Origin of the sequence: Methylotuvimicrobium sp. KM2 (genome assembly GCF_038051925.1) — a bacterium.
GTDB lineage: Bacteria > Pseudomonadota > Gammaproteobacteria > Methylococcales > Methylomonadaceae > Methylotuvimicrobium.
On record NZ_CP150634.1, the window covers coordinates 1,095,760 to 1,152,769 of the forward strand.

The 57,010-nt window shown below is 50.1% G+C and carries 57 protein-coding genes, 1 tRNA gene and 1 pseudogene (2 of these 59 running past the window's edge); 34 read left to right on the plus strand and 25 right to left on the minus strand.

Annotation, left to right across the window (positions count from 1 at the left end; translation table 11 throughout):
• The 6 genes from rplT to WJM45_RS04895 all read left to right on the plus strand — a co-directional run.
• A protein-coding gene (rplT, locus tag WJM45_RS04870; RefSeq protein WP_341327858.1) for a 50S ribosomal protein L20 crosses the window boundary here: on the plus strand, positions 1–297 show its 3' portion. It extends 66 nt beyond the left edge of the window; the window shows 297 of its 363 coding nt (coding positions 67–363); its start codon lies off the left edge, out of view; the stop codon is at positions 295–297.
• A gap of 213 nt (positions 298–510) precedes the next feature.
• Positions 511–1,530, plus strand: coding sequence for a phenylalanine--tRNA ligase subunit alpha (gene pheS / locus WJM45_RS04875; RefSeq protein WP_341327859.1), 1,020 nt, complete (start codon positions 511–513; stop codon positions 1,528–1,530).
• 14 nt (positions 1,531–1,544) lie between these two features.
• Positions 1,545–3,920, plus strand: a complete 2,376-nt coding sequence (pheT, locus tag WJM45_RS04880; protein WP_341327860.1) for a phenylalanine--tRNA ligase subunit beta — start codon at positions 1,545–1,547, stop codon at positions 3,918–3,920.
• Between the two features lie 4 nt (positions 3,921–3,924).
• A complete protein-coding gene (gene ihfA, locus WJM45_RS04885; RefSeq protein WP_014147396.1) occupies positions 3,925–4,221 on the plus strand; it encodes an integration host factor subunit alpha in 297 nt (98 codons plus the stop codon).
• Positions 4,205–4,558 (plus strand): MerR family transcriptional regulator, encoded by a 354-nt coding sequence (locus WJM45_RS04890; RefSeq protein ID WP_017840101.1) that lies wholly within the window; start codon positions 4,205–4,207, stop codon positions 4,556–4,558. The genes ihfA and WJM45_RS04890 overlap by 17 nt, the downstream gene beginning before the upstream one ends.
• Before the next feature lie 99 nt (positions 4,559–4,657).
• A tRNA-Pro gene (locus WJM45_RS04895) sits at positions 4,658–4,734 on the plus strand.
• 137 nt (positions 4,735–4,871) lie between these two features.
• On the opposite strand, the gene WJM45_RS04900 is transcribed toward WJM45_RS04895, so the two are convergent.
• Both WJM45_RS04900 and WJM45_RS04905 read right to left on the minus strand, forming a co-directional pair.
• Complete coding sequence (locus WJM45_RS04900; protein ID WP_341327861.1) at positions 4,872–5,477, minus strand: hypothetical protein; 606 nt, start codon at positions 5,475–5,477, stop codon at positions 4,872–4,874.
• 22 nt (positions 5,478–5,499) lie between these two features.
• A complete protein-coding gene (locus WJM45_RS04905; protein WP_341327862.1) occupies positions 5,500–6,468 on the minus strand; it encodes an IS30 family transposase in 969 nt (322 codons plus the stop codon).
• A gap of 82 nt (positions 6,469–6,550) precedes the next feature.
• On the opposite strand from WJM45_RS04905, the gene WJM45_RS04910 reads away from it, so the two are divergent.
• Complete coding sequence (locus tag WJM45_RS04910) at positions 6,551–6,799, plus strand: hypothetical protein (protein ID WP_341327863.1); 249 nt, start codon at positions 6,551–6,553, stop codon at positions 6,797–6,799.
• A 14-nt stretch (positions 6,800–6,813) separates the two neighbouring features.
• On the opposite strand, the gene WJM45_RS04915 is transcribed toward WJM45_RS04910, so the two are convergent.
• The 4 genes from WJM45_RS04915 to WJM45_RS04930 form a co-directional block, all read right to left on the minus strand.
• The gene (locus WJM45_RS04915) at positions 6,814–7,299 is read right to left on the minus strand and encodes a GNAT family N-acetyltransferase (protein WP_341327864.1); all 486 of its coding nucleotides are present in this window, start codon (positions 7,297–7,299) and stop codon (positions 6,814–6,816) included.
• Positions 7,296–7,586 carry a DUF1778 domain-containing protein gene (locus WJM45_RS04920; protein ID WP_341327865.1) on the minus strand — a complete coding sequence of 97 codons (291 nt, stop codon included), beginning with the start codon at positions 7,584–7,586 and terminating at the stop codon, positions 7,296–7,298. The genes WJM45_RS04915 and WJM45_RS04920 overlap by 4 nt, the downstream gene beginning before the upstream one ends.
• 62 nt (positions 7,587–7,648) lie before the next feature.
• A complete protein-coding gene (locus tag WJM45_RS04925) occupies positions 7,649–8,383 on the minus strand; it encodes a site-specific integrase (RefSeq protein ID WP_341327866.1) in 735 nt (244 codons plus the stop codon).
• Positions 8,352–8,954 (minus strand): Arm DNA-binding domain-containing protein, encoded by a 603-nt coding sequence (locus tag WJM45_RS04930; RefSeq protein ID WP_341327867.1) that lies wholly within the window; start codon positions 8,952–8,954, stop codon positions 8,352–8,354. Before WJM45_RS04930 ends, WJM45_RS04925 begins: the two co-directional genes overlap by 32 nt.
• Positions 8,955–10,452: 1,498 nt before the next feature.
• Here WJM45_RS04930 and WJM45_RS04935 point away from each other — a divergent pair.
• From WJM45_RS04935 to WJM45_RS04980, 10 genes are all read left to right on the plus strand, one after another.
• Complete coding sequence (locus WJM45_RS04935) at positions 10,453–11,904, plus strand: sigma-54 dependent transcriptional regulator (RefSeq protein ID WP_341327868.1); 1,452 nt, start codon at positions 10,453–10,455, stop codon at positions 11,902–11,904.
• A 121-nt stretch (positions 11,905–12,025) separates the two neighbouring features.
• Positions 12,026–13,270, plus strand: a complete 1,245-nt coding sequence (locus tag WJM45_RS04940; RefSeq protein ID WP_341327869.1) for an ATP-binding protein — start codon at positions 12,026–12,028, stop codon at positions 13,268–13,270.
• Complete coding sequence (locus WJM45_RS04945; protein WP_341327870.1) at positions 13,254–14,621, plus strand: sigma-54 dependent transcriptional regulator; 1,368 nt, start codon at positions 13,254–13,256, stop codon at positions 14,619–14,621. Before WJM45_RS04940 ends, WJM45_RS04945 begins: the two co-directional genes overlap by 17 nt.
• 56 nt (positions 14,622–14,677) lie before the next feature.
• Complete coding sequence (fliE, locus tag WJM45_RS04950; protein ID WP_341327871.1) at positions 14,678–15,001, plus strand: flagellar hook-basal body complex protein FliE; 324 nt, start codon at positions 14,678–14,680, stop codon at positions 14,999–15,001.
• Positions 15,002–15,018: 17 nt separating this feature from the next.
• Positions 15,019–16,767 carry a flagellar basal-body MS-ring/collar protein FliF gene (gene fliF, locus WJM45_RS04955; RefSeq protein ID WP_341327872.1) on the plus strand — a complete coding sequence of 583 codons (1,749 nt, stop codon included), beginning with the start codon at positions 15,019–15,021 and terminating at the stop codon, positions 16,765–16,767.
• Positions 16,760–17,770 carry a flagellar motor switch protein FliG gene (gene fliG / locus WJM45_RS04960; RefSeq protein ID WP_341327873.1) on the plus strand — a complete coding sequence of 337 codons (1,011 nt, stop codon included), beginning with the start codon at positions 16,760–16,762 and terminating at the stop codon, positions 17,768–17,770. Before fliF ends, fliG begins: the two co-directional genes overlap by 8 nt.
• Positions 17,757–18,476: a flagellar assembly protein FliH gene (locus WJM45_RS04965; protein ID WP_341327874.1), complete on the plus strand. Its 720-nt coding sequence runs from the start codon at positions 17,757–17,759 to the stop codon at positions 18,474–18,476. The genes fliG and WJM45_RS04965 overlap by 14 nt, the downstream gene beginning before the upstream one ends.
• Positions 18,473–19,900 (plus strand): flagellar protein export ATPase FliI, encoded by a 1,428-nt coding sequence (fliI, locus tag WJM45_RS04970; RefSeq protein ID WP_341327875.1) that lies wholly within the window; start codon positions 18,473–18,475, stop codon positions 19,898–19,900. Before WJM45_RS04965 ends, fliI begins: the two co-directional genes overlap by 4 nt.
• A gap of 112 nt (positions 19,901–20,012) precedes the next feature.
• Positions 20,013–20,462 carry a flagellar export protein FliJ gene (fliJ, locus tag WJM45_RS04975; protein ID WP_341327876.1) on the plus strand — a complete coding sequence of 150 codons (450 nt, stop codon included), beginning with the start codon at positions 20,013–20,015 and terminating at the stop codon, positions 20,460–20,462.
• A 30-nt stretch (positions 20,463–20,492) separates the two neighbouring features.
• Entirely contained in the window at positions 20,493–22,646 is a 2,154-nt protein-coding gene (locus WJM45_RS04980; protein ID WP_341327877.1) for a flagellar hook-length control protein FliK, read from the plus strand.
• A 319-nt stretch (positions 22,647–22,965) separates the two neighbouring features.
• Here the strand turns inward: WJM45_RS04980 and WJM45_RS04985 are convergent, their stop codons facing one another.
• On the minus strand, positions 22,966–23,511 hold the full coding sequence (locus WJM45_RS04985; protein WP_341327878.1) for a Slp family lipoprotein: 546 nt from the start codon (positions 23,509–23,511) through the stop codon (positions 22,966–22,968).
• A gap of 421 nt (positions 23,512–23,932) precedes the next feature.
• Here WJM45_RS04985 and bamE point away from each other — a divergent pair, with 421 nt between their 5' ends.
• Positions 23,933–24,274, plus strand: coding sequence for an outer membrane protein assembly factor BamE (bamE, locus tag WJM45_RS04990; RefSeq protein WP_341327879.1), 342 nt, complete (start codon positions 23,933–23,935; stop codon positions 24,272–24,274).
• A gap of 11 nt (positions 24,275–24,285) precedes the next feature.
• Positions 24,286–25,212, plus strand: coding sequence for a 5'-nucleotidase (locus WJM45_RS04995; protein ID WP_341327880.1), 927 nt, complete (start codon positions 24,286–24,288; stop codon positions 25,210–25,212).
• Here the strand turns inward: WJM45_RS04995 and WJM45_RS05000 are convergent.
• From WJM45_RS05000 to epmB, 3 genes are all read right to left on the minus strand, one after another.
• Positions 25,184–25,420, minus strand: a complete 237-nt coding sequence (locus WJM45_RS05000) for a hypothetical protein (RefSeq protein ID WP_341327881.1) — start codon at positions 25,418–25,420, stop codon at positions 25,184–25,186. The genes WJM45_RS04995 and WJM45_RS05000 overlap by 29 nt on opposite strands.
• Positions 25,413–26,702, minus strand: coding sequence for a hypothetical protein (locus tag WJM45_RS05005; protein ID WP_341327882.1), 1,290 nt, complete (start codon positions 26,700–26,702; stop codon positions 25,413–25,415). The genes WJM45_RS05000 and WJM45_RS05005 overlap by 8 nt, the downstream gene beginning before the upstream one ends.
• 266 nt (positions 26,703–26,968) lie before the next feature.
• The gene (epmB, locus tag WJM45_RS05010) at positions 26,969–27,991 is read right to left on the minus strand and encodes an EF-P beta-lysylation protein EpmB (RefSeq protein ID WP_341327883.1); all 1,023 of its coding nucleotides are present in this window, start codon (positions 27,989–27,991) and stop codon (positions 26,969–26,971) included.
• Between the two features lie 102 nt (positions 27,992–28,093).
• On the opposite strand from epmB, the gene efp reads away from it, so the two are divergent.
• The 3 genes and pseudogenes from efp to WJM45_RS05025 all read left to right on the plus strand — a co-directional run.
• Positions 28,094–28,663 carry an elongation factor P gene (gene efp / locus WJM45_RS05015; RefSeq protein WP_341327884.1) on the plus strand — a complete coding sequence of 190 codons (570 nt, stop codon included), beginning with the start codon at positions 28,094–28,096 and terminating at the stop codon, positions 28,661–28,663.
• Entirely contained in the window at positions 28,663–29,646 is a 984-nt protein-coding gene (epmA, locus tag WJM45_RS05020; RefSeq protein ID WP_341327885.1) for an EF-P lysine aminoacylase EpmA, read from the plus strand. Before efp ends, epmA begins: the two co-directional genes overlap by 1 nt.
• A 386-nt stretch (positions 29,647–30,032) precedes the next feature.
• Positions 30,033–30,617: pseudogene (locus WJM45_RS05025) on the plus strand (IS3 family transposase); the annotation flags it as partial.
• A 465-nt stretch (positions 30,618–31,082) separates the two neighbouring features.
• Here the strand turns inward: WJM45_RS05025 and WJM45_RS05030 are convergent.
• The 8 genes from WJM45_RS05030 to WJM45_RS05065 all read right to left on the minus strand — a co-directional run bounded on the left by WJM45_RS05030 (position 31,083) and on the right by WJM45_RS05065 (position 34,592).
• On the minus strand, positions 31,083–31,637 hold the full coding sequence (locus WJM45_RS05030; RefSeq protein ID WP_341327886.1) for a hypothetical protein: 555 nt from the start codon (positions 31,635–31,637) through the stop codon (positions 31,083–31,085).
• A 220-nt stretch (positions 31,638–31,857) separates the two neighbouring features.
• Positions 31,858–32,301 (minus strand): hypothetical protein, encoded by a 444-nt coding sequence (locus tag WJM45_RS05035; RefSeq protein ID WP_341327887.1) that lies wholly within the window; start codon positions 32,299–32,301, stop codon positions 31,858–31,860.
• Between the two features lie 12 nt (positions 32,302–32,313).
• Entirely contained in the window at positions 32,314–32,610 is a 297-nt protein-coding gene (locus tag WJM45_RS05040) for a hypothetical protein (RefSeq protein WP_341327888.1), read from the minus strand.
• A gap of 213 nt (positions 32,611–32,823) precedes the next feature.
• The gene (locus WJM45_RS05045; RefSeq protein ID WP_341327889.1) at positions 32,824–33,021 is read right to left on the minus strand and encodes a type II toxin-antitoxin system HicA family toxin; all 198 of its coding nucleotides are present in this window, start codon (positions 33,019–33,021) and stop codon (positions 32,824–32,826) included.
• Positions 33,022–33,258 (minus strand): DUF1902 domain-containing protein, encoded by a 237-nt coding sequence (locus WJM45_RS05050; RefSeq protein WP_341327890.1) that lies wholly within the window; start codon positions 33,256–33,258, stop codon positions 33,022–33,024.
• 307 nt (positions 33,259–33,565) lie between these two features.
• Positions 33,566–33,865, minus strand: coding sequence for an addiction module antidote protein (locus WJM45_RS05055; RefSeq protein ID WP_341327891.1), 300 nt, complete (start codon positions 33,863–33,865; stop codon positions 33,566–33,568).
• Between the two features lie 159 nt (positions 33,866–34,024).
• The gene (locus tag WJM45_RS05060) at positions 34,025–34,315 is read right to left on the minus strand and encodes a type II toxin-antitoxin system RelE/ParE family toxin (protein WP_341327892.1); all 291 of its coding nucleotides are present in this window, start codon (positions 34,313–34,315) and stop codon (positions 34,025–34,027) included.
• 31 nt (positions 34,316–34,346) lie between these two features.
• Positions 34,347–34,592 carry a type II toxin-antitoxin system Phd/YefM family antitoxin gene (locus tag WJM45_RS05065; protein ID WP_341327893.1) on the minus strand — a complete coding sequence of 82 codons (246 nt, stop codon included), beginning with the start codon at positions 34,590–34,592 and terminating at the stop codon, positions 34,347–34,349.
• Positions 34,593–34,969: 377 nt separating this feature from the next.
• Between WJM45_RS05065 and WJM45_RS05070 the strand changes: the two genes are divergently transcribed.
• The 7 genes from WJM45_RS05070 to WJM45_RS05100 all read left to right on the plus strand — a co-directional run bounded on the left by WJM45_RS05070 (position 34,970) and on the right by WJM45_RS05100 (position 42,546).
• Complete coding sequence (locus WJM45_RS05070) at positions 34,970–35,116, plus strand: hypothetical protein (protein WP_341327894.1); 147 nt, start codon at positions 34,970–34,972, stop codon at positions 35,114–35,116.
• Between the two features lie 161 nt (positions 35,117–35,277).
• Complete coding sequence (locus tag WJM45_RS05075) at positions 35,278–35,412, plus strand: hypothetical protein (protein WP_341327895.1); 135 nt, start codon at positions 35,278–35,280, stop codon at positions 35,410–35,412.
• Between the two features lie 52 nt (positions 35,413–35,464).
• Positions 35,465–37,003 (plus strand): efflux transporter outer membrane subunit, encoded by a 1,539-nt coding sequence (locus WJM45_RS05080; protein WP_341327896.1) that lies wholly within the window; start codon positions 35,465–35,467, stop codon positions 37,001–37,003.
• Positions 37,000–38,235 (plus strand): efflux RND transporter periplasmic adaptor subunit, encoded by a 1,236-nt coding sequence (locus WJM45_RS05085; RefSeq protein WP_341327897.1) that lies wholly within the window; start codon positions 37,000–37,002, stop codon positions 38,233–38,235. The genes WJM45_RS05080 and WJM45_RS05085 overlap by 4 nt, the downstream gene beginning before the upstream one ends.
• Positions 38,232–41,435 carry an efflux RND transporter permease subunit gene (locus WJM45_RS05090; protein WP_341327898.1) on the plus strand — a complete coding sequence of 1,068 codons (3,204 nt, stop codon included), beginning with the start codon at positions 38,232–38,234 and terminating at the stop codon, positions 41,433–41,435. The genes WJM45_RS05085 and WJM45_RS05090 overlap by 4 nt, the downstream gene beginning before the upstream one ends.
• A gap of 631 nt (positions 41,436–42,066) precedes the next feature.
• Complete coding sequence (locus WJM45_RS05095; RefSeq protein WP_341327899.1) at positions 42,067–42,285, plus strand: hypothetical protein; 219 nt, start codon at positions 42,067–42,069, stop codon at positions 42,283–42,285.
• Positions 42,286–42,435: 150 nt separating this feature from the next.
• A complete protein-coding gene (locus WJM45_RS05100) occupies positions 42,436–42,546 on the plus strand; it encodes a type II toxin-antitoxin system YoeB family toxin (RefSeq protein ID WP_341327900.1) in 111 nt (36 codons plus the stop codon).
• Positions 42,547–42,928: 382 nt separating this feature from the next.
• On the opposite strand, the gene WJM45_RS05105 is transcribed toward WJM45_RS05100, so the two are convergent.
• From WJM45_RS05105 to WJM45_RS05135, 7 genes are all read right to left on the minus strand, one after another.
• Positions 42,929–43,108 carry a type II toxin-antitoxin system HicA family toxin gene (locus WJM45_RS05105; protein WP_341327901.1) on the minus strand — a complete coding sequence of 60 codons (180 nt, stop codon included), beginning with the start codon at positions 43,106–43,108 and terminating at the stop codon, positions 42,929–42,931.
• Entirely contained in the window at positions 43,109–43,300 is a 192-nt protein-coding gene (locus tag WJM45_RS05110; protein WP_341327902.1) for a type II toxin-antitoxin system HicB family antitoxin, read from the minus strand.
• Between the two features lie 267 nt (positions 43,301–43,567).
• Positions 43,568–44,812: a PepSY-associated TM helix domain-containing protein gene (locus tag WJM45_RS05115; RefSeq protein ID WP_341328909.1), complete on the minus strand. Its 1,245-nt coding sequence runs from the start codon at positions 44,810–44,812 to the stop codon at positions 43,568–43,570.
• A gap of 135 nt (positions 44,813–44,947) precedes the next feature.
• A complete protein-coding gene (locus tag WJM45_RS05120) occupies positions 44,948–47,440 on the minus strand; it encodes a TonB-dependent receptor (RefSeq protein WP_341327903.1) in 2,493 nt (830 codons plus the stop codon).
• Between the two features lie 397 nt (positions 47,441–47,837).
• Positions 47,838–48,848, minus strand: coding sequence for a DUF4351 domain-containing protein (locus WJM45_RS05125; RefSeq protein WP_341327904.1), 1,011 nt, complete (start codon positions 48,846–48,848; stop codon positions 47,838–47,840).
• Positions 48,849–49,160: 312 nt separating this feature from the next.
• Positions 49,161–50,105 carry a FecR family protein gene (locus tag WJM45_RS05130; RefSeq protein WP_341327905.1) on the minus strand — a complete coding sequence of 315 codons (945 nt, stop codon included), beginning with the start codon at positions 50,103–50,105 and terminating at the stop codon, positions 49,161–49,163.
• Positions 50,106–50,257: 152 nt separating this feature from the next.
• The gene (locus WJM45_RS05135; RefSeq protein WP_341327906.1) at positions 50,258–50,761 is read right to left on the minus strand and encodes a sigma-70 family RNA polymerase sigma factor; all 504 of its coding nucleotides are present in this window, start codon (positions 50,759–50,761) and stop codon (positions 50,258–50,260) included.
• A 393-nt stretch (positions 50,762–51,154) separates the two neighbouring features.
• Between WJM45_RS05135 and WJM45_RS05140 the strand changes: the two genes are divergently transcribed.
• The 5 genes from WJM45_RS05140 to WJM45_RS05160 form a co-directional block, all read left to right on the plus strand.
• Positions 51,155–51,658, plus strand: coding sequence for a sigma-70 family RNA polymerase sigma factor (locus WJM45_RS05140; RefSeq protein ID WP_341327907.1), 504 nt, complete (start codon positions 51,155–51,157; stop codon positions 51,656–51,658).
• A gap of 443 nt (positions 51,659–52,101) precedes the next feature.
• A complete protein-coding gene (locus WJM45_RS05145; protein WP_341327908.1) occupies positions 52,102–53,121 on the plus strand; it encodes a FecR family protein in 1,020 nt (339 codons plus the stop codon).
• Positions 53,122–53,242: 121 nt separating this feature from the next.
• Positions 53,243–53,770: a transposase gene (locus tag WJM45_RS05150; protein ID WP_341327909.1), complete on the plus strand. Its 528-nt coding sequence runs from the start codon at positions 53,243–53,245 to the stop codon at positions 53,768–53,770.
• Positions 53,771–54,247: 477 nt separating this feature from the next.
• Positions 54,248–56,572 (plus strand): TonB-dependent receptor, encoded by a 2,325-nt coding sequence (locus tag WJM45_RS05155; RefSeq protein ID WP_341327910.1) that lies wholly within the window; start codon positions 54,248–54,250, stop codon positions 56,570–56,572.
• 347 nt (positions 56,573–56,919) lie between these two features.
• Positions 56,920–57,010 carry the 5' end (the start) of a PepSY-associated TM helix domain-containing protein gene (locus tag WJM45_RS05160; protein ID WP_341327911.1) on the plus strand. 1,103 nt of this gene lie beyond the right edge of the window, so the window shows 91 of its 1,194 coding nt (coding positions 1–91); the start codon lies at positions 56,920–56,922; the stop codon falls past the right edge of the window.

Here is a 57,010-nt window from a genome sequence, read left to right on the forward strand (position 1 = left end):
GGATACTACGGCGCACGTAGCCGGGTTTATCGCGTTGCTAAGCAAGCAGTGATCAAGGCAGGCCAATATGCTTACCGCGACCGCAAACAGAAAAAACGTCAATTCCGCGCCTTGTGGATTGTTCGTATCAACGCCGCTGCGCGTCTGTGCGGAATGTCCTACAGTCGTTTCATCAATGGTTTGAATAAAGCCAATGTTGTGGTCGATCGTAAAGTGTTAGCCGATTTGGCCGTGCGTGATATGGAAGCTTTCGCGGAACTGGCTAAAATTGCGCAAGCCAACTGCAGTAAGCCCTAAAAAAGAAAAACCGGTCGGGTCGGTTCATTCCAGCTTTTCGCGATTTTTCGAAATAGCTATGACGCAGGGTGCGCATCGCGCGCCTTCCTCGAGTGCGACCGACTCCCCAAGCGTTTTTCTTTAAAATACACGTTTCATAGTGCGGCCGCTTCAGCAATGCAGCGACCGCACTTTTTCGATATTTCCCATTCATTTCTAATAGCGAGTTGAGCAGTGTCGGCTACTCTCGAAGATCTCCTGGCGCAAGCTTTACAAGAACTTGCGAATTCTCAAGACCTAAATCAGTTGGATCAGGTGCGCGTTCATTATCTAGGCAAAAAAGGCCTATTTACGCTGCAGATGAAAGAATTGGGCAACCTCGAGCCGCAGCAGCGACGAGAAGCCGGGCAGGTCATCAATCAAGCAAAAAACCAGTTTCAAGAAGCGCTTGACGCGAAGAAGCAAGCGTTAGAAGAAGCGGCGCTACAACAGCGCTTAGCGAGCGAGTCTGTCGATGTGACACTGCCGGGACGAGGGCAACAGGTTGCAGGTTTGCATCCGGTTAGCCGTACCCTGCGCCGCATCGCAAAAATATTCGCCGGCGTTGGATTCGATGTCGTCGAAGGTCCCGAAATCGAGGACGATTATCATAACTTCGGCGCCTTGAATATTCCCGATCATCATCCGGCGCGTGCAATGCACGATACCTTTTATTTCGATGCCCATACGGTGCTTCGCACGCATACGTCGCCTGTGCAGATCCGCGTGATGGAATCCGAACAGCCGCCGTTGAAAGTCATCGCGCCGGGCCGCGTGTATCGTTGCGATTCGGATTTGACGCACACGCCGATGTTTCATCAAGTCGAAGGCTTTTTGGTCGATAGCGGCGTGAGCTTTGCCGATTTAAAAGGCGTCGTTTATGAATTTTTGCGCGCCTTCTTCGAAAAAGACATTCAAGTCCGCTTTCGTCCTTCTTATTTTCCGTTTACCGAACCATCTGCGGAAGTCGATATCGAGTGCGTGATGTGCGGAGGAAAAGGCTGCCGCGTGTGCGGACATACCGGCTGGCTCGAAGTGATGGGTTGCGGCATGATACATCCCGAAGTATTCAAATCGGTGGGTATTAACGGCGAGCTGTATTCGGGCTTCGCATTCGGCATGGGAGTCGAGCGCCTGGCGATGCTGCGCTATGGAATCAACGATTTAAGACTGTTTTTCGAAAACGATCTGAAATTTTTGCAGCAATTTAGGTAGGTTAAGGTCGGATCATGCAATTAAGTGAAGCTTGGTTAAGAGAACTGGTCAATCCGCCGATTACGACGGCGGAACTGGTCGAGCAATTGACAATGGCCGGTCTCGAAGTCGATTCGGTGACGCCGGCGGCGGCCGATTTTAGCGGAGTTGTGGTTGGCGAAGTTTTGGCGATGGAGCCGCATCCCGACGCCGATCGATTGCGAGTCTGCAGGGTCGAGGTTGGTGAGGCCGAACCGTTGCAAATTGTTTGCGGAGCTGCAAATGTTCGGGTCGGTTTGAAAATTCCGGCAGCACTGATCGGTGCGGTATTGCCCGGCGATTTCAAAATCAAAAAGTCGAAACTGCGCGGCGTCGAATCGTTCGGTATGCTGTGTTCCGAAAAAGAGCTGGGTTTGGCAAAAGATGCCGAAGGCTTGATGGAATTGCCCGTCGACTCGCCGGTGGGAACCGATATTCGAGATTATTTGTCGCTGAACGATAATATGATCGAGGTTGATTTGACGCCTAACCGGGCCGATTGCCTGAGCGTCGAAGGTATTGCTCGTGAAGTGGCGGTGTTGAATCGCTTGGATTTTAAACCGGAACATGTGATGCCGGTTTCGGCGGCTCATCAAGAGACGCTAGCGGTCGCGGTAGAGGCTGTTGAATATTGCCCTCGTTATACCGGTCGATTGATTAAAAATGTCAATCCTGACGCCGAAACCCCGTTATGGCTGCAGGAGCGTCTGCGAAGATCCGGATTGCGTAGTCTCGGGCCTTTGGTCGATGTCACCAACTATGTATTGTTGGAGATGGGGCAGCCTTTACATGCCTTCGATGCCGATAAATTGACCGGCGGAATTCGGGTGCGTTTAGCCGAGGCCGGTGAAAAACTGAGCCTGTTGAACGATCAAGAAATCGTGCTCGATAACGAAACGCTGGTCATCGCCGATGATAGTTGTGCGTTGGCCTTGGCTGGCGTTATGGGCGGTAGCGAAAGCGCTGTCGGCGATAAAACAAGCAATATCTTTTTGGAATGCGCGTATTTCTCGCCGGATACCATTATGGGCAAAGCCCGGCGATATGGTTTGCATACCGATTCCTCGCATCGTTTCGAACGTGGTGTCGATCCTTATTTACAATCTCGAGCTCTGGAAAGAGCGACGCAACTGATTCTTTCGATTGCGGGCGGTAGCGCAGGTCCGGTTACGGAAGTCAAAACCGAAACGGCCTTGCCGAAGCGCTTGCCGGTTTTATTGCGCAAACAACAAGTTTTGGACATTCTTTGCGTCGAGCTTGAAGATGAGGTGATTTCCGATATTTTCGAGCGTCTGGGCATGTCGGTCGAAACAGCGGAAGAGGGGTGGCAGGTTACCCCGCCCGGATTCCGCTTTGATATCGCCATCGAGGCTGATTTGATCGAGGAAGTGGCCCGTATTGTCGGCTACAACAATCTGCCGCAAAGCGAATTATTCATGCGCTCGGAGTTGAGCAAGGCGCCGGAAGCGATACTCGAACTCGATAGAGCGAAGGATTTTTTAGTCGATAGAGGTTATCAAGAAGCGATCACCTATAGTTTCGTCGATGAGGCGATACAAAAAATCATCGCGCCGGATGATGAGTTTATTCCATTGCAGAATCCGATTTCATCGGAATTGGCTGTGATGAGAACCACTTTATGGTGCGGCTTGCTGCGTGCCGCCTTGCATAATATCAATCGGCAGCATACTCGGGTCCGGTTATTCGAAACCGGTTTACGTTTCGTGCGTCGGGGCGGCGCGACTCATCAGCAAAAAATGCTGGCAGGTCTCGCGATCGGCGATGTTTATGCCGAGCAATGGGGAGATAATGGCCGTGCAATCGATTTTTTCGATGTTAAGGCCGATCTTGAGGCCCTGTTTGCCTTAACCGGTATGAAGTTTCGTTTTGAGGCGGCAATGAATCCCGCTTTACATCCTGGTCAGTCGGCGCAAATTCTTTCTGCGTCAGGAGAAAATGTAGGCTGGTTAGGCATGTTGCATCCGTTGCTCGAAAAGCAGCTCGATTTCGATTCGAGAGTTTTTCTGTTTGAGTTGGACCAAGATTTGTTGCTGAATAAAGCGATTCCTGCGTTCAAACCATTATCGAAGTTTCCTTCGGTACGCCGTGATATGGCCTTGATCGTCGATGAAAAAGTGACGGCCGGTCAAATCGTCGATACGATAAAAAGCTGTAACGAGCCGATGATACAAGACATTATGATTTTCGACGTGTATCGTGGAGCTGGTGTCGAAGCCGGTTGCAAAAGCATTGCCTTAGGGCTGGTTTTTCAAGATTTTTCACAAACTCTTACCGATTCGCAAATAGATGCTATATTTAGCAAACTGTTAGCGGCTTTAGCCGATAAGACCAATGCAAAACTGAGGGATTAAATTTATGGCATTAACGAAAGCTGATTTTGCCGAGAGGCTATTTGACGAGCTTGGATTAAACAAGCGCGAAGCGAAAGACATGGTGGATTTGTTTTTCGAAGAAATAAAAGGATCTTTGGAAAACGGAGAACAGGTCAAATTATCGGGATTCGGCAAATTCGAACTTCGGGACAAAAACAGTCGGCCGGGTAGAAATCCGAAAACAGGTGAAGAAATACCTATTACCGCCCGTCGTGTGGTAACATTCAGGTCCGGTCAAAAACTAAAAGCCCGAGTAGAAGCTTATGCTGGAACCGAGTAATAATAATGAACTGCCACAGATACCGGCGAAACGCTATTTTACGATAGGTGAAGTCAGCGAGTTATGTGCGGTCAAGCCGCATGTACTAAGGTATTGGGAGCAGGAGTTTTCAGAGCTAGCCCCAGTAAAACGGCGGGGTAACCGTCGTTACTATCAAAGGCACGATGTATTGATGATTCGTCAGATTCGATCGCTCCTTTATGAGCAAGGCTATACGATAGGAGGCGCGAGGGCGCACTTATCAAGCGACGATGCCAAGGAAGACTCAACTAGGACCAAGCAGTTGATTCATCAAATGATCGGCGAATTAGAAGATATACTGGAAATTCTTAAATAATTAGCAAGCTTTAATTATTCAATAGATAGGCCTGAATAGTTAAGTTTGTATTCACTTTTTAACGAATATCCAGTATCATTCGATTCTTTTTCAAATCGTCGGGGCGTAGCGCAGCTTGGTAGCGCACTTGCATGGGGTGCAAGGGGTCGGAGGTTCAAATCCTCTCGCCCCGACCAATTGAATCAAAGACTTAAAAAATATCAAAATTCTCAAAATCATAAAAATAAGGTTTCGGGATACCTTTCGGGATACCTTTTTTTATCGATTGATGTAACTTCGCGCGATATTTGTCACCAGTTTTGCGCGATATTTGTCACTCCAAAAACTCTTGGATAGCACCTTTAAATGACTCCTCCGCAGCGTTAATTGATTCGATGTCTTCGGCAAGTTTTAATACGCGTTTGGCTGCTTGACGAGCGCCTTCGATCGCTGCCCCCACTTCTTCCCATTGCGCTGCCGTGGTTACGATCAGATCGGCCACTTCAGCGGCGGTCGCGCCGGTGGCGTCGACTTCGGCTTTGACCCATTTATAAGGGGAAGCATCTTCCGGGTATCCTGCCGCGATGTAGGCTTTGGCGTCGTCCAGTTTGCTCAGGTAGGTCGCTTGTTGGCCAGGCGCTTCGGTGAAGTAGTTTAGGCGGGCTTGACCGGCTATTCGGTCGATGTTGCGTTCGGCTTCAGACCTGCACAGGGCGATGATTTCGCTCGTATCTTCTGCGTAGGCTTTTGTTTGCCAATCCCATCGGCTTAGCCTGTGCGGTTTGGGCGGAAACTCGACTAATGCAGGAGGGTCTTGCTCGATATCGACATAGACATTATTTAAATTGATATCCTCCCCAAGTGAGATATATGCATCACCATCCGCTAGATTGATATCGATATCAGTCTTAGGAATGTTTAATACTTTTCCTGGATTCAAGTTATAAGTGCAATCCCACTAATCATGCGGCTTTGCACTCTGGTTGTTCAAAAAACACCGAATGAGGTGTTCGATAGTCCAGTCCTTTTCGGGGGCGGTGATTGAGCCGGTGCATAACCTTTTCGACCTGCTCGTCGGTGATGTCCTCAAAGCTGCTGCCCTTGGGGAAATATTGCCGAATGAGGCCATTGGTATTCTCGTTAAGTCCACGTTCCCAGGAGCAATAAGGGTTGGCGAAATAAACTGGCGCATTGAGCGCTTGGCTGATCGCTTTGTGTCCGGCAAACTCTTTCCCGTTATCCGAGGTAATCGTCAGTACCTTGTCCTGATAATTGGTCAGTAACTCAATTGTTGCTGTCGTCACGCCTTCAGCATGCTTGCTATCGACCTTTTTAATCAAGGTGAACTTGGACTTACGATCGACCAGCGTCACCAAGGCGCCCTGATGGTTTTTTCCGATGACGGTATCAATTTCCCAATCACCGATACGGCCCTTTTCGTCAACAATCGCCGGTCTTTCTGCGATGCCGACACGCCCGACAATCTGCCCCCGTTTGTCTTTCGAGCCATATTTCTTGCGGCGCTTCTTGTGGGCTTGGCGCAAGTGCTTATACAGGTCGCCTCCCGCGCGTTTGTCTGCCCAAATGTGCTGATAGATCCGTTCATGACTGATACGTGTGCCGTGCTCCTTGTCCAGCCAGCCCGAAATTTGCTCAGGGCTCCAATCCAGACGCACTTGGCCTTCGATTAAGCTAATTACTTCCGCGGTCATTTTAACGGACTTAAAGGCTTGCCGTTTGCGTCTGTCCGACTTGATCTGGGCCTGTTTAGGACGATAGCCACGCAGTCCGCGATTACGTGTCAACTCACGGCTAATCGTGCCCTCTGAGACGCCAACAATCTCGGCGATCTTTTTATTTGTTTGTCCTGCTTTCAATAAGGCGGCAATCTGGTATCGTTGTGCTTCGGTCAACTGTTTGTAGTCCGTCATCGCTTATCCATCTTTGGTCGGATTGAGAAGGGGTGGTACTATAACAGTTGACCCCTTCTTTATCACTCAAAATGAATTGCACTTGTTAGTTGAATCCGCGCAAGATGAAGTGATCCCTCTGATGCGAGCAGTATGGCTTTATCGAGAAACAAAACAGGAGGAACAAAAGAAAAAGCGTCTTGCGGTTGTTGGCTGGCTTTTACGACACGGTTGTGATTTAGGTTTTTTCCATGAAAATGCTGAGCTGCCAACCGTTTTATCTGTAGTAATGGATGCCAACGATTCGGAACTAAACAAGCTCTTTGGCTTAATTTCATATGTTGAATTATGAAATGATTTTGTCGTTTAATTGTTTAACGGCAAGAACAATTTTAAAGGCTGACCAGGAAACGCGATAAAACCGAACTGTTGATAAAACGCCGCTGCCGAAGAGTTCAAAGCATCCACCACGACCGCATAAACCGCCATCACTTCGCTAGCCTGCTCCACACGCTGGACTGCATCCGCTAATAATATCGTCCCCAGGCGTTGGCCCTGGTGGCGCTTATCAACCGCTAGTCTTCCCAATAATGCGGTAGGGACCGGGTATTTGGGCAAGCGTAGTTTATGATCTGGCGGCAAGTCATCGACACAAATACTGCCAGCGCTGAGAGTGTAATAACCTAGAATGATTTGCGGACAATCGGCATCTGTCGCTACAAATACCTTATTGATACGATGCTTTACATTCTGGCGAGCATATTGTTGCAAGTAGCTATTCAGGCCGGCATCGCCGCAGTCGAATAGTTTGCGCTGGTGGTTGGCGTTGAGTGCTACGATCTTTAACTTCATGAATCCCGGACAACCGACTCTTTATGCAATGCCAAAGCCTCTTTCAATTTGGCATTTTTAGCCGGTGGGTTTTCCAGAGCGTCTAAAAACAGTTCCCAGTCGGTTTGGGATAAAGTCATTTGTTCATGCTCGCTGATGATGCTTTCAGCCGCTGCCAGTGATTGAGACAATACAAATTCGGATAGCTTTTTATGGCTGTAACTGGCCGCTTTTTCCAGCTTTTGTTTGGAAAGTGCGTCGAGGCGAATGTGCATGCGCTCTTGTTTGGTTGTTTCTGTAGTAGGCATAATTCCTCCAATCGGATATAAGTGATTGTACGCCATTTGTGCGTCTTTAAATTGTTTTTTCTTCAGCTTGCTCGTTTTATCGGAACGACATTTTTGTTATCTCCGGTCAATAACTCCAGTCGTTCGCCCAATATACGCCATGCCTCGGCTTGTTCGGCTTTCAGTTCCTGGCGTTGATATATACGTTTCATTTTGTTCTGCTCTGTGTGGTTTAGGCATTTTTCTATAACATCCGGCAATACGCCCAGATTACCCATTAGCGTTGCGCCAGTGCGTCTCAAGTCATGCGGTGTCCATTTGCCGCCTGATAGTCGCAATGCGTCCTTATGCTGGCTTTTATTGCTTCTAACCCGGTCAGTTTGTCGGTCGTTTATCTGTTTGGATATGCTTTTATCGCAGACGTGATGAGTCTTGCTTCGATCCATGAACATCCAGCTATCTGACTCCCGATGTTCCGACAATCGTTTAAATTGACGCAAGGCAAAATCGGATAAGTAAATGATATGAGGTTTACCGTTTTTGCTATGCTCATCCGGGATAAGCCAGGTTTTTGCTGTCAAGTCAACGTGCTCCCATCGGGCCTTTGAAAGTTCACCAACACGGCAGCAAGTTGAAAGCATGATCCAGATAGCACACTCAGTTGACGATATAAAATTAGCATTGGGCAGCTTCCGGTAAAGCTCCCGGATTTCATCCTCACTTAATATCCGATCACGCTCCACGGATTTACCGCCGATTTTGGCTTTACGTATGCTAGCGGTAGGATCAAACATCAATAATGTCGCGGTCCACGGCATACCTGAACATCTGTCGCACCAATGACAATATGAGTTTAGCCATGCGATTCACGCCACGTAATAACAAAGCGTCTGTTATCTCGGTGATATGCCCTTTACGGACATCGGATACGGCAAGATGACCGATAACCGGCAACACGTCCTTCTCAAACATGCGCCGGATTTCCTTGCCGCTGTCCTTGCGGTTTTGCAAATCTGTAGCGGCCCAGCGTTCGAATAAATCTCTAACGGTGATAAGCGCCTGTTGACGGGCTAGTTCAGCTTGTTCCTCAAGTTGCTTTTTGCGTTGGCGCTCTTGCTCTAACTTCTTTTCAAGCGTTGGGTCGATCCCGGATTTAACCTGCAGCTTGAGTTCATCGCGTTCCCTTCGTGCTGCTTGCAAGGATTTCGAAGTCAAATTAGCCCATTTTATTTTTCCGTCGACACGGTATTTAAGCCTGAAGGAGATAGCGCCGCCATCAGCTACTGAACGAATGCGAATGTACAAGCCGCCGCCGTCTGAAACAAGCCTTTCCTTGTCGCCGGGTTTGAGTTTTCGGAAAGCAAGGTCTGTGATTTTGTTGTTTGCCATGATTCACTTGTACGGTTTTTCGGGAGACCTTTTTTCTTGGATTTAGACAAATTGTATCGGGCAATGCAAATTCATAACATTATGAAAAATAATGAAATAATATCGGAGTAGGGATTATGCTGGACGGTAAAAAACAATGATTTACCTTTATGGGGTGCAAGGGATAGGAGGTTCAAATCCTCTCGCCCCGACCAATTGAATCAAAGGCTTGTGATTTTCGATTAAATCATAATGCTATCATTTCGAGGTGCCAATTATAGGCGCTTCAATTTTATCTTTTGCTCGGATTATCGATCGTCAATCAATGACGACAGGTCCCGTCCAATTGAGTTCGTCAATCGCTCTTTGAGCCGACTCGATTGTTGGATAGGAAGTGTTTAATACATGTCCCGCTTCGCTTCCGATAACGATGAATACCCGAATGCGGTTGGAGTCGTTGTTGATCCTAATAGAGCACACTATTCCCCGTCGAACGAGTCTACGCGCTTCGTTAGCTGTAATTTCAATCATAAAACAATCATTCATAATGAGACCTGAGTTGAATAGCATACTTTAAAGCGCATTTTGGCATACTTTGGTTTCGTCTGTCTGTTTCCAGCTCATCATTTCTTTCGAACCTCAAATTTCGATAGTGCCCGAGGAGGCGCCGAGTGTCCGACAAAAGTTTTGCTAGCATGGGTGTGCAACAGTAATTCTCATTTTGAAACCTTATCTTATATAATGTCTAATCTTTGTGATCAGCTCCGAAAGCCTATGGTTAGTCCCTTACAGCCTTCAGCAAAACTGATGTTTTTGGTAATCCGTACATTAGTTGACTAAACTCACACCGCATTTAGCAAGCGCTACCGGGTAGTCGAAAAACGCCATAATATTAAATCGGCATGCTGTCTTGAACCCAGTGATTATCCCAGTTTAGGCTAACGCAAGTCGCGCCATTGCTGCCCGAGTTTGCTCGTCCACAAGTTAGGAAGGGAATGCAAGACTGCGTATTGGAGGTAGGCAAGCGATGATTGAGCGCCTGGTGCGTGCTGTATGTATACCTTTCGCACTTCAAAATTCGGCAGTGCCTTAGGAGGCACCGGGGTGCCCGGCCCCTCACCTAACACTAGGTGAGGGGCTGGCATAGAGCCTACATGGACGTATTCACCCAGCACCTAAATTCCATAGCCTTTTGGCTATGGTAACAATCTTGCCTAATTTAGGTGCTGGGTTCACGGCGTCCTTTGGCGGGCACCCCGGTGCCGAATTTTGATCTCCGAGGGCGCCGCGTTGCTCCGCGAAGTCCTGTATTGCCGTCATGTTTTGTGCCAAAGGACCATTCATATAGCTCGTCATAAATAATAGCTAAGGATTTTTTATCAAAATAGGCTAACCTCTTATCGCATGCCGATTTTTCGATATTATGCAAAACAATTCATTAGACGTATTTTCTAGTCCAGACTTTAGAGCGCGGGTTATTCGCGCAAAGATAGACGGATATTTCAGGTAAAAAAGAATTATGGCTTGGCCGTGTATTTTATTGATCGATGATAATCAAACCAGAGCGCTTCAATTCAAAGCAGTATTAGAATTTATGGAGCATCGGGTGGAAATGGCTCTTCCATCCACTATTACCGATGGTATCGAACGTTGCGGCGAGGATTTAATTGCCGTATTTATTGGCGATTCGATCGATAAGCAAGCTTCGGTTATCAAATCCGCCTTGGAGAAGACTGAACGGGCTCCGGTTATTTTGTTGAAAGATAAGGATGTTGTCGAGGTGTTGCCTACGGCAGTCGAAGATATGTTGTTTCAACAATTGGTATGGCCGACCACTCATGCCGCATTAAAGAAATTATTAGATGAAATATTAGCTTCGATCTATAACGGACAAATGCCCCGCCATGCCCTTGATAGACGAGTTTACGAGCGGCGTTTATCGTCGAAGCAACGTCTCAAGGGTAATAGCAAGGCGATTGTCAATGTGTGTAAACTCATTGATCAAGTCGCCGAGTCCGATGCAACCGTGTTAATTCTTGGCGAATCGGGTACCGGTAAAGAAGTTGTTGCTAGGACTGTACATGATTGGTCGTTACGCAGCAATCAGCCGTTCGTGCCGATTAATTGCGGAGCGATTCCGGGCGAATTGTTGGAGAGCGAGCTATTCGGGCATGAAAAAGGCGCTTTTACAGGTGCCTTGTCGACCCGGCAAGGCCGTTTTGAATTGGCCGAAGGCGGTACGTTGTTTCTCGACGAAATCGGGGATATGCCGATGGCGATGCAGGTCAAGCTATTGCGAGTACTGCAAGAGCGTACATTCGAACGGGTCGGTAGCAATAAAACAATACATTGTAACGTTCGCATCATCGCCGCTACGCATCGCAAATTGGACGACGAAATCAAAGAAAATCGGTTTCGGGAGGACTTGTTTTACCGGTTGAATGTTTTTCCGATCGAAATGCCGGCATTGAGAGATAGGGCCGAAGATATACCTTTGTTGGCAAAGGATTTGATAGCGAGAATGGCCTCCGAAAATCGCGGTTCGGTGCGGTTGACCGATACGGCGATAGCTCTATTAATGCAACATCAATGGCCGGGTAATGTGAGGGAACTGGCCAATTTGATTGAAAGACTCGCGATTATTAAGCCTAATGGTTTAGTTGACGCAGAGGATTTACCTGAAAAATTTCAACATTATGTCGTGCCGGAGAATATAAAAATTGTTACGGAAGAGTCATTCGAGCCGGAAGCCGTTCGCAAGAGTAACGACGCGGCGGAAGGTGTCTCGGGAGTCTTTCAATTACCGAAGCAAGGTATCGATTTGAAGGAATATTTAAGCGACATGGAGAGCGACTTAATCCGTCAGGCTCTGGAAGAATGCAATGGCGTGGTTGCCCATGCAGCCAAGCGCTTAAAGATGCAGAGAACGACGCTAGTTGAAAAGCTTCGTAAATACGACTTGCAGCGATAACGTCGACATATTTTTGACGAAAGGAACAGGAGTTTGACGGTAAGTCGTTGAATGTTTAGGTGAAATAAAGTGGTCCGTATTTTGCTTTAATCTGATTGAGCCATTCCGGAGCGATCAGTCTATGTCTTCATCAACGATTTCACAATCCCACAATAAAACCGAACAACTCGCCGATGCCTTTCGATTATTTAACGAGTTATCTCAAGATTTGACGGTTTCCTATCAAAATTTGGAACGGCAAGTCGCGAAGCTGAACGAAGAGTTGGCCGCAGCACGTAGCGAGAGACTTAAAACGCTATTGGAAAATGAAAAAATTGCGGCCCGTTTACGGCAAATACTCACCGCTTTGCCGGCCGGTATTTTGATTATCGAGCCTTCCGGCAAAGTCGCCGATTATAATCCCACAGCGCTCGAATATTTAGATGAGCCATTATTGCAAAGGCCGTGGTCTGAAGTAGCCGAGCGCAGTCTTAAAGCGGTTTCCGAGAATCCCCACGAGCGACAATTGCCGAACGGTAAGCGTGTCGGCTTGAGTTATAACGCATTGACTGAAGGAGCGGGACAACTGGTCTTGTTATCCGACGTAAGCGAAATGCGGGCCCTGCAAGATTTGGTCGATCGGCAAAATAATTTATCGGCCATGGGGGAAATGATCGCGAGCTTGGCCCATCAAGTCAGAACGCCGTTATCAACCGCTATTTTGTATGCTTCGCAAATGTCAAGGCCTGGTTTAGGCGAGAACAAACGGCAACAATTTTCAAGCAAGATTCTCGAGCGCCTGCATTATTTAGAAAGACAGGTAAACGATATGCTGATTTTTGCGAAGGAAGGTCGTTTGTCGATGGCGACTTTCGCGCTGCATGACTTGCTCGGCAATGTCGAAGACGCAATGGCGGACCGCTTGGCAGCCTGCAACTCTGTTGAATTTAGCATCAACAATGAGGCGGGTTTCGAGATATTGACAGGTAACGAGCCGGCGTTACGCGGTGCGATTATGAATTTATTGAACAATGCTCTTGATGCCTGTGCCGGAAAAGGCGTTGTCACGTTGACAGTGGTTCGGTCTTCACGACAAAAACTTATCTTTACCGTTCGCGATACCGGGCCGGGCATTGAAAAAGCTCTTTATAAAAGGGTTTTTGAACCCTTTTATACCACAAAAAGCAGCGGCACAGGTTTAGGGCTTGCCGTTGTCGACAGTGTCGTTAGAGCGCATCACGGCAAGGTGAGTTGCGACTCGGTGCCGGGTATGGGGGCTGTGTTTGAATTGGAGATGCCGATTGCCTGGGAGACGAAACCGGCGTTACCCGGCGGGTTTTCAGGAAGGCAAGCTAAGTTCGAGGAGTTATATGATGAAGCAATATGATGTATTGATTGTCGAAGATGATCCCGATCTATGCGAGGCGCTGTCGGATACGCTAGAACTTGAAGGATACCGGGTATTAGCGGCGCATAATGGAACGGAAGCATTGGCAAAGCTCGGGCGTAATCGAGTAAAGTTGGTTGTAAGCGACGTGCAAATGCCGGTGATGGACGGTTTCGAGCTGTTGCGCAATATAAACGCTCTGTATTCGGGGCTTCCGGTATTGTTGATGACGGCTTATGGAACTGTGCCTAAAGCGGTTAGGGCGATGCGGCAAGGAGCAGTCGATTATTTGGTTAAGCCTTTCGAGGCTTCGGCTTTAATCGATAAAGTTGCCGCATTCACCGTTACCGATGCGCCGGCTGCGGATTTTACGATAGGGCCGGATCCGGCGATGCAAAAACTTTATCGCTTGATAGAGCGCGTAGCGCAAACCCAAGTCACGGTGTTGTTGCAGGGAGAAAGCGGTACCGGTAAGGAGGTTGTGGCACGCGCCATACACGAGCAATCGCCGTATCGCGACGGACCCTTTGTCGCGGTCAATTGTGCCGCAATTCCGGACAATATGTTGGAAGCGATGTTGTTTGGCTACGAAAAAGGTGCTTTTACCGGTGCGGTGCAATCGATGCCGGGGAAGTTCGAGTTGGCTCAAGATGGAACATTGCTGCTGGATGAAATCGCCGAAATGGATTTGGGTTTACAGGCTAAATTACTGCGCGTCTTACAGGAAAAAGAAGTGGAACGCATCGGCAATCATAGAAAGATTGAATTGAACGTCAGAATTTTGGCGGCAACCAATCGAAAATTGAAGCAATCTGTCGAGCAGGGCCTGTTTAGGGAAGATTTATATTATCGTTTAAGTGTATTTCCACTGAGGATACCGGCATTACGAGAGCGCCCCGGCGATATTTTGCCTTTGGCTATCGAGTTGTTGCGGCGTCATGGTTTCGACGCGGCGTGTGAAGCCGTTTTCGATCGTGAAGCAATAGATAAAATGCAAGCTTATTCATGGCCGGGAAATGTAAGAGAATTGGAAAATGTGATGCAGCGAGCTTTGATTTTAAAAAGCGGTAAGCGAATCGCAGTAGAAGATTTAATCTTCGAGGAGAATGTAGACCTGCATGCCATGTCTGAATACTTCAATGAAAACGCTTGGGTCGATAGCTCCGAAGACACATCTTCTTTAGGCGATCAAGTACGTTCGGCGGAGGAAAAAATGATCCTGCAAACATTACTGACCGAAAACGGTAGCCGTAAAACCACGGCCGAAAAATTGGGTATTAGTCCTAGAACACTACGCTATAAAATTGCCAGAATGAAAGAATCCGGCATTGCTATTCCTTGTTCGGCCTGATGGCTCGGATAATGCTAGTTTTTTTGGAAGTCGTGTCGAAATAATTGAGAAATGTCATGAGTGAGATGAATGTCAATCAGGTGCTGGCGCAAATGCGTCAGATGTCTATCGAAGCCGGAGCAGGTGTCAAGCCGCGAGCGTTGGAAAGTAGCGATCAGGCTAACTTCGCTTCGTTGTTGAAACAATCGATCGACTCGGTGAATACGCAGCAAGCAACAGCGAGTGCGATGTCGACAGCATTTGAAACCGGAGAATCGGATGCTAGCTTGGCCGAAGTGATGGTAGCCATGCAAAAAGCCAGCGTGTCTTTTCAAGCCATGGTTCAGGTTAGAAATAAACTGGTCGATGCCTATAAAGATGTCATGAATATGCCGATGTAGATAGGCAGTGAATTAAGATGAGCGAGCAAGGTGCAAATGAATTAGTCGGAACATCCACACCCCAGACACGGGAAGTGGATACTGGTAATCCGTTGTTGAAAGGTTTGGCTGGGCTGACAATGGCTCGTCAGATAGGTTTGATGCTCGGATTTGCTTTCAGTGTTGCGGTGGCCGTGGCGATCGTGCTGTGGTCGCAAGAACCCTCCTATAATTTATTGTTTGCCGGCATCGCCGAAAAAGATGCGGCGGAAATTATCGAGGCTTTAGATAAAGAAGGCGTTAAGTACAAAGTCGAGTCCGGTTCGGGAGCAATCATGGTCCCGGGGGCCGATGTTCGCGAATTAAAATTAAGATTGGCTGCTCAAGGCTTACCGCGCAGCACCAGCTTAGGTTATGAATTACTCGATCAAGAACAAGGCTTCGGCACCAGCAAGAATATCGAACAAATGCGTTTTCAGCGAGCATTGGAAGGTGAAATTGCGCGAACGATCATGACTATTCAAAGTGTTAAGGCGGCAAGGGTGATATTGGCGATGCCAAAACAGTCGGTATTCGTTAGGCAGCAGAAAAAACCCAGCGCCTCGGTCATGGTCAACCTATATCCCGGCAGAACCTTGGATAAAGGACAAATCGAATCGATTATTCATCTAGTCGCTTCCAGCGTTCCCTTAATGGAAGCAGGGCAAGTGACGGTCGTCGATCAAACCGGGCGTTTACTCAATGCTAAAGGAACCGATTCCGATATCTCACTGACTTCAAAGCAGTTCGAATACAAGAAAAATATCGAAGAACATTTAATGGCGCGCATCGAAAATATTTTGACGCCATTGGTCGGCGCCAACGGTTTACGTACGCAAATATCGGCCGATGTCGACTTTTCCGTGACCGAAAGAACCCAAGAAATGTTTAACCCCGACCTGCCGGCGCTACGAAGTGAGCAGACTCAGGAGGATCTCAGTTCCATGGGCGCCATTCAGGGTGTGCCGGGGGCGTTGACTAACCAGCCGCCACCCGCCGGTATAGCGCCTGAAGTGGCAGCCGGTGAAGGTGCCGAAACGCCGGCGGGATCGTCAGGATCTTCCAGCAAGAGCGCCACGAGGAATTACGAGCTCGATAAAACTATCACGCACACTCGTCTTGCTAGCGGTGTGCTCAAACGATTGTCCGTGGCCGTAGTTGTCGATAACCGTTCTGTCGTTCGCGAAGATGGGAGTATCGCCAGCGAACCTTATCCTCAAGAAGATATCATTCGTCTGAGTAACTTGGTTAGGCAAGCGGTCGGTTTTGATAGTAGCCGCGGCGATCAAGTGACCGTATCCAATGTTGCGTTTAGAGTCGCGGATGAACTTGAAGCATTGCCCGATGCGCCGCTTTGGGAGCAAGCTTGGTTTATCGACGCCTTAAAGCAGTTGGCGGCTGCTGCGGTTATTTTATTTTTGATTTTCGGTGTTTTAAAGCCGACCATGCAGGGGTTGATAGGCCGTACTGAAGAAGAACGGAAAGCCGCGGCATTAGCGCTGGCAAAAGCGGAAGCCGAAGCCATGGGCGGTGCCGTAGCATTCGACGAGAAAGGCGTGCCTTACGCGGTGCCTGCCGATGAGGCCGCGAAGAAGCAGCTTGGGCTGTCTTCCGAGACCGAAGATCTGTTGCTGCTGGAAGCGCCGCAGAGTTACGAGAAACGGTTGGAGTATGTACAAAAATTAGTTGACGAAGATCCTCAATTAGTCGCGCAGATCGTTAAGAATTGGGCTAAGCAAGATGTCTGAGAAAGAACTCGATTTGACTTATCCTCAGCGTGCAGCGCTGCTGCTTTTAGCGGTTGGGCAGGATCGAGCAGCGGCGGTGCTGAAGCACATGGGACCTAAAGAAGTGCAACTGATCGGGTCTACGATGGCAGGGCTTGGCGCTATTTCACCGGAAATGGTGGATGCCGTGCTTGAAGAGTTCATTACTCGAATCAAGGATGAAACCGGCTTGGGTATTAATTCGGATGAGTTTATTCGCAACATGCTGACGGGAGCCTTAGGCGCTGATAAGGCGGGAAGTATCATCGATAGAATTCTACTCGGCGCTAACAGCAAAGGGATTGAGCAATTGAAATGGATGGATACGCGGTCGATTGCCGACCTAATACGTCTGGAGCATCCACAGATTGTCGCGATCATTTTATCGCTATTGGATAGTGACCAGGCTGCCGATGTTTTAGCCTTATTACCGGAAAACATGCGTTCGGATATTCTAATGCGAATTGCGACGATGGAAGGTATACAGCCGGCGGCATTAAAGGAATTGGATGAAATCATGGAAAAACAATTGACGGGCAGCGATGGCATGAAGTCGTCATCGGTCGGCGGCGTCGATACCGTGGCAAATATTTTGAATTTCATGGAAGGTTCGGTTAGCGAGCAGATCATGGAAGATATCAATGATAATAATGCCGTATTGGGGCAGGAAATCATGGATAAAATGTTTGTCTTCGAGGATCTCGCGACGGTTGACGATAGAGGCATTCAAACGCTATTGCGAGAAATATCGACCGATCGCTTACTGCTGGCATTGCGTGGAGTCGATGACAGCTTGAAAGCTAAAATATTCGGCAATATGTCGCGTCGAGCCGCCGAAATGCTGAAAGACGATCTAGAGGCGGCGCCGCCGGCGAGACTCAGCGAGGTCGAAGCGGCGCAGAAAGAAATACTCGGTATCGCGAAGAAGTTGGCCGATGCCGGAGAAATCATGCTAGGCAGCGGCAGTGGCGATGAGCTCGTCTAAACAGTCGGGTTTCACCGATGACGAACTGGAGGCATTGCGCCTTTGGGACATGCCCGATGTATCGGGACGCGAACCCGCGAAATCAAGCGAAGGAGATAAAGCGCGCAGTCCGCTGTTGACCGTTCAAGATATTGAAGCGATGCAACAGCAAGCCTATGAGGAAGCTTTTGCCAAAGGCAAAGAAGAAGGTTTTACGCAAGGTTACGAAGAAGGGCAGTCGCAAGGTTACGAGGAAGGTTTGAAAAAAGGGTATGACGAAAACGTGGATCGACTGCGAGAACAAGGTTTGCAATTAGCTGAAATATTGGAGACGCTCAGCGAGCCTTTGAATGCACTGGATGAAGAAGTCGAAAAAGAGTTGGTGGATTTATCGATAGCGATAGCTAAACAGCTGGTTCGCCGAGAAATTAAGTCGGATCCGGGGCAAATTGTGGCTACGGTTAGAGAAGCCGTCAATGTATTACCTATCGCAACGCGGGAAATAACACTAACTTTACATCCTGAGGATGCGGAATTGGTACGATCGGTGTTTTTGTTGAATGAACGTCCGGCGCCTTGGGATATCAAAGAGGATCCTCTGCTCAGTCGCGGCGGTTGCCATGTGGATGCGGAGCAGTCTCATGTGGATGCTTCGGTCGAAAGACGTCTGGCGACCGTTATTGCTCAAGTGCTCGGCGATGAACGGGTTAGGGACGAAGCATCATGAAGTCTTCACTAAATCGAAACGAGATTTGGCTCGGTAAATTAAAACCTTACGCCAAGCGGTTGGTTCAGCCTCCGGAGCTGATCGTGGAAGGCAAGTTATCCAGAATGGTCGGATTGACACTCGAGGCTGTCGGTTGTAGAGCTCCCATAGGTTCTCGTTGCCAAGTGCAAACCAAAACGGGTAGGGTTATTGAGGCCGAAGTCGTCGGTTTTTCCGGCGATCGCTTATTTCTAATGCCGACCGGTGATCCATATGGTTTGGAGCCCGACTGCCGCGTCATTCCGATGAACAAGGAATATTTGGCCAGAGTCGGTTTTAGCTTGCTGGGTCGAGTATTGGATGGGGCGGGTAATGCTTTGGATGGTAAGGGACCCCTGAAGACCGATGCGCAAGTCTCGTTAACCGGTGTTCCGGTCAATCCGCTTAGCCGAAAGCCGATTCGCGAAGTGCTCGATGTCGGTGTCAGAGCGATCAATGCCTTATTGTGTGTCGGACGAGGGCAAAGGATGGGCTTATTTGCCGGAACCGGCGTCGGCAAGAGTGTTTTGCTGGGGATGATGACTAAGTTTACCAATGCCGACGTCGTGGTGGTGGGGCTTATTGGTGAACGGGGGCGTGAGGTTAACGAATTTGTACAAAAAATTCTGGGCGCCGAGGGGCTTAGTCGCTCTGTCGTTGTTGCGACGCCGGCAGACTATCCGCCATTGATGCGGGCGAATGGAGCGTTGCTTGCGACCAGTATTGCCGAATATTTCCGCGATCAGGGCTTGGATGTTTTACTGCTGATGGATTCGTTGACTCGTTATGCTCAAGCCCATCGAGAAATCGCGCTCGCAATCGATGAACCGCCTGCCACTAAAGGTTATCCGCCATCGGTATTTGCTAAGTTGCCTCGGTTAGTCGAGCGGGCCGGAAACGGCGATGAAGGCGGCGGCTCGATTACGGCTTTTTATACCGTGCTGACCGAAGGCGACGATCCCAACGATCCCGTAGCCGACTCGGCTCGCGGCGTATTGGATGGGCACATCGTGCTAACGCGAGAGCTGGCGGAGTCGGGGCATTTTCCCGCCATCGATATCGAGGCATCGGTTAGTAGGGTTTTGCCGGATATCGTCGATGACGATCATTTACGAATGGTGCGAAAATTGAGAGGTCTGTATTCGCTGTATCAGCAAAACAGAGATCTCATCAGCGTCGGCGCATACAAACCCGGCTCAAATCCGAATATCGATTTGGCGATTGAGAAAATACCGGCGATTAGGAATTTTTTGCAACAAGACATGAATGAACCGGTGGACCTGAGTCGAAGTATCTTGGAATTGTCCGATTTGCTTGGGAATGAGGGTGAAAGGGGAAAGGGGAAAGGGGAAAGGGGAAAGGGGAAAGGGGAAAGGGGAAAGGGGAAAGGGGAAAGGGGAAATTAGAGCTTGACAAGTGGTTAAAATGCCACGCTATTCACCGCTAACCGCTCCTGAGTCAGGATAGTTGTTCAAGTTATTTCATGCGCGATTCTTAACTCCGGTAGTTATCAATAAAATGAAAAAATCCGAACGCCTGAAAACGATTGTCGAGTTGAATGTTGTCCAGGAGAAAAAAGCCTTGGAAACCTTCGGGCAAGTGCAAAAAAAACAAGTTCAATTGCAAATGCAGCTCGACCATTTGATCAATTATCGTCAGGAATATCAGGAAAAATTCGACGCTTTCTGTAAAACCGGCGCTAGGGTCGGACAATTGCTGGAGTTTAAGTCTTTTTTGGATAAACTCGATCAAGCGATTAACGGACAAGAGCAAGCGCTGCATTCATTGGAAACGGAACTCAGTCGGGTGCGCGGAAATTGGATAGGACTGCATAATCGAACTAAGAGTCTTTCGAAATTATTTGACGCGGCACAAGCCGATGAAGTTAAACAATCAGATAGACGCGAACAAATCGAACAGGATGATAGAGTGGCTTCAGGGCGGCGCGGCGGCACGAAAAATGCCTGATAAATCCGTAACAGTTAAGAGGGAAAGTATATGAACGCTTTAAATTTATTGACGATGCTATCCGGTTCAATCGGCAAAGAAAATTTAAGCCGGCTTTTTCAGGGAGAAGATAAAGCATCCGGTGGCTTTGCCGAAACCTTGATGGCTCAGATCGGTCTGCTCGCGCAACCCGAATCGCAGGAAAATTTAACGTTGCCAATGACTGATTTAGCGGAATTAACCGAACAATTAACGCAGTTGACAAGTTTTGATTCCGAACGAATGAGTTCGACCATGCAAAATGTTGCCGGTTTATTGGGCAATAAATTGCCGGTTTCGGGCCATTTCGATCAAGAAATCGATCTAGAGAAAACCATGAAGACGTTAAGTGAAGTACTCGCTCATATTGAGGCCGCGACCGAGTCGTTGGCTAATGCGACGGATATGTTCGGTAATATGGAGCGGGTCGAAGCGGATGAAGCGAGGTTGCTCGATCATACTTCTGTGGAAATCCCTGCTGCCATTCCTGTAGCTACGATGCTTCTGAACATTATCGAAAACCCGGATAAGACGATACTGGCGGTCGATGCAAATACTAAGTTGCCGATTGAGAATCAGGACGGCACCGGGATTACCGATGCTGAAGTAAATATTCCTAAGTTAATTAGAGATATATTGCAAACAACGAAGAGGCTTGAGCGCACCGTTCTGAAAGATACGCAAGCCATGCCGGTAACGACGTTGCCTCCGAACATTATCGAAAACCCGGATAAGACGATACTGGCGGTCGATGCAAATACTAAGTTGCCGCTTGAGAATCAGGACGGCACCGGGATTACCGATGCTGAAGTAAATATTCCTAATTTAATCAGAGATATATTGCAAACAACGAAGAGGCTTGAGCGCACCGTTCTGAAAGATACGCAAGCCATGCCGGTAACGACGATGCCTCCGAACATTATCGAAAACCCGGATAAGACGATACTGGCGGTCGATGCAAATACTAAGTTGCCGCTTGAGAATCAGGACGGTACCGGGATTACCGATGCTGAAGTAAATATTCCTAATTTAATCAGAGATATATTGCAAACAACGAAGAGGCTTGAGCGCACCGTTCTGAAAGATACGCAAGCCATGCCGGTAACGACGATGCCTCCGAACATTATCGAAAACCCGGATAAGACGATACTGGCGGTCGATGCAAATACTAAGTTGCCGCTTGAGAATCAGGACGGCACCGGGATTACCGATGCTGAAGTAAATATTCCTAATTTAATCAGAGATATATTGCAAACAACGAAGAGGCTTGAGCGCACCGTTCTGAAAGATACGCAAGCCATGCCGGTAACGACGATGCCTCTGAACATTATCGAAAACCCGGATAAGACGATACTGGCGGTCGATGCAAATACTAAGTTGCCGATTGAGAATCAGGACGGCACCGGGATTACCGATGGTGAAGGAAATATTCCTCAGTTAATCAAGAATCTATTGCAAAAAGGAGAAGAGTTGAGCAATGGCAAGTCGCTGGTCGAAGAACAGCGTCTTGCTGGGGAAAGCAAAGTATCGACTGACGGAAAGGTTGTTGACCTGCATGCCAAGACCGAGTCAAAAACCGCAAGTATCGAGAAAAAATTAGCGCCTACTACGGCAGTTGAAAAACCGGTTCCGAAAATGGCGTTGGATATGGCTCAATTACATCGGCAAATTGCCGGTCAAACAAAAATCGAAGCACCGGCTATGAGCAAGCCGATTGCGCATCCCGAATGGGACCAGGAACTAGGCGAACGTATTGTTTGGATGAATAATCGGGCCATGCCGTTTGCCGAACTTAAACTAAATCCTCAGCATCTCGGGCCTATTTCAATTCGTATCGATATGAATCAGGATCAAACTACAATCGCATTTTCAGCTCAACAAGCGGCAGTAAAAGAAGCCATAGAAGCCGCGATCCCGAAGTTACGTGAAATGATGGGAGCTCAACAGTTGAATGTAGCTGAGATAAGCGTGACTCAAGCTTCGCTTAACGAACAAGCTAAGCTACCGGGATTTGGTCAAGCCGCTCAACAGCAAAACGAAGGCGGACAGAAAAATAGCCGTGGAACCAAGGTTTTTGAAAACTCGGACAGTGCGGCTAATACTAGCGAAGATGTCGATAATGCAAATGCGTTGGCCAGTTCAGGAATATTGAATATTTTTGCATGATCCTGAATTCGGCAGTTTAACCATGAAGCACATGAAGTTCATGAAGGATTCCAAGAACTTACCAAATCCTTCTCGCTAACCTTTTTGGTGAGCGAAAGTTCTATACAAACGCGTAATAAGCTATTGAATTAACTTCCTATTCTTCATGATCTTCATGGTGAAATGCTTTTTCTAGGATGATGGGTGAGTAATTTGTTAGTTGAATCCGCGTAATTCTATAGAGCACGGTTGGCGAGTCATAGAGTCCTTCATGCTTCGACTTGGCTTGGCGCGAACGGTATATTTTCCGGTGCATTAAGCGTTTATGCCGAAATTGGAATTAATACCACGGAAAATAAAAACGAGGACGATAGCGGTAGTATCCGTAAGGATAAAAGCCCCAGGGATAAGGGCCGTAACCGAAACCTGCGCCGAAATCGCAGCGGCAATCTCTTTGAGTGCGTTCCGGCCAACGATGAATCGTTTGGACTTCGATGACGGGGACGGTCAGCGATTTGTTGCCGATTTTAAGCGAATCGCTGCCTTTTAGTGTGCCGGCGGCTGTGATTTGGGTATTTTTACGGTAAACGGCAGGGTCGTAAAATTCGGGAGTTTCCAGGATGAATCGACCTGCGGTTTCTTGGTCGGTTTGCGGTCTTCCGAATCTGTCTAACGGGTAATGAAGAATCTGTAGTCGGCTAAGGTTTTCCTCGTTATCGACTTGGATGATCGTGCCGCCCCAGCGTATTCGGTGATTTTTATAGGTGTCGATATGATCGATGGTTTCGGTATATTGAATGTCCGGCACCGGTGCGTTTTGTATTGCCACGGGCAGGCTGGAGCATCCCGGTAAGATGAATGCGCAAAAGAGGGTAAACCATTTCATAGCCTGGGCTCACGGTGTTTATTGATATTTTTTTCAGACCTTTTTTTTAACGTCAAATTCATTTTAGACTGATTTTCTCATCATTTCGACGAGTGAGTGTTTACGACTTATCAGCGGACGCCGTTTCAAGGTGTTTAGTCGCGGTTTTTTAGGATTCGGTCATAAATATACCCATCGCAGATCAAGATTCGGCACCACGGCGTCCAGTTAAGCGAGTTACCGAACCCGTTACAAAACTCATAGCTCCAGGAAGTTATTTTTCACGAAATCCTTAGGACTTAAGTAAATAAAATTCATAAAAGCCTTGTAAACAGTTAATATGGCTCAATATTTAAATACGGCTTTCGCGGTGGAATTATGCCGAATAATGGCTTTTCCATGCTGTTTTATCAAATTATTTAATCGACTAGGATCAATTGCTATGAAAAACGTTGGTTTATCTTCTTTACGGGCTTTGAATTTAGGCCTCATGTTGTTTGCCGGTTCGATAGGTGTCGCGGGGCTTTCCGGTTGTATGACAGCTGGTAAGGATTTTGCCGTATCGCGAGTGATGGATCTAAAAATCGGCGAAACGACTCAAAATCAAGTACGGGAAATGTTTGGTCAGCCATGGCGGATGGGCATGGAGGACGGTCGCCACACTTGGACGTACGGAAAATATAAATATTCTTTATTCGGGCCAGCCGAAACCGAAGATTTAGTCATTCGCTTCGACAATAACGGCATTGTTCGGTCGTATACCTTCAATACCAGTAAAAAATAAGCGCCGATGATATGACGGCGCCGATCGAGATCACGCATCAAAAGCTGGTTGTTGCGGTTTCATCCCGGGCTTTGTTTAACTTGGACGAATCGCACCGTATTTTCGAAACGGAAGGCAAAGAGGCTTTTTGCCGTTACCAGATCGAACATGAGGATGAAATACTGGAGCCCGGTTTCGGTTATGAACTGGTCAAAAAGTTTCTGGCGTTGAACGCCATCAGCAAAAGCGGCCCGATTGTCGAAGTGATCTTGCTGTCGCACAACAGCGCCGATACCGGTCTTAGAATTTTTAATTCGATTGCGCATCATAAACTCGATATTTCCCGCGCGGCGTTTACCAGCGGCGTTTCACCTTACGAATATATTCGAGCGTTCGGCGCGCATTTGTTCCTTTCATCGAATGCGGTTGACGTCGCTAACGCCTTGGCGGCCGGTTATGCGGCCGCGACGATATTGTCGGGTTCTTCGCTGAAAAAGTCTCATGATCAATTGCGCATCGCGTTCGACGGCGACTCGGTATTGTTTTCGGACGATTCCGAGCGCATTTATCAAGAGCGCGGTCTAAGCGCATTTACCGAAAACGAGTGCAGCCAAGCCAAAAATCCACTGCCCGGCGGTCCTTTCAAGGAGTTTTTGAGTACATTGCATCGTATCCAGGCTCAGTTCGACCCGGATGCCGTGCCGATTCGAACGGCTCTAGTGACTGCAAGGGGTGCGCCGGCTCACGAGCGGGTGGTTAGGACGCTTAGACTTTGGGGGGTCAGAATCGATGAGGCTTTGTTTTTAGGCGGCATGCCGAAAGGTCCTTTTTTGGATGCTTTCGGTGCGGATATCTTTTTCGACGATCAGCAAGGTCATTGCGAATCGGCTGCCCGGCATGTTGCCGCGGCTCATGTGCCGCATGGTGTCGCTAATCGGAAACGATCCGATAATACATGAATTGTTCCTCGGCTTCGATCAGCTTGTTGAGATAATAACGTTTCTCGAGAGGTTCGGCCCGGGCCAGCTCGTCTCCAGTCGAATATTTGCCGGGCGGCAATAAAATGGTTTCGATTTGTGACGGCGTACTGATCAATAAGGCTTCGATAGTCGTTGTTTGAATGCGGAATTGAACGGAATTGGGTTTTCCCGGCAATATTTCAATCAAGAACTGTTGTATAGGGGATGAGCTCTTGATTTTTTTTTCGGATTATGCCAATGCTAGGCATTTTTTGTTGATTGTAGAGTAAAATCGGTTGGCCGGCAGTGAGTCCTTCGTTCTTTGCATGGCCTAAAATATACTGCGTAAACTTCGTCTGTTGGATATTGATCCATTCAACTTTAATGCTTTTGCCGCTATCTTGGGATAGATGAAGTTGGCGAGGACTTAGCATTTTGAATTCACTTTCCATCGGCACGAGTTCCATTTTGCTCAGAACCTCGGCCTTAGCCATAGGGCCGCCCAATCGATGGATTTTAAAAATTCTTTCAAGGTGCTTGAGCCGTTCGCATATTGGGGTTATATCAGCGGTATAACAATAAGCTTCGGGCTTTGATAGTATCACTGAATCGAGAATGTCTTGATAGCCGCTTATTTTTTGGCGTAAAGTGAAATAAAAATCGTCTTGCCCCTCCATTTCCGGTGCGAAGTTTGATAGATGCTGCGCAACTGCTTCGGTGTTGAAAATAAGGCTGTTTTCGTCAGGTATGGCAGGAGTGTCTTGATGCAAGGTTTTATTGCAACCGTCCCAGTAAAAGTTATAAGACGGATTTAGTGATTTTTCGAATGCGACTAAATCGGCAATGCGATCGGCGAGATCGAAATACCCGATGATTCGTTCCGCAGGTGCTGGGTAAGGATCGAATAATGCGAACAACAGATTGCGTTTTAACACCGACGATATCGATTTATGCGCTTTAAATGCCGGAATTTTGCTCGTTAACGAAATAGGTATTAATTGTTCGTTGCGTGCGATTTGATAAAGTTCTCCCGTCTTTTGCCAAAGCGTCGAGGAATTCCGCTCCGAAATCAATGTATTTGTCCGCATTGTCAGTCCTGCGATTTGCATGGCCGTAAAGATGGCATGAGCCTTGCATTTTTCGTTTAAGGATTGGGCAGTAGATGCATGGCAGTAGGCAAGGCAGTGGCTACGTAACAATTGACTACTGAGTCTGGCAAGTTTGCGGGATTTTGGCTTGACCGAGCCTTCGTCGATGATTGATGGTAATAATGATGAGATCAAATTATCGGAAATAAGTAAGACCGACGGGGTCAAGATATCGAGTACGGCCAGCAAGTCTTTGTTGCCGAGTCGAATATGCGGTATTTTTTTTAATGCCGCATAAAACGTTGCGCCTGAGGCAATGGAGTCTTTAACGTCGAGTCGACTCAACCAGTCGGCTACCGCGTCTTGTTCTAACGTAAAAGGAAATGATTCAGATTGTTTCATCGTATCCGATTTTGATGATTCATTAAGCTTTTACATTGTAGACCCTATGGCTATTTCCGTTGAGAAATTATCCGCACTTCGTCCATGTAAATTTTAGTAATTGTTTCAAAATAATTACCCGGTTTTATCGGCCAGTATCAGGTAACGCTTCCAGAAGACGCCGTGAATATATCCCTATAGGCTTGGGCGCGGCGTCCATGCCGCGCACACTTCTTCCAGCGTTACCTGATACGAGCCAAATCGGGAAATAAATTTTGGACACTTACTTAAAGTACACGTTCCGATGCTTCGATTGGTTTTTTGTATGGCGCCCCAGCTACTTCCCGCACCAATTTCGGCACTAAATAACCCGGCAGGCTTTTTTGCAAGGTTTCGTATAAGGCCAAAGTTTCCCCATTGGAAACTTCAAAATGCCCGGTACCGTTCGCTTTATCGAGGCAATGCAAATAGTAAGGCACGATGCCGTTGCGGAACAAAGTTTCGCTGAGCCGGCAGAGTTGTTCGGCATTGTCGTTGATGTTTTTCAGCAACACAGCCTGATTGAAGAGCATGATGTCGGCATGCTTGAGTTTACGGCTGGCGGTCTCGACGGCGGGACTTATTTCGTTGGCATGATTGCAGTGCATGACGATCGTAACGCTTGGCCGTGCGGTATTCAGGGACTTGATGAATTCATCAGTGATTCGCGATGGCAGCACGATAGGGATGCGGCTATGAATGCGGATGCGGGTTAGATGTTCGATCGCATTGAGCTGCTCGATGAGTTCGGCAAGACGGCTATCGCTTAATAACAACGGGTCGCCGCCGCTGAGAATGACTTCGGTTATGCTCGGATCATTGCGGATAAATTCGATGGCCCGGTTTTGTTTTTGGCGTCCGAGTTGGTAATCGGCATACGGAAAATTTCTACGGAAGCAATATCGGCAGTTGATCGCGCAGGTTCCGGTATTGATCATTAATACCCGGCCTTGATATTTGTGCAAAATATGGTTTTCGCGGATAGCCATGAGATCGCCGACCGGATCGTCGTTGAAGCCGGGGTAGGCGAGGGTTTCGTCGTGAACCGGCAATACTTGAAGCAATAAAGGATCGGCAGGGTCGTTTTTATGCATGCTTTCGGCAAAGCTTTTCGGTACTTTCAGTGAAAATTGCTTCGCGGCTTGTTCCGATATCGGTAATTTTTTTGGGTCGAGTTCCAAAAACGCGCAAAGCGCTGCGATAGTCGTGAAGGCTTCGGCAAGCTCTTGTTGCCAGGAAATTTTCGGGATATACGGAGGGTTTTGGGTCATCGGGTACGATTTCGTGTTTCTAACAGTTCGGGCGTCTATTATAATGGCGAGCTTTTATTTTAAATTAATTCTTTATTCTTAATTGGCAGTCGTGAGGAAAATATGGCCACATTTAGTACCAATGAATTTAAAGCCGGGTTGAAAGTTATGCTGGACGGCGATCCCGCCGCAATTATCGAAAACGAATTCGTCAAGCCGGGAAAAGGCCAAGCATTCAACCGGGTTAAGATCAGAAATCTGAAAACCGGACGAGTCATAGAAAGAACGTTTAAGTCGGGAGAGTCTTTAGAAGGCGCCGATGTGGTCGATATCGAGATGCAATACCTCTATAACGACGGTCAATTTCGTCACTTCATGGTTCCCGATACTTTTGAGCAATATCAGGCTGATGAAAAGGCTGTCGGCGATGCCGGCCTTTGGCTCAAGGATCAGGATATGTGTACCGTGACGCTATGGAACGATGTTCCTCTTTCGATCATGCCGGCCAATTTTGTCGAATTGGCGATTACCGAAACCGATCCGGGCGTCCGCGGGGATACTTCCGGTGGCGGTGGCAAACCGGCAGTTCTGGAAACCGGTGCGGTCGTTCGCGTGCCGTTATTCGTGCAAACCGGCGAAGTGATCAAGGTCGATACTCGTACCAGCGAGTATGTTTCGCGTGTCAAAGAATAGTGATATCGGACGATTGGCGACCGACCGGTTCGTTGGAGCATTTGCGTCAGCGGGCGCGAATGCTGGCTGCGATTCGCCGGTTCTTCGACGAGTCGAATGTACTCGAAGTTGAAACACCGCTCCTCTGTCACGGTATCGGCACGGACCCGCAGTTAGCCTTTTTCAGTACCGAGTTTAGCTTTCATCCGAATCGCCAAACGCTGTATTTACAGACTTCGCCCGAATTTGCGATGAAGCGTTTGCTGGCAGCCGGTTATGGTTCGATTTACCAAATCTGTAAGGCTTTCAGAAACGGCGAGTCCGGCCGTTTTCATAATCCCGAGTTCACCTTGCTCGAATGGTATCGAGTCGGCTTCGATTTATTTCAATTGATGGCGGAAATCGATCGGTTGATACAGGTTGTCGCGAAGCCGTTTAGAGCACTTAAGCAAACGCATGCCGTTAATTACCAAGAAATCTTTCGAAATTATACCGGCCTTGACCCGCTAACTTTTTCGGCCAGCATTTACCGGGAATTTGCCGAAAGCGCAGATCTACCGGAGGCCGTTTCGATTTGTGAAAACGATCATGCGCTGTGGCTGGATTTTCTTTTCAGTCATTGCGTGCAACCTCATCTGGGAGAAGACCGGTTATGCATGGTTTACGGATTTCCGGCCTGTCAATCGTCGCTCGCGCGCCTGAACGCCGATAATCTCGCAATAACCGACCGGGTCGAGGTCTTTATCGACGGTGTGGAATTGGGTAACGGTTTTTACGAGCTGTGTAATGCCGACGAGCAAGAGGCTCGTTTCGATAAGGAAATCGAATTTAGAGCTTGCAATGGGCTGCCGCCTGTTGACAAAGATCGGCGCTTCTTACAGGCGCTCGAATCGGGGTTGCCCGATTGTTCCGGGATGGCGATCGGTTTGGATCGTTTATTGATGGTGATGGCCGGAGCCGAGTCGATTGGGCAGGTTTTGGCGTTTCCTGTCGATAGGGCTTGATGGAAAAAGATTCAAGGGGAAGGGTTCAAGGTTCAAGGTGAATGGTGTTCTCGCTGTTTCCCAAGCTCCAGCTTGGGAAAGAGATACGCGAAGCTCTAGCTTCGCGCTACAAAGTGAAAGGGAAGGGTTATTAAGTTCTTACATTGCTAGCTTTGGCCGCAACTCAAAATCGATATGGACATTAACACGACAAGACATCGCGCTTGACGTATCGATATTCAAACAACGGCACAGTATGGTTTGAGAGATGAGAGCCTTATGAATCGAGGAAATTCGCTATAATGTAACGAATTTACTCCAGTCTCAGGGACAGTTTTTTATTCTCTGTAGTCCGGATGGAGCAAAGCGCAATCCGGGAGCTCGGAGCCACGCCGTTCCCGTATGGTCTGATGGCGAAGATGGGCTTGGAAGCGATCTATCCCAAGCCCAATACCAGCCAAAGTCACCCGGAACACCGAGTCTATCCGTATTTGTTAAACGACTTGGCGATCAAGCGGCCGAATCAGGTCTGGAGTACCGACATCACCTATGTCCGGCTCGCGCAAGGCTTTGCCTACCTGGTGGCCGTGATCGATTGGTATAGTCGTAAAGTCTTGGCCTGGTGCTTATCCAACACGATGGAAACCGGTTTTTGCCTGGATTGCCTGGATTGCCTGGAAGCCGCGTTACGACACGGGCAACCGGATATTTTCAATACCGACCAAGGCAGCCAGTTTACCAGCCGGGAATTTACCGGGCGCTTGACAGAGGCCGGGATACGAATCAGCATGGATGGCCGTGGACGGGCGTTGGACAATGTCTTTGTAGAGCGCTTATGGCGGAGCGTCAAGTATGAAAATATCTATGTCAAAGGCTATGAAACGATGACCGAAGCCCAAACCGGACTGGCCGAGTATTTTCAGTTTTACAACGAAACGAGGCCTCATCAGAGCCTAAATTACGCGACACCGTATGAAGTCCATGGCGACTAGCAGCCATGGCGCGTGGCGGGCCTGTGGACAAAGCGTGAATGTCCTTCGGACCGTGTGGATAAGCTGATGGAAAACTGCCGTAGCAGTTTCCCACGAGCTTAACCACACTCATTCACCCTTTGCCCACAGGCCCGCCATGAACCGAAAGTGGATGATTAAAACGCCTGCGGCGCAATAATTATCAAATATTTATTTTTTTAAAGAGCAGGTTCCACCTTAAATTAGAGCATTTTCTGTATTGACGTTGGGGTCCACTTTAAACCAATCTAGGGGATGAGGGGATGGCCGAATATTTACCAAGAAATTTAGTAACCCTTTGATTACTTGCGTTCATTTCGTGATCTAATTGCCGAATTTAGGTTATATCTGTCGTCGTCCCGTAAAAGATTGAGGCGCGGGGCTGGTTATTCAACTCGCCCTGAACGTTTTGGTTTGCTTTGGGCGTGGTCGAAACGATCAGAAATATTAAATTTCATCATAATATTTTTTTCTTCTATTCTTGGATTCTTCATAACTCTTTAAAGACTTAAGAAGTACCACTCCATTATTAATGTTTTCAGCATATTTACTTATAATCAATATTTCATCTTTACCTGTAACGGTACAGGTTTCATTTTCAAACTGTGCACCAAATCTATTCTGTACTTTTGAACTCTGGCATTTTAACTCAGGATATTTTTTCCGATATGCTTCTTTTAAATCTTCAAACCTCCTCGGTCCTATTTGAATATAAACAGCCTCAACCTTATCATTAGTGTCAAAATCAAACATAGGTTTTACCTTTATGCCATGCAATCTCACTTTACCTGAATAGTCGTCAAATTCACCATATTCAGCATAACCAGGAACTTCGCATTTATTCATTCCAATTGAAAAACCAATAAGATTTACCTTTGCTTTTTCAGTTTTATTACATGGTTTATGCGTTTCAGAAGCAATATTTGTTGAAAATGATTGGTGTGATTTACCCGCACATCCCATCAGCATTGTAAACAAAACCAAGATTAATCTTTTATTCATTTTATTTTCCTTTTCATCAATAAAAACACAAGTTCTCTCTGATCGCGTATTTCGAAAAATACACTAACCTAGGTGCGAATTTTCGCATATCTTTTCCGCATTTAGGCATTTTTGTGTAGTAAATTTCCCGAAAAACGGCTTTATTGCGGGAATCTTTGCATTTTTCTTCCAGAATTGTTTCCCAGAGGAAGATTTTTAGAAAAATCCTATTAAACACAGTTTAATGTGCTGCTTTTTCCTCTGTCACACCCACTGTTTCGGCATATTGCTTAGACACTTTTAATCGTGGCGATATCAGATGTCTGGCATAGGCTTCCTCGAGTTTTTTGTCGCCGTACTTAGTGAATTTAAGCGGCATTCGGTTACCGGGTTGATTGCGTAGATACATCGTGCTCGAGGGTTTTAAATTAAGGTCGTGCGCGTGGAATCTCAGTATTCTTAGAATCCGGTTGGCCTTGGCAAGATTGCAGCGTATGGCTTTTTCCAAATAAGGCAATCGGCCCCGGCGCCAGGCGGCGATGTCCGTCTCCGTCAAGATCTCCATTTTTTGGAACAGTTGGGCCGGAGCGACATAGCCTTGTTCGGTCAGTAATTCCGCCGTTGCCTTGACGATGCGGAGATAGAATTTATCCGTGCGGTAATTTCCGACCGTGACTTTTTTCATTGCCAGAGCCCATTAACTGGTAATGATAAACCTGACCGCATCGAGTCTTAATTGCGCGTCTTGAATATTTTCGTGCAAGAGCATCGCGGTTTCTTTCTGGAATTCGATTTCATCTTCGCGAATCGACGGATTGACTTGTTTTAGCCGAGTCAGCCGTTTGATTTCACCGGTCATCGTTTCCAGCATGGTTTTTTGACTGTCTGCAATCAACCGGTTCATTTGCGCTTGGGCGTTTTTTTCGGCGATGTCGAGCAGGGTAGTCAGGTGTTTTCGTTGGCTGTTCAAAAAAGCGACGATCTGTGTTTTCATAGTTCCTACGCTCTGCGTTGGAATGCATCCCGGGACGCTCTGCGTCCCCAGAGGCCGATAATCCCGACAAAAGCAACAAGAAACTCTCTATAGTATCTCAATCCAATTGCCCGCCGCAGTCGACGCAGAGCGTCTAAAGCGGCATTCCCACGCAGAGCAGGGGAACGAGCGTTTTGTGGGGATACTTCAGACCCTGACCTCGAATATTCTCGTTCAGAATTGTTTTGGTAAACCGGCTTGTTTCAATACTGCGTTGGCGGTGTGACGGGATTTGATTTTTGAGTTAACGGGAAAGTGCAATCCGGTATGTGGAGAAAACCAGATATCGTGGTCGCCTTTGCCTGGCCTTACAAAATAACAGCCTGCGTTTTGCAAGATTTTTTTCAGGTCCGGAGTAAAACTAGCAACCATTTAAGCTGATATCCGGTGAACAACCGAGAGTTTTCTGGCAAGAAGCTCGAATGGGACATCGGGGCCATCTGGATAGCCATTTGCATCTAGTAGATCGGGAATCATATATTCGAGCTTGGTTGAAAGCTGTTCAAGTGTTGTCGCTTCGGTTGCCAAGCCAGGCACATCATCTGAAGTTGCAACCCATACACTTGCTTCTTCGTCCCACTCAGCACGGATGAAAAGAATTTTCAGCATAATTGTCTCCTGTGTTTACTCCAGCAATTCTAGCCTGAATGTGGAAACTACTCACCCACAAAATGAATGGTAGTGCCTCACATTGAGGGCCTTAGGTTGGTGTGAGGCAACGAACCCCAACAGTTTAACCGTTTTGGCATTTGTGGGTTGCTGATGGTTTTATTGGTCGCGTTGTCGGTTGGCTGGTGGCGGGGCGGTTGTCGTGTTGGGTTCCTGCCGTCAACTTACGTTCTATCAATTTTTATCTATAGCAAATTGTTTTATAAAGCTATTTTGTGGGGATGCCTCAGGATCTGATCCCTTTTTTCTAGGCCACTTGTGCATGCAGCTTAACTCCCAGTGCTCGGCACACTTTGACTATCGTGTCGAAGCGAGGACTGGCATTAGGGCGCAGAGTCTTATAAAGCGCATCACGCGTCAAGCCGGAAGCCTTGGCAATTTGAGTCATGCCACGGGCGCGCGCAATACGGCCCAGCGCATCCGCAAAAGCAGCGGGATCATCCTCTTCCAAAACAATCGTCAGATACTTGGCAATGGCTTGGTCATTATCCAAATGCTCGGTAATGTCGAAATCGGGTAAGTCGGCAATTTTGATTTTATCGGTCATGGCTCAGTCCTCAATAGTGGCGGCCAATGCAATGGCCTTGGCAATATCGGCGACTTGACTGGATTTGTCGCCGCCACCAGCCGGCTTAACATCGCCCAGGTGCCTTTTTGCGCTTTTTTTAGAATTTCACGAAATTTCGCGTTTGCCAATCAGTATTCCTTATGGGTTCAGGATGCTCTGAATATCCCGTGAGCCATGGAGAATACGAATAACCTCGATGCCCGATGCAGTGATGCGATAGAAAATGAGATAGTTTTCAACCGGAAACTTATTCAGACCGCAATATTCCTTTCTTTGAACACCGAGCGTTGGCGTTTGCGCCAACACATCGCACTTTTGTTTCAGATGCCGCATATAGTGTGTGCCCGTCTTTGGTTTATCCAGGCTGATATGGTCCTTGATGTTTTGTAAGTCTTGTCTTGCAAGCTGTGTAAAACTGACTGTTGCCATGAAATGACGATCCTTGGCGAATGGGGGGGGGTTAGACAAGACCGGCAAAGGCTTCATCGCTGTCGAGCAATTCTCCCTGATCCGCTTGCTGAATTCCGGCAGACAAATCCCGTTGCAGAGCTTGCAGTTTTAACGCCTCATACGCTTCATATTCATGTTCGGACATGATGACCGCCACCGGGCGGCCTTTTTTCTCGATCATGACTGGATGCCGTTGGGCAGCATCCAACAAAGCCCCGAAATGGGTTTTGGCTTCGGTTGATGGAATGGTTTTCATCGCTTCTCTCTTGTATTGATTAAAATAATCATCTTAATCACTATAGTTAAAATCTTCCTTTGTTGACAAGAAAAATCTCGAATATTCAGGGTCAGAGTCTGAGGTATCCACACAAAACGCTCGTTCCTATGCTCTGCGTGGGAATGCCGCTTTAGACGCTCTGCGTCGATTGCGGCGGGCAATTGGATTGAGAAACTGTAGAGAGTTTCTTGTTGCTTTTGTCGGGATTATCGACCTCTGGGGACGCAGAGCGTCCCGGGATGCATTCCAACGCAGAGCGTAGGAACGATGAAAAGGTGTAATTTGTGGGGATACCTCAGGGCCAGAGTAACTTTATGCTTCAACCCGTAACCCGTAACCCGTAACCCGTAAGGTAGATGAATCGTAAAGTGGGTTCCGCCGCCAGGCAATCCACCATCTGCGGCGCCTCGGTGCTTCGTTTGGCATGGCGGTTTGCTAGCGCGAAAGCGGCCTACGCCTTAAATCCAGGGTTGCCGAGCATCAAAGGCTCGATAGCACCGTAGCCCGGATGGAACGCAGTGCAATCCGGGAAATTCGAAGCCACGCCTTTCCCGTATTCCGCTGGCGCTGCATACGGGCTACGAAAGATTTCATTGGGGCTAGGCTGAAGTACGGTCTAACCGTCATTATCTGCTTTGTCGTTTCCTAAACGTTACGAAGGGGCTTGCAAATCTCGTTCAGCATCCAGGAGTCCGGTAAAACCGGCTTCTTACTACTTTATACGGCAGTCGCCGTGACGCCGATCGAAAAAAAAATCGCTGCCGAAGTGCGGGTTCATGCCGGCTCATACGTCTTATAGGGATATGATCCAACGAACACTCTCACTCGTCCTTGTTATACTTCGCGAGGTCATGTTTGCGGATTTTATGGCAATGCTATTTTGTTCGGTAGCAAGGCGCGAAAACAGGCGCATAGCAAGCTATGTAACTGTTTTCGCAACGCCGCTATCGGACAAAAGAGCGCGTCAGAAAGCCGAAAATGTGGCCGCGCGAAGTATATACGCCCGGTTATTGCCGCAATGGCATCTTAAACGGGCGTTTCTCGTCTCGTGCATGTTGCCGTGGCTGACGGCTTGCATGTCCGCGCCTAAACGCGATGCTGAATCGCTGGCTCCCGATGTGCCTTCTTCCTGGTCCGGCTCCATTTCCGTCGACGGCTTACCGGCTCGATGGCTGGACGGCTTCGGCGATCCGGTGCTGAGCGCCTTGGTGCAAGAGGCGCTAAACAATAATTTCGACTTGAAATCCGCATCCGCGCGGGTTACGGCCGCCGCCGAGCAGGCACGCATCGACGGTGCCGGGCTTTGGCCGCAGTTATCGTTCGCGCCGGGCTACGAGCGCGCGCAGGTGCGTAGCGCCGGGTTCGGCAATACCGAATTCGGCGCGTTCCAAGCCTTGTTCGACCTGAACTGGGAGCTGGACGTGTGGGGCCGCATCCGGGCTTTTCGCAACGCCGCCGTGTTGGAGGCCGAGGCCGCCGAGGCCGATCTTCACGCCGCGCGCTTATCGTTGGCGGCCCGTACCGCGCAAAGCTTTTTCGAATTGGCCGAAGCCAAACTTCAGGCCGAAGTGGCCGCGCAATCGATCAAAGATCGTAAGACCCTGGTCGATTTGGTGCGCGGCCGTTTCGCGCGCGGTTTGGCGCGCGGTTTGGATTTGCGTCTGGCATTGACCGATTTGGCCAATGCCGAAGCCCAATTGGCCCGGGCGCGAGACCGCTTGCAAAGCGTAACTCGGCGTTTTGAAGTGCTGTTGGGGCGTTATCCGTCCGGCCGCGAATTCGAATCGGCACGACTGCCGGAGCCGCCTGCGGCGTTATCGGCCGGCTTGCCGTCGGAATTGTTGGCGCGGCGTCCCGATCTGATCGCCGCGTTCGAGCGTTTGCAAGCCGCCGACGCCCGGCTGGAAAGCGCCAACAAAGCCTTACTGCCGCGCATCGCGCTGACCGCGACCGGCGGCACGCGCAGCCCGGCTTTAACCGAACTGGTCGATCCGCGCGCGGTGGCTTGGAACGCCGCGATCGGCCTATTGCAGCCGTTGTTTACCGGCGGGCGCTTGACCGGCGAGATACGGCGCAACGAAGCGCTGGTCGACGAGGCGCTTAATGATTACAAAAATACCGCGCTCGAAGCGTTCCGCGAAGTCGAACAAGCGCTCGCCGCAGAGGAATGGCTCAGACAACAGGAAACGGCGCTGCGCGAAGCCGTCGAACAAACCGAAGCCAGCCAATCGTTGGCCGTATATTCGTACCGCCACGGCTTCATCGAGATACTGACGCTGCTCGATAGCTACCGCAGCACGCTCAACGCGCAAAGCGCGCATCTGGAAGTCAAAAGACAACTGCTCGGTAACCGCATCGCCTTGTATCTCGCGCTCGGAGGCAGCGAGTGAAAAAGCCGCCAACGCAAAGCATCAAAATAGCAATCCCGATCGTCGTGTTATCGTGCGGCATTGCCGGCGCCTGGGCGCTGGTCGCAAATCGTCCGGAACTCGAACCGAAAGTTCGTACGAACGAAGCGCCGTGGGTCGAGACGATCACCGTACAACCGCAAACGCTCAAAATCAATATACGTTCGCAAGGTATCGTCAAGCCGCGCGAGGAGCTGACATTGGTGCCGGAAGTGGCGGGAAAGATCGTGCGAATGCATCCGAATTTCGTGCCGGGCGGATTTTTCGAAGCCGGCGAATTGTTGATTGCGATCGATCCTCGCGATTACGATCATGCCGTCGCGGCTGCGGAAGCCGCGATTGCCGAAGCGCGAAGGCAAGTGCTGTTCGAAGAGGCTCAGGCGGAACAAGCGCAAGAAGAATGGCAAGCCCTGGGCGAAGGTCAGTCGACGCCACTGGCGATGCACGAACCGCAACTGGCCGAAGCCCGTGCGAAACTCAAATCGGCCGAATCCGAGCTGGCGAATGCGAAACTGCGCCGTAGCCGCTGCGATTTGTTTGCGCCGTTTGCCGGTCGCGTCGTTGAAAAACAGGCCGGAATCGGGCAATACGTGCAAATCGGCGATTCGCTCGCTAGGCTTTTTGCGACCGATGCGGCCGATGTGCGCTTACCGGTTCCGGCAGAGCAACTCGGATTCCTGCCGTTCGATTTCGTATCGTCCGGCGGCGGCATTAGTCGAGAGACGGGCGTTATGCTGAGTGCCGATATAGCCGGCGCCCGGCACCGCTGGCAAGGCCGTATCGTCAGGGCCGAAGCCGTCGTCGACGAAACGACCGGACTGCTGCATCTGATTGCGGAAATACGCAACCCCTATCAATCTGAACAGGGCGGCGTTCCGCTGCTGGCCGGATTGTTCGTACAGGCCGAAATCGAAGGCCGCGAGCAGCGCGAGGTATTCGAATTGCCTGTCGGCGTTTTGAATTCGATGCAAGAAGCGCTGGTAATCGACGGCGACTTGCGCTTGCATATTCGGCGATTGGACGTATTGCGCCGGGAAGCGGATCGAATTTGGATCGAATCGGGATTGACGGCAGGGGAGCGGGTCGTTATTTCCGGGGTGCCGGTTCCGGTGGAAGGAATGAAGGTCCGTGTACAGAAAACGACGCCCGAAATTTCGGCCGACGATCATGTTGCCGATGCCGATGCCGATGCCGATGCGGGTGCCGCGCGATGAAACGGTTTCCGCCGTCTACATCCGCCGTCGATGCGTCCGGTCTTATCGCTTGGTTCGCCGTCAATCCGGTAGCCGCGAATCTGTTGATGTGGCTGATTCTGTTCGCCGGCGCCGTTAGTTTGACGACAATCGAAAAAGAAGTCCTGCCGCATTTTTCGCCGAACCGAATAGAAATCAATGCTTATTATCCGGGGGGCGGCCCGGTGGAAATCGAGGAGTCGATTTGTATCCGAATCGAGGAAGCGGTTCATGACGTACCCGGAAGCAAGCGTCTGGTGTCGCAAATCATGGAAGGCGTCTGTAAAGTCGAAATGACGGTTTTGCCGGGACACGACAAGAACAACGTGATCAACGAAGTCCGCGGACGGGTTCAAGTTTTGCAGCGATTGCCGGAAGAATTGGAACGAATCGACGTGCAACCGTCTTATCGTAAAGGGGATAACGGCGTCATTTGGGTAGCCTTGCATGGGCGGTCGGACCCGCTGTACCTGAAACGTTTCGGCGATCTGATTCAAAGCGATCTGGCGCGCCTGCCGGGCGTGACCCGCGCGTTGAATTATTACGAAATCCCGTATGAAATCGCGATCGAAGTGTCCTCGGAAAAACTGCGGCGTTACCGTCTGTCGCTGCATGACGTGACGGAAGCGCTACGGCGGCAGTCGGTGGATCTGTCCGGCGGTTTGATCAAGAATCCGGACGGCGAAATTTTGCTTCGAACCAACGGCAAAGCGCGGGACGGCGAGGCTTTGGGCAACATGGAATTGCGCGCCGATTCCGGCGGCGGACGGGTACTGCTGCGCGATGTCGCCGAAATCAAGGACGGATTGCAGGAACGCTTGTCGGAATGGCGTCATAACGGAGAAACCGCGCAGGGTTGGGAAGTTCATGCCGAGCACGGCTCGGTCGACGTCGCGCGCCGCGTAAAAGGCTATGTTGCGTCGATGTCGGATCGCTTGCCGGAAGGCCTATCCCTTTATACCTGGTGGGACGATTCGGAGGCTTACGACGAACGGATCGCCACGCTGATCGAAAACGGAATTTACGGCTTCGTGTTGGTTGTTGCGATTCTGACGCTGTTTTTGGACGCCGAATTGGCCTTTTGGGCGGGCATCGGTATCGTGACTTCGATGTTCGGCGCTTTCGCGTTGATGCCGTGGTTCGGCATTTCGCTGAATATGTTGTCGTTATTCGGTTTTATTTTGGCGATCGGTATTCTCGTCGACGACGCCATTATCGTTGGAGAAGCGATTCACCGGCGCAAGGGCGCAAGCGATGCCGAAGGCAAGGAGCGAACGCCGGAACAGGCGGTGTCGGCTTCGATTCTAGGCGCCCGCGAAGTTTTTCTGCCGGTGATATTGGCTGTTGCCACGACGATTATCGCACTCTTGCCGGGGCTGTTCGTATCCGGTTGGGCAGGGCGGATGATGCAGCCGATTTGCGGCGTACTGATTGCGGTATTGCTGTTTTCACTGATCGAAGCCTTGTGGATTTTGCCGGCGCATTTGACGAGTCCTACGGTGCGGACCGTGCGTTTTCCGCGAATCGCGCAATGGCGCGGCAGGCTGAATGACGGTTTGGCAGTTTTTATCCGGCGCGTTTACGGCCCCGTGCTGAAAAAAGCTTTGACTTGGCGCTATCTGACGATTTCGGTGTTTGCGGTCTTCGTATTGCTGAGTGCCGCACTCGTGGCGGGCGGCCATTTACGCTGGACGCTTCAGGCCAATGTCACGAAAAGCAGTTTTTCGGCTCATCTGGAGTTGCCTCGGGCATCACCCTATGCCGAAACGCGGCGGATCGCCGAGCAAGTGGAACGCGCGTTGTTGGCGATGCGCAGCGAACTCGACGATGCCGACAAAAAGCTTGCTTATTTTTCCAAGCGTTGCGGGAGCATCGAGCCCGCGTCGACGATGTTGGTCGGCTTGGAAACGATGATTTGGGAGTACGGCGCAGGATTCTGGACGGAATTGTCGCCGGACGGTAGACAATGCATCGCCGTCGAGCCGTTCATACGCGAATGGCGGCGGCGTATCGGCGATATTGCGCCCGGTAAGATCGAGTTTATTTATAAGGAAGGGGATGTGCTTTACGATCTCGAATTCGATTTGGCCGCTCCCGATCCGGACGTGCTGGCATCGGCCGTGACGCGCTTTAAGAACGCACTGGCGGCGTATCCGGGAGTGCATGATGTCGTCGACTCCGCCGAACCCGGCAAGCCGGAAGCGCGCTTGCGGCTGAAACCGAATGCGGAAGCGTTGGGTTTGAGTCTGCAGGACATTGCCCGGCAAGTGCGCCATGGTTATTACGGCGACGAAGTATACAGGGTTCAGCGAGGGGCTCATGAAGTTCGGGTTGTCGTACGTTTGCCGTTAGGCGAAAGACAAGCCTTGACCGATCTTCGAAACCTGCCGGTTCGGCTTCCCGGCGGCGGCCTAGCGCCGCTTGCGACGTTGGCCGAGATCGAATTGCAGCCGGGTTACGCCAAATTAACGAGGCTACAGCGCCAACGCGTCTTGAAAGTACAAGCGCGTGTCGATCCGGCATTGGCCGATGTCAACTCGATCTATGCGAAAGTCGAAGCCGAATTGGCGCCACGCTTGCAAAAGGAATTTCCGCTGCTCAGCCTGGAAATCGGAGAAGAGCGCCGGGAACAGAACCGAATGATGCGTAGCCTGATCGTCAATACATCGATTGCATTGGTAGCAATCTATATACTGATCGCGATACCTTTCGGCTCTTATACCATGCCGCTGATATTGATGCCGGTAGCGCCGGTCGCCTGGTGCGGAGGAATTTGGGCGCATTGGTTAGCGGGTTTGCCGTTATCGATGGAGTCGCTGATCGGCATGGTCGCGGCGAGCGGGGTGGTCGTAAACGACAGTCTGGTATTGCTCGATGCCGTCGAGCGGAGCGAAGACAACGCCGAAACGATCGAAGAACGACTTTTTCGAGCTTGTTCGGTCCGGTTTCGGCCGATTTTGTTGGCGTTTTTGACCACGTTTGCAGGCTTCTTGCCGACCTTGCTTGAAACCAGCGAACAAGCGCAATTTCTGATTCCGATGACATTGGCGCTAGCTTCCGGACTACTGATCGGTATGACCGCCAGCTTATTGCTGACGCCGGTAAGCTATAGCGTTTTTGCGGAAAGGCGAAGCACGCATAAAACCGGCAAACTCAAAACGATAGGCCACGATCCGGAATGATAACCTGGGTTGATAATCGAGAATCGTAGCCCGTATGCAGCGAAGCGGAATACGGGAAAGGCGTGGCATCGAACTTCCCGGATTGCGCTACGCTCCATCCGGGCTACGGTGCTAAAATCGACCTCCTTAAAATGATAGGTCGCGATCCCTTTGCAGGACGGGTTATTTAACTCGTCCTGCCGACGAACCGTGCCAGGCCATCGAAAATCGTAGCCCGTATGCAGCACAGCGAAATACGAGAAAGGCGCGGTCTCGACTTCCCGGATTGCACTACGTTCCATCCGGGCTACGGTGCTACGACCTTCGTCCAGCCGATTGGCTGCGTTCCAGCATCCAACGATACATCAAATCCGGTGCATTACCCGCCGATTGGGGCGCCTTCCCGCGAAAACGACAAAATATTTGGGGAGCGTAGGTTGGGGTCGACTGCAGGGATGGATGCAGGAGGTAGGGCAATGCCTGGAGTAATTGCCGAGATGATAGGAGCCCCAACACGACAACCGGTAGCCCGTTTACAGCGCTGCTAACGAATTGATTGCGAAAAATGTAATCCTTTTTCTCCATCTGCCACCCTTTGCTACAATGCTTCAAGTTTAATCTCTCCATCCTTCTGATTAAGGAGTTAATCATTATGAAAACATTAACACTTAAAATTGATGACAGTGTTAGCGATAAGTTTATTTGGTTGCTACAGCATTTTTCTGAAAACGAGGTGAGTGTCGTGGATTCCGAGGATTATCTTTCTGATGATGATTATTTGCGGGGTTTTCAAGGCATGGTTGAAAGCATTAAAAAAGCAAAGTCGGAACCTGCTGATAAGGGAGTAACGTTGAGCCAATTGGATTGGTAATGTACCAGGTTTTGTTGATGAGCCAAGCGCAGAAGGATGCGAAAAAGTTAGCTTCTACTGGTTTAAAACCCAAAACGTTAAAACTGCTTGAGTTAATACAGCAAGATCCTTTCTGATATCCTTCCAGCCTTTGAAGTTTTGAAAGGGGATATGCAAGGCTTAATCAGTCGTCGCATTAACAAACAACATCGCTTGGTCTATGAAGTGGTTGACGACGAAAAACTGATTAAAGTTTATCGGATGTGGACTCATTATGAGTAAATTTGAACGCGAAGCGCCGGAAATCGGGGTCACACCGATATTGGATAGAGTAGAGAACATGGGGTAAACGGGATCAGGATAAATGGGGTAAAGTCTTGAATTTGCGCACAAGACCTCACCTTCCCTGGATATGTAGCGAAGCGGAATCCGGGGAATTCGTGGCCCGGTGTTTTTGCAGGGCGTAGGATGCGGTGACGACAGGAACCGCATCGTTCGCGATTGATGCGGTTCACGTTGTTCACCGCATCCTACGGACTGGAAGGTGAAGCGTATACGATCGCACGGGGTTCATCCGGCATGGCGAGTGGATCGACAACGTCGGGACCAAACCGGTCGATTTCCGATAATTCTCTATGGTAAAGGAGCATGCCGCCGGGTTGGATCAAGCATTTTGCAATTTTTTGAGTATGGCCTTTGCCAAATTTTCATTGATTTCGTTATGCCGGGGAACCGGTTGGGATTGCTTGGTTTGTGGATTCGTGTACCAATCGTGCCGACCACCGTTACGCACAAGAATACAGCCCATGTTTTCAAGCGCCTTGATCAAATCGCGCCTCTTCATTCAGGCGACCAACAATTCTTCGACTTTACGGATATAAGGAATTTGTCCGGACTCGATATCAATTAATAAATCTTTCAAATTATCGATCAACTCTTCTTTCGTCATACCTTGAGTTTGATAATCAGGATATTCATTCAGAAACCCGAGAAAAAATGTATCTTCTTGCCACGATGTAAACTTTACCGATCTCATAAAAGCACCGTCATGTAATAGTTGCAAACGTTATATCTTTCACGCTTCAACTGTCGGCACATTTTCCCCTCTCCCTTAGGGATGAGGGAATCAAAGAGCCCGACATGTGAAGTGCGATGACACAGTAGTGATACGATCATACCCTAGCTTAAATTATTTATACAAACTTCATGTCAACGTCGGAACATCAAAAGCCTTGAACCCTGTAGCCCGTATGCAGCGAAGCGGAATACTGGGAATTCGTGGCCTCGCCCGTCCCGGATTACGCTACACTCCATCCGGGCTACGCATTTTGGAATTCGCGGCCCGCCGTTTTTGCAGCCACCGAATCAACCCGGTGACGAACAACAGCGGACAAGCCAAGCCGGTCAGAAAGACCAGAATCCGCCCGGTCATGCCGAAGGCCTGGCCCGAATGCAACGGCCACTGCCAATGCGTGAACACCTCGCCGGCCGTGCCGATCGCCGGGTCGTCGATATCGAGCACCCGGCCGGAATACCGGTCGATCACGACACAGACCCGCTGTAGCCAACTGCCCGGCCGGTCGACGCCGTCCTTGCACACCGTATAGGTATCTTCCGCACCGGGTGCGCCGTATATCCAATGTGGCCGCCCGTTCGGGTAGCGTTCGCCGGCGATCGCGACGGCCCGATCCATCGCAATCGGCTCCAGGCCCTCGACCGGCACGGATTTAAACCAATAACGGTACGTGACCGGCGAAAACAGCTCCAACACCAGCACGACATTGTGCGGCAAGACCATGTAAATACCGGAAAACAGCACCGGCAACATGATCAAAGCCGTATAAAAACCGGAAGTCTTGTGTAGGTCATAATTCAAGCGCCCGCCGCTTGCATGGCGCTTGATCGTCAACGCGTTGCGCCATTTACCGGTCAACGGCCACCAAACGATCAGGCCGGTCAGTACCGAAATGATCAATAACGCGGAAGATAGGCCGACGATGACCGGACTGACGTCCTCCGGCAGCAATAAATCGTAATGCAACCTGAACACGAAGCCGATGAAGGTATGCGGCAGCCAGCTATCCGATGACTCCATCAAACGCTTCCCGATCACTTCGGACGTGTACGGATCGACATAAACCTGCCAGCTATCGTTGGCGCCATTACCGTTCGGCACCGCATAAGACAGCCGGAAGGCCGCCGCCGCATCATTGCGCGGATAGGTTGCGAAGGTATGCTTTGCATTGTTCGGCATGGCGGATCGGCCGGCGGCGAAAATCTCCGCGAGCGGCCGGTAAGCAGCCGTCCGTTCGGGCGGTTCGACCGTCAACAACGTCGGATTCAGCCATTCGTCGATTTCGGCATGGAACACCAAAATACTGCCGGTCAAACCGTAAATCGCCAGCAAAAAGCCTAACGTCAAACCCAACCACAAATGCACGTCGAGCCAGAGTTTGCGGCGGGTTTTCAGCCGATTCAGACGGGTATTGATGGGTCTTGCCGAAGCGGTAAATTCGCCGCCGGGACGGTCGTGATCGTGTTGTCTCATCATGTTCTATCGATGGTGTGAATGAACGGACGTAGCCCGTATGCAGCGAAGCGGAATACGGGACAGGCGCGGCTTCGACCGTCCCGGATTGCGCTGCGCTCCATCCGGGCTGCAAAGCTCCATCCGGATTCTAAATCAATACGTGAACGAGATTCGGCCAACGATTGAGCGTGGATCGCCCGGGATTACAGCAGATCCGACAAATCGATCTGCAGCGGTGAAATAGCGTTTATCCAGCACATTATTGGCAAACAAATCCAGTTTCACATTTTTGTATGTGTAGGATGCACCCAAATCCCAAGTGGTAAAGTTGGGAAGTTCGACGCTATTGCTATTGTCTAGCGGCCGGTCGCCGACGAAATTGATGCCAGTGGAAAGCGCCAAACCGCTTAAGAGGTTGTTGTCAAAACGGTAATGGGTCCAAAAGCTTCCCTGATGTTTAGGGGTATTCTGAAAACGGTTGCCCTGGTCGCCGTCATTACTCTTAGTGATATTAGAGTTGATAAAAGCGTAGCCACCTTGAAAATACCATTTGTCGGTGACTTGATAGGCTAGTTCGACTTCCGCTCCACGGTGTCGAATTTCCCCGGTCTGTATACTAAACCCCGGATTTTGAAGATCAGGCGTTCCAACATTGGTACGAGTCAACTCAAAAAACGATGCGGTACCTGATAACCCCCACGGAAAGTTGAACTTGATTCCGGCTTCAACTTGCTCAGATTCCTCTGCATCAAAGGGCTGGCCGGTAACAGTGATTGCACCAGGCTGAAAGCCGAAACCTTCTCCGTAACCGGCGAACAGGTGAATCGAATCCGTGGCATGAAAAGTACCGCCAATCTGAAAGTTGGTGTTGGACACATTGGTATCCGATTCGAGGCTCGTATAGCGAAAACCGCCCAGCAGATCGAAATACTTCGTGATTGAAATCTCATCTTGAAAACCGCCTGACCACAGCGTTGCTTCCGATCCAAAAGCAATCGAATTCGGATCCACTTCTGGGGCAATCGTGAGAAAGGTCGGTTTCAAGGCGTTGATGTCGGGCATATTAACCCTGTCGAACCAAGAAATAGATGAATTCGTTTTCTGAAAATCACCGTTGATATAAATCTGATGTTCCAGAGGTCCGGTTGTCAATTTACCGGTTAAATCGACTTGCCCAATGTGGACTTTGTCGGCCTCATGAAAATTAAAACGTCCCCCACGGGGAACGAGAATTCCATTACTGGTAGTATCAACCGATGCCGCATTATTCGAACTGAAGGTTTGATCCATCCTTACCTTGAACTCATGATACTGATACCGAGGGATTACTTTCCAATCTTTCAGGATATCGTTCCAGTTGTCGAGCAAATCAATCTCAACCCATGCCTGAACCAGTGGAGCCTGGGTGACGGCTTCGTCGAATTTCGGTTCACCGAGATAAGTGTCTCGTGAAATTCGACCTACGCCGCTGTTTACGACAGTTCCAACCGCAGGCAATGCCGGATTCGGTAGATTCTCGACGCGCTGATACTCTGCATTGAAATAGGCGCGCACCGGGCCACCGTCATCGTATGTGAGCATCAGTCCGAAATTCTGCCGATCCAATTGCTGGAAATTAGTAAAGGTATCGGAGCTTTCCACCTCTCCGGTGAAGCGTGCCTTAAAACCACCCATCGGCACGTTGAAATCCCACTGACCGCTGGTAATGTCGCCGGCGAATCCAGTCCAACCGCCGCGGGTAAAACTTACGTCTGCGCCTAATCGATCGTACGGTCGTTTGGTGATGACGTTAATGATTCCGCCCGGTGAGCCTTCAAAGGCACTGGTTTGTCCGAATAAGTTACCGCCAGGGCCTTTCAATACTTCCACGCTTTGAATATGACTCAGAGATGAAAAATCGACATCAGAAAAATAGAGTTGCCTTACGCCGTTACGGGTCTGTTCGGCCCTGAATCCTCGGATACTGACGCTAGGAAACCCGCCGGTAAAACGTGAGCCGAACACATTGGCGGATGGCACTTGCTTCATGATATCACCGATACTTTGAGCCCCTTGATCCTTGATGGACTCCTCGTTGATAACCTGAATACTTTGCGGTACACGGGTAATTTCGATTGGGAACTTGGTTCCAGCAGTGGAATCCACTTCTATATAACGGCTTAGATCCCCGCCGATGACTTTCATATCCAACTGCTCCACCGGCCCGGTCCAGGGTTTTTCTTCAGGCTCGGCCTTGACCAGTTCGAATTCGCCGGCCGCCGCCAGAAGGCTTTCGGTGCTGAATTCGGTGCGAGGTTTCTCGATGGTGACCGCACCATCATCGGTCAGGCGGTAGCTCAAACCGGTGTCGTGCAACATGATGTCGAGCGCTTGTTGCGGCGTGTAATTGCCGGCGACTTTGTGGGAGCGGGCTTGCCGGGCCGTGTCCGCGCGGTACAGCAGTTTGAGTCCGGCGCGGTCGGCCAGTTCGGTCAGAGCACTGTCCAGCGGTTGCGAGGGAATGTCGAAGGATTGCGGCGAGGCGAAAGGGGTATCGCTTGCCACGGCCGGCGCGGCGATGCTCCCGGCCAATAGTCCGGCCGCTACGGAAAAGAGGCCGAACGCAAACTTGGCGCGGGTGCCTAAATGATCTTCATTTTTTTCCATGGTTTCTCCTGATAAGGTCACGGCCTAAAGCGGCCTATTGCTTAAGACGGATCAGGAGGGAAAATCTTGTAACGGTAATCGCAAATAAATTTTGTTAAATGAATTTATTCTTTTGTAGCCCGTATGCAGCGAAGCGGAATACGGGAAGGGCGTGGCTTCGGCCTTCCCGGATTGCACTGTGTTTCATCCGGGCTACGGGTTCTGCGGCTTCGGTATGCCGATTGTCACGGTCTTCGGGAATGCGTGGTCCATTGCGTCTGCTCCTTTTAAGTCGGTCACTTCGGTTTAGGGTGGAGCAAAAACAGTTTCGTAGCCCGTATGCAGCGCAAGCGGAATACGGGAAGGGCGCGGCTTCGGCATTCCCGGATTGCACCGCGTTTCATCCGGGCTACGGTGCTTAATGATCGTCAAACACCGCCGGTAAGTTCGGCGCATCCAGGACGCGCTCGGCCCAGATTTCGAGTTGTTCCGACGTGGCCTGATCGAGACGTTGCTGAATCACATCCGGCAGGGGGCCGAAACGTTTGACCAACAGGCGCTGAAGTATTCCAGCTTCGCCTTCAATTTTTCCTTCGATTTTGCCTTCCGCTTTTCCTTCAATTTTTCCTTCCATTCTTCCCTCCATTCTTCCTTCTAATTTACCTTGCTCCAGAGCCAAACGCTCTATCGACATCACATAAGTCATCGTTTCCGCCTCCAGTTGTTTGATTTCATCGGTTAATTGCCGCTCCAACTCATCCGGGAGTTGCATCAGCCAATCTATGACCCGTAACAGCTCCATAATATCCTGACGCGCATAATCGCGCGACAACAATAGCCGTATCAATCCGAATTTACCGGCTTTCCTCGCGCTATCGTCTTGCCGGGTGCGATGGGCGTCCAGTTGAGCCAACACCACCAACGCGAACGGATTCGGGCTGTTTTCCAGGTCGGTTCGATGGTCGTGCCAATCCTGCAAGCGGATGACCGGAAATTTAAAATCGATTTCGGTGTGCCACAAGGTTTGTCGGTAATGTCCAAGCTGCCGGACTGGATTGCGGTCGGTCAGAATCGCGAAACTCGCGATGCGCCGGTTCGGGTGACGGTCTTGCAGCCGGTAATGATAGCGATACATACGGCGATTGAAGTGCCGGTCGGCCTTGCCTTGAATTTCGACATGGATCAGAACCCAGGTTTCGACGCCGCCGAGCGTAAATACCTTGACCAACTTGTCGGTGTGCCGGCGTCCGGATTCGGCGTCCCGGACGATTTTTTGCAGTTCGGTATCGAGAAACTCATGCGGCCTTGACCAGTCGATTTCGGCATGGGCTTCGGGAAACAACAACGCCATGAACTGGGGGAAATAATATTCGAGCGCCTCTTTCCAAGGCGAATCGAAGTCGTTCGATGGATCGGATGGTTGAGTCATGGGCTAACGGATAATTTTATCGGATTGAAAAAGTGTAGCATGTAGCATGTAGCCCGTATGCAGCGGAGCGGAATACGGGAAGGGCGTGGCTTTGGCTTTCCCGGATTGCACTGCGTTTCATCCGGGCTACGGTGCTCAATGATCCTGCGTGGGAATGCATACCGGTCTTGTTGCGGTAGCCAAGGTATGGATTCTCACGGAGGACCGTGGAAACCAGAAAACGTAGCCCGTATGCAGCGAAGCGGAATACGGGAAAGGCGTGGCTTCGGCCTTCCCGGATTGCACTGCGTGTCATCCGGGCTACCATCGCGTTCACTCGTGCAATACCGTCAACCAGGGCGTGATCCGGGTTGCCCGGACCGGCAGCGCCGCTTCGATCATCGCGATCACGCCGTCCCGGTCGCCGGTCGGGAAGACGCCGGTGACTCGTAAATCCGGCAGACGGCCGCCTGCGACGATCGTAGCGCCACGGTAATAACGGTCGAGCTCGGTCACGACCTCGAATAGCGGATGATCTTTGACGATCAGCTTGCCGCGTTGCCAGGCCTCGATTCGTTCGATATCGGCGGCGCTTACCGGCTCGAAACCTTGCGCCGAACCGAAACGGGTTTGATGGCCTTCCTCCAGGCGCAAGGCTTGCACGCCGCTTGAAACCGGCTCGATCTTTACGGTATGTTCCAATACGGTCACGCGGGTGGCCTTTCGCTCCGTGTGGACTTCGAACACGGTGCCGAGCGCGGTGACGGTGCAATCTTCGGTCACGACCGAAAACGGCCGGTTCGGGTCGGGTGCGACGGTGAATAGCGCTTGGCCTCGCCGCAACGTTATCGACCGTTCTTGCTCGTTCCAATCGAGCGCTATCGCGGTATCGGTATTCAACAGCACTTGACTGCCGTCGGCCAAAACGATCGTGCGCCGCTCGCCGACGCCGGTTCGGTAATCGCTGAAAAAATAGTCGTCGAGTCCCAAAAACGGTAAAACCGCCGCCAACAAAAACAGTGCGGCCAGTCCCGAGAGTTTGGCCGTCGAAAACCGGGGTTTGACGGTTTCCAGCGGTTTGCCGGCCAGCGCTTCGCCCATGTCGAACCATAGCCGCTCGGCTTCCGCAAAGGCTTTTTCGTGCGCGGGACTGCGCGCGCGCCATTCGTGGGCGTTTTGCCGGTCCCATTCGGTCGCATTGCCGGAATGCAGTAAAATCAGCCATTCCAAAGCTCGGTCCGATAAGGCATGGATTTTCGATACGGGTTTTTTGGACATCAAAATATTTCGAGAGTGGTTTACATACTATGACGTATCACGGGGATGTTATCGGCAACGAATTTTACCCGATTCGGGCCGATGGTTCGGGAAAAGATCGTAATTATCGGCAGGACGGCAAGCGAAACGAACTCTCAACAAGAACGAACGCATTATTGAACACGGTCGCGGCAATGCTGCATCGCTCTGAGCAAATGCTTGGCGACCATGCTTTCCGACAGGTTCAACGTCCGTGCGATTTGAGCATGCGTATAACCTTCGACTCGATTGAGATAAAAAGCCTGACGGCATTTGTCGGGTAATTCGCTTAATGCTTGCTGCAGGATTTCGAGTCGCTGCCGCGATTCGCAGCAGACATCGGGAGACGGCAAACCGTCCGCTATGGCGTGAAGGGTTTCTTCATCGGCTTCATGCGGCAAGCGGTTGACGCTACGCCGTTGATGATCGATGACCAGATTGGCGACGATGCGGAAGATGAAGGCTCGGGGGTTTTCGATGCATTCATTGCCGGATTGATGGGTCATCCGTAAAAAAGCGTCTTGCAGAATATCGGCGGCGATATCTTGCGATCCCAATTTACGCAGGATGAAACGATCCAACTCGTCCCGGTGTTCGGTGATCAATTCGGCAATATGTTGAGCGCTTGGTTTCAGCATTGAGAGTGGAGGAGGTGAAAATCAGAGGTCCATAGAGTTTCCTATCAATTTAGTAAGCATTTATTATGCCTGAGCTTGGACGTTTGATTCGGATACCCGTATTTTCTTGCTGTTCCTGGTTTTTTAGTCTTTCCGAAAGCTGCTTTGATGTCTTCGTGTATTCGGAAAAATGCGGCATATCCCGCATTTGGGTGTGTGAAATAACCTATTTCTAATGCTTGATGGAATTCTCCGTCATGGGTTTTATGACTAAGCGCAAGACAAATTGTTGTTTAATAACAGGCCTGTTTTCGAAAGGCTTACCCATTGCACTGCGAATGGCTTGTTAATTGCTTAATGCTTTAACCGTATGAATTCGGTTGTTCCTCTTCAATCAATAATTTTCTAGTCTAAATGTTGGAATTCACTCCCAGCGAAGCGCAAGCCTTGATCGAACGGCACAGAGAGGAGTTGCACCGGTTTTTAGTGCGGCGAATAGCCTGCGCGGATACCGCGAACGACTTGCTGCAAGATATTTTTTTGCGCTTGATCAATCTTCACAGCGCAGAACCGATCGCTAATCCGCGCGCTTTCGCATATCGCATCGCGGCCAATTTGGCCACCGATCATTTACGCAAACAACGCGAAACCGACGACATCGATACCGATGAATACACCCAATTGCCGGACGCCTCGCCCGGCCCCGAACGAATCGTTTTCGGTCGGCAGAAACTCGAGTTATGCGAACAGGCGTTAGAAGAATTGTCGCCGTTATGCTTTAAAATTTTCACGATGAGCCGCTTCGAAGGCTACAGTCACAAACAAATCGCCGAAGAATTGAATATTTCGGTGAGTTGGGTCGAAAAGAACATCATTCTCGCATTGAAGCAATGTAAAAAAGCCCTAAACGATGCGTAATTCCGTAGCCCGTATGCAGCGCAAGCGGAATACGGGAAAGGCGCGGCGTCGAATTTCCCGGATTGCGCTACCCTTCATCCGGGCTACGTTGCTCGATAATCGTCAAAAAATTAAGACCGAACGGGATTTGCAATCCCGTTCGAAGCGTTCTTGAAACCGCAAGGCAGATGAAAAGTTTGGGTCGGAGTTCAAACCTCGTGCCCAATGGAGTCGGTCGTAGCCCGTATGCAGTGCAGCGGAATTCGGGACAGGCGTGGCTTCGATCGTCCCGGATTGCGTTACGCTCCATCCGGGCTACGGGCTCATAATTTGACGTCAGCGATTTTTAATCCGGGAACTTTTCAAAATAAGCACATCAATAATACGGTAAACTAACGTCCATTCGTCTTAATATTAAAAGGACATGTTTTTTTACCGCTTCATTATTCATCCGCCTATCCGATATGCCGCCAGATAACAACGAAACATTGGAAGACGAAGCGCTGGTCTGGTTGGCGCGCATGACCTCGGGCGAATTCGGTTTGGCGCAAGAGCGCGAATTGGAGCGTTGGCTGGCGCAAGGCGAAAACCGGCGGCGGGCGCTTGCCGAGGCGCTCGAGTTGTGGCAAGCCCTCGGCCGCTTACAGGACAGCGCGCTTGTCGCCCGCTATTTGGATAACAACGGTAAGGCCGGCGCGGATAGCAAAAGCCATCCAACCTTGAAAGCCGATCCGAAACAGCCGAAGCCTGCCGGAAAAAAAAGGATCTCGCGATGGGCGCCGCTTGCCGTGGCGGCCTGCCTGATTTTACTGATAGGCTGGTTAAACCCATACGCCGGCATTCAGCCTTGGCTGGCCGATTACCGTACCGCGATCGGAGCGCGGCAAACCGTGCAGTTGGCGGACGGCAGCCGGATCTATCTCAACTCCGGCAGCGCCTTGAATACCCGTTACACTCCCGAAGCGCGCCGGGTCGAACTGATTTCCGGCGAGGCCGAATTCGTGGTCGGCAAAAATCCCGGCCGGCCGTTCATCGTCACGGCCGGAGGCCATGAAATCAAAGCGCTCGGTACCGAGTTTATTGTCCGCAAACGAAGCCGCGAAGTCAGCGTCACCGTCATCGAAAGCGCCGTGCAAGTTGCGCAGCCAGACTATCCCACCATCGACGCTGTTGTTTTGCATCCGGGCGAGCAGGTTAGGGCGGCCGTCGGGCAACAGCCCGGTGCGGCGGTGCAGGTAAAAATCGAGAAAGTACGGGCGTGGCGCGATAACCGTCTGATTTTCGAATCGGAACCGCTGGACAAGGTCATCGAAGAAATCAACCGCTACCGCCCCGGCCGAGTGATTCTGGCCGACAAAACTTTGGCGGCGCACCGGGTCAGCGGCGTATTCGACATCGACCGAATCGACCGGATTTTAGCGGTCATTAGCCAAACCCTGCCGGTCAAATCGGCCGGCATTGGTAAATATGTGATGCTGTACTAAAGTAGCCCGGATGGAGCGTAGCGCAATCCGGGATAATCGGAGCCACGAACGCCCCGTATTCCGCTACGCTTCATACGGGCTACGGAACTACGAAACGACACTCTATCGATCAAGGTAATCAATGGTTTCATATCGCCGTAACCGAGTGGCAGGCGGTACCTATTTCTTTACCGTGACCTTGCAAAAAAGGAACCGCTCGCTGCTTGTCGATTACATCGAAGACTTACGGGAATCGGTTCGGGATGTGCGGCGCGAACATCCGTTTCATATCGAAGCCTGGGTTGTGCTGCCCGAACATTTGCACGCCATTTGGACCCTGCCGCCTGAAGATAGAGACTATTCAATGCGTTGGAAACGGATCAAGAGGCAATTTACCAACAGCCTCGTCGAAGCCGGCGTAGCCGTGAAAAAGAACCGCCGGGGCGAATACGATCTATGGCAAAACCGGTTCTGGGAACATACGATCAGGAATGAGTCCGACTTAAACCGGCATTTCGATTACATCCATTACAACCCCGTCAAACACGGGCTGGTAACTCGCGTTCGGGACTGGCCCTATTCGACGTTCCACCGATATGTCAAAGCAGGAATCTATCGGGCCGATTGGGGCGATGAAACACAACATTGTGAAGGCGACTACGGCGAATAATCCCGTATTCCGCTTGCGCTGCATACGGGCTACAAAGCAAACCCGTAGCCCGGATGGAGCAAAGCGCAATCCGGGACAATCGAAGCCACGCCTTCCCCGTATTCCGCTACGCTGCATACGGGCTACACAGCAATCCCGTAGCCCGGATGAAGCAACGCGCAATCCGGGACAATCGAAGCCATGAACTCTCCGTATTACGCTTGCGCTCGATACGGGCTACGAAACCCTTCCAAATAAAAAAATAAAAAAAACAGTGCGGTACTTTATCACTTCTCCGTCTTATCAAAGACACCGTTCATTTTTCGATAAGCATCTGGAGAAACCAAGCATAAACGACACCGGCTTCAATTTACCGCCGCACCGCTGTTCGCGGCCGTCATTTCGAGCTCGCTCGTATTTCCCGCCCCGCTTCATGCCGAGCCTTCGGCCGAACAAATCTTCGCATTCGATATCCCGAAACAAAACCTTGTCCCGGCTTTGACCGAATACGCCCGGCAAACCGGCGTTCAACTACTGTACAGCGCGCAACTGGCCGAACCCTTGACCGCCAACGCCATCAAAGGACGCTACACGCCGCAACAAGCGCTCGAACGCCTGCTCGAAGGCAGCGGAATAAGCTATCGCACCGTCGACGGCAATGTCATCACGCTTGAGATACCCAAAACCGGCAGCCTAAGCACCGAAACTCTACTCGCGGCGGCTGGCGAGTTCAAGCTGGTCAAGGCCGAGCCGGAGGAGAAGCCCTGGACCGGGCCGGTGGAGCAGTTGGATATGAAAGTTATCGGAGGCGATCTTAGTCGATATATCGAAGTGGATTCCACCGCAGGCTCTAAAATCCCAATGGAGACCGTCCGTGTTCCCCAAAGTATTCAAGTAATTACCGAGAACGCATTCAAGGACCAGGGTACCCAAAGCATCGGCGATATAATGAAACAGGTGCCTTCTGCGACCGTGTTCGGGTCGCGCTACGCTCGCTTTCCTAAGGTGAACATCCGGGGATTTCAGGCTGACCAGGTTCGCAACGGAATTCGGCAAGAGTTCCTGCCCGATACCAACGATTTTTCCGCCCTCAGTCACGTGCAGAGCGTGGAGATCCTGAAAGGGCCGGGCAGCACGATATTCGGCCAAGGCGGCAACGGCGGCGGGGTCATCAACATCGTTACTAAGCGGCCTTACGATCGCTTTGGCGCCGAAGTGAGTTTTACCCGAGGCGGTTGGGACCAGTTTGACGGCGACATGACCAGCGGTCAGTGGGATTTCAATGCGCCACTGACGCCGGACGGCGCCTTGAAGGCGCGGTTTACCGGAGAGATCGAAGGCACCGACACGTTTATCAATTTCCAGGACTTGAATCGGGAGAATTTCGGCTTGGCATTGTCTTGGGACAACGGCGGGCCGGTCCGCGGTTTCATCAATGCCGAGTATCAGCATCGCCAAGGCCTGTCAATTCCGGGGCTCCCGGCAATCGGGACAGTCCAGGATAGTGGAGGTTTGGGCCGGGTGTCGCGCGACACTTTTCTCGGCGAGCCAAGATTCGACAATATGGACACCGAACTTCCTAGGGTTCAAGCCTGGCTGGAAATCGACGTAGGAGAGAATTGGAAGGTATCGCCGCGATTTCAGTATTGGGAAGTCAGCGTTCGCCAGGATCAAACATTCCTCAACGCTACGACGCTAAACCCCGTCAATGGGAGTATCGACGTGTCGCGTTCAGGCCGGGATTTCCTGGAAAGAGATCGGGATTTTATCGGGCAAATCGACATCACCGGCACGATAGACACCGGACCGCTGAAACACCAGATATTTCTCTGTGGCGATTACACCAACCACCATTTCAACGGGGGATTTTTTCCTCGGATCAACGTCCCCAGCATCAATGCGCTCGATCCTATCTATCTAGACACAGATCCTGTGTTGAGCACTACTAAATTGAACTTCGGAGGAAATTATGAGGTGGGGGCGGTTGCTTTTCAAGACATCATATCGATTACCTCCAGATTCGATCTGATGGGCGGCGTACGGCATTCCAGGGTAAGCGGAAAGAGGAAAATCGTCACCGGTAAAGTTACGGAGACGGATACGGATAACACTATCTTCCAAGGAGGCGGCACATTTCACGTCACCGATTCGGTCCACCTGTTCGCCGGCTACGGGGAGGGTTTCAACGTGGCCGATGCGGTCGGCTTCGGCACCGCCTCCGGTAGGCCTTTCGATCTCGGACAGTCGGAGCAGGTGGAAGCCGGCATCAAAGTCAACTTTCCTTGGGGCTTGACCGGAACGGCGTCGTATTTCGATATCACGCGGACCAATGTGAGCACGCCGGACCGGGCCAATCCGGGCTTCCAGGTGCAGACCGGCGAGATACGCTCCAAAGGCGCCGAGGTCGAGTTGGCCTATCAGATTACCGACCAGTGGTTCGTCCAGGGTGGCTATGCCTTTATCGATGCGAAAATCACCAAGAGCAACGCGGGCGATGTCGGTAATCGCTTCCAGAACACTCCGGAACACCAGGCCAATTTTTGGACGCATTACCGCTTCGACAGCGGATTGCTGGAGAATTTGACCCTTTCTACCGGCGTGAATTTCGTCGGAAACCGGCTGCTCGACAACGCGAACACTATCCAACTTCCCAACTTCACGACTTGGGATTTGGGGGCTTCGTACACTTATCAGAACATGAAGTTGGAGCTGTTCGCCAATAACGTGCTGGATAAGCGCTACTTTGTTGCAAACGATTCCGGCCCCACGGTTATGCCTGGCGAGCCTCGCTCGATTGTTGGGCGGATATCGCTGGCGTATTGAGCAGCGTAGCCGGAGCCCGGATGGAACGTAGCATCGTAGCCCGGATGGAGCGTAGCGCAATCCGGGAAGTTCGAAGCCGCGCCATTCCCGTATTCCACTTCGCTACATACGGGCTACTTCCGTTTATTCACACAACTGATAAAACATGATGAGACAAAACGACCGTCCCGGCGGAGAAATCGCCACAAACTCCGGCTCGACATGCATTTGTGGCTGGGTTTGACTTGGTTGAAAGTGACGAAGCAAGAGAACGACAACATGACCTACAATGGTTGATTTGGATTGATTCGGACATCAATTGTGAATTCTGCCTGAAGATGTAAAGCAAAACTTCAATATCATCTGTCATGATTTTCAAACGAAAAACAATACGCAAATTTTGGTTGAATCTTCATCTTTCAATCGCCCTGTCGGTTGGATTCATTTTTGTAATCCTCG

Bases quoted from the DNA above. Each gene is read 5' to 3' on its own strand.
- pheT (WP_341327860.1), top strand. From the start codon at position 1,545: ATGCAATTAAGTGAAGCTTGGTTAAGAGAACTGGTCAATCCGCCGATT.
- ihfA (WP_014147396.1), top strand. From the start codon at position 3,925: ATGGCATTAACGAAAGCTGATTTTGCCGAGAGGCTATTTGACGAGCTT.
- WJM45_RS04890 (WP_017840101.1), top strand. From the start codon at position 4,205: ATGCTGGAACCGAGTAATAATAATGAACTGCCACAGATACCGGCGAAA.
- WJM45_RS04905 (WP_341327862.1), bottom strand. From the start codon at position 6,468: ATGACGGACTACAAACAGTTGACCGAAGCACAACGATACCAGATTGCC.
- WJM45_RS04915 (WP_341327864.1), bottom strand. From the start codon at position 7,299: ATGAAGTTAAAGATCGTAGCACTCAACGCCAACCACCAGCGCAAACTA.
- WJM45_RS04920 (WP_341327865.1), bottom strand. From the start codon at position 7,586: ATGCCTACTACAGAAACAACCAAACAAGAGCGCATGCACATTCGCCTC.
- WJM45_RS04925 (WP_341327866.1), bottom strand. From the start codon at position 8,383: ATGCCGTGGACCGCGACATTATTGATGTTTGATCCTACCGCTAGCATA.
- WJM45_RS04930 (WP_341327867.1), bottom strand. From the start codon at position 8,954: ATGGCAAACAACAAAATCACAGACCTTGCTTTCCGAAAACTCAAACCC.
- WJM45_RS04935 (WP_341327868.1), top strand. From the start codon at position 10,453: ATGGCTTGGCCGTGTATTTTATTGATCGATGATAATCAAACCAGAGCG.
- WJM45_RS04940 (WP_341327869.1), top strand. From the start codon at position 12,026: ATGTCTTCATCAACGATTTCACAATCCCACAATAAAACCGAACAACTC.
- WJM45_RS04945 (WP_341327870.1), top strand. From the start codon at position 13,254: ATGATGAAGCAATATGATGTATTGATTGTCGAAGATGATCCCGATCTA.
- fliE (WP_341327871.1), top strand. From the start codon at position 14,678: ATGAGTGAGATGAATGTCAATCAGGTGCTGGCGCAAATGCGTCAGATG.
- fliF (WP_341327872.1), top strand. From the start codon at position 15,019: ATGAGCGAGCAAGGTGCAAATGAATTAGTCGGAACATCCACACCCCAG.
- fliG (WP_341327873.1), top strand. From the start codon at position 16,760: ATGTCTGAGAAAGAACTCGATTTGACTTATCCTCAGCGTGCAGCGCTG.
- WJM45_RS04965 (WP_341327874.1), top strand. From the start codon at position 17,757: ATGAGCTCGTCTAAACAGTCGGGTTTCACCGATGACGAACTGGAGGCA.
- fliI (WP_341327875.1), top strand. From the start codon at position 18,473: ATGAAGTCTTCACTAAATCGAAACGAGATTTGGCTCGGTAAATTAAAA.
- fliJ (WP_341327876.1), top strand. From the start codon at position 20,013: ATGAAAAAATCCGAACGCCTGAAAACGATTGTCGAGTTGAATGTTGTC.
- WJM45_RS04980 (WP_341327877.1), top strand. From the start codon at position 20,493: ATGAACGCTTTAAATTTATTGACGATGCTATCCGGTTCAATCGGCAAA.
- WJM45_RS04985 (WP_341327878.1), bottom strand. From the start codon at position 23,511: ATGAAATGGTTTACCCTCTTTTGCGCATTCATCTTACCGGGATGCTCC.
- bamE (WP_341327879.1), top strand. From the start codon at position 23,933: ATGAAAAACGTTGGTTTATCTTCTTTACGGGCTTTGAATTTAGGCCTC.
- WJM45_RS04995 (WP_341327880.1), top strand. From the start codon at position 24,286: ATGACGGCGCCGATCGAGATCACGCATCAAAAGCTGGTTGTTGCGGTT.
- WJM45_RS05005 (WP_341327882.1), bottom strand. From the start codon at position 26,702: ATGAAACAATCTGAATCATTTCCTTTTACGTTAGAACAAGACGCGGTA.
- epmB (WP_341327883.1), bottom strand. From the start codon at position 27,991: ATGACCCAAAACCCTCCGTATATCCCGAAAATTTCCTGGCAACAAGAG.
- efp (WP_341327884.1), top strand. From the start codon at position 28,094: ATGGCCACATTTAGTACCAATGAATTTAAAGCCGGGTTGAAAGTTATG.
- WJM45_RS05030 (WP_341327886.1), bottom strand. From the start codon at position 31,637: ATGAATAAAAGATTAATCTTGGTTTTGTTTACAATGCTGATGGGATGT.
- WJM45_RS05035 (WP_341327887.1), bottom strand. From the start codon at position 32,301: ATGAAAAAAGTCACGGTCGGAAATTACCGCACGGATAAATTCTATCTC.
- WJM45_RS05040 (WP_341327888.1), bottom strand. From the start codon at position 32,610: ATGAAAACACAGATCGTCGCTTTTTTGAACAGCCAACGAAAACACCTG.
- WJM45_RS05045 (WP_341327889.1), bottom strand. From the start codon at position 33,021: ATGGTTGCTAGTTTTACTCCGGACCTGAAAAAAATCTTGCAAAACGCA.
- WJM45_RS05050 (WP_341327890.1), bottom strand. From the start codon at position 33,258: ATGCTGAAAATTCTTTTCATCCGTGCTGAGTGGGACGAAGAAGCAAGT.
- WJM45_RS05055 (WP_341327891.1), bottom strand. From the start codon at position 33,865: ATGACCGATAAAATCAAAATTGCCGACTTACCCGATTTCGACATTACC.
- WJM45_RS05060 (WP_341327892.1), bottom strand. From the start codon at position 34,315: ATGGCAACAGTCAGTTTTACACAGCTTGCAAGACAAGACTTACAAAAC.
- WJM45_RS05065 (WP_341327893.1), bottom strand. From the start codon at position 34,592: ATGAAAACCATTCCATCAACCGAAGCCAAAACCCATTTCGGGGCTTTG.
- WJM45_RS05070 (WP_341327894.1), top strand. From the start codon at position 34,970: ATGAATCGTAAAGTGGGTTCCGCCGCCAGGCAATCCACCATCTGCGGC.
- WJM45_RS05080 (WP_341327896.1), top strand. From the start codon at position 35,465: ATGTTTGCGGATTTTATGGCAATGCTATTTTGTTCGGTAGCAAGGCGC.
- WJM45_RS05090 (WP_341327898.1), top strand. From the start codon at position 38,232: ATGAAACGGTTTCCGCCGTCTACATCCGCCGTCGATGCGTCCGGTCTT.
- WJM45_RS05095 (WP_341327899.1), top strand. From the start codon at position 42,067: ATGAAAACATTAACACTTAAAATTGATGACAGTGTTAGCGATAAGTTT.
- WJM45_RS05100 (WP_341327900.1), top strand. From the start codon at position 42,436: ATGCAAGGCTTAATCAGTCGTCGCATTAACAAACAACATCGCTTGGTC.
- WJM45_RS05105 (WP_341327901.1), bottom strand. From the start codon at position 43,108: ATGAAGAGGCGCGATTTGATCAAGGCGCTTGAAAACATGGGCTGTATT.
- WJM45_RS05110 (WP_341327902.1), bottom strand. From the start codon at position 43,300: ATGAGATCGGTAAAGTTTACATCGTGGCAAGAAGATACATTTTTTCTC.
- WJM45_RS05115 (WP_341328909.1), bottom strand. From the start codon at position 44,812: ATGAGACAACACGATCACGACCGTCCCGGCGGCGAATTTACCGCTTCG.
- WJM45_RS05120 (WP_341327903.1), bottom strand. From the start codon at position 47,440: ATGGAAAAAAATGAAGATCATTTAGGCACCCGCGCCAAGTTTGCGTTC.
- WJM45_RS05125 (WP_341327904.1), bottom strand. From the start codon at position 48,848: ATGACTCAACCATCCGATCCATCGAACGACTTCGATTCGCCTTGGAAA.
- WJM45_RS05130 (WP_341327905.1), bottom strand. From the start codon at position 50,105: ATGTCCAAAAAACCCGTATCGAAAATCCATGCCTTATCGGACCGAGCT.
- WJM45_RS05135 (WP_341327906.1), bottom strand. From the start codon at position 50,761: ATGCTGAAACCAAGCGCTCAACATATTGCCGAATTGATCACCGAACAC.
- WJM45_RS05140 (WP_341327907.1), top strand. From the start codon at position 51,155: ATGTTGGAATTCACTCCCAGCGAAGCGCAAGCCTTGATCGAACGGCAC.
- WJM45_RS05145 (WP_341327908.1), top strand. From the start codon at position 52,102: ATGCCGCCAGATAACAACGAAACATTGGAAGACGAAGCGCTGGTCTGG.
- WJM45_RS05150 (WP_341327909.1), top strand. From the start codon at position 53,243: ATGGTTTCATATCGCCGTAACCGAGTGGCAGGCGGTACCTATTTCTTT.